General features: G+C 45.0%; 41 protein-coding genes (1 of these 41 running past the window's edge). 30 read left to right on the top strand and 11 right to left on the bottom strand.

All coding sequences use genetic code 11. The features are described 5' to 3' along the window. Together K7A41_RS06075 and K7A41_RS06070 are read right to left on the bottom strand one after the other, a co-directional pair. A protein-coding gene (locus tag K7A41_RS06075; protein WP_265712967.1) for a hypothetical protein crosses the window boundary here: on the bottom strand, nucleotides 1-1,191 show its 5' portion. It extends 624 nt beyond the left edge of the window; 1,191 of the gene's 1,815 nt are visible here — the first part of the coding sequence; its start codon is at nucleotides 1,189-1,191; the stop codon falls past the left edge of the window. Between the two features lie 36 nt (nucleotides 1,192-1,227). After that, nucleotides 1,228-1,401 carry a hypothetical protein gene (locus K7A41_RS06070; RefSeq protein ID WP_265712966.1) on the bottom strand — a complete coding sequence of 58 codons (174 nt, stop codon included), beginning with the start codon at nucleotides 1,399-1,401 and terminating at the stop codon, nucleotides 1,228-1,230. 1,157 nt (nucleotides 1,402-2,558) lie between these two features. Between K7A41_RS06070 and K7A41_RS06065 the strand changes: the two genes are divergently transcribed. The 8 genes from K7A41_RS06065 (at nucleotide 2,559) to K7A41_RS06030 (ending at nucleotide 11,592) form a co-directional block, all read left to right on the top strand. Beyond that, nucleotides 2,559-2,735 carry a hypothetical protein gene (locus tag K7A41_RS06065; protein ID WP_265712965.1) on the top strand — a complete coding sequence of 59 codons (177 nt, stop codon included), beginning with the start codon at nucleotides 2,559-2,561 and terminating at the stop codon, nucleotides 2,733-2,735. A 38-nt stretch (nucleotides 2,736-2,773) separates the two neighbouring features. After that, nucleotides 2,774-4,372 carry a FimB/Mfa2 family fimbrial subunit gene (locus K7A41_RS06060; RefSeq protein WP_265712964.1) on the top strand — a complete coding sequence of 533 codons (1,599 nt, stop codon included), beginning with the start codon at nucleotides 2,774-2,776 and terminating at the stop codon, nucleotides 4,370-4,372. Nucleotides 4,373-4,514: 142 nt separating this feature from the next. Next, nucleotides 4,515-5,345, top strand: coding sequence for a helix-turn-helix domain-containing protein (locus tag K7A41_RS06055; RefSeq protein WP_265712963.1), 831 nt, complete (start codon nucleotides 4,515-4,517; stop codon nucleotides 5,343-5,345). Between the two features lie 108 nt (nucleotides 5,346-5,453). After that, nucleotides 5,454-5,981 carry a hypothetical protein gene (locus K7A41_RS06050; RefSeq protein WP_265712962.1) on the top strand — a complete coding sequence of 176 codons (528 nt, stop codon included), beginning with the start codon at nucleotides 5,454-5,456 and terminating at the stop codon, nucleotides 5,979-5,981. Between the two features lie 218 nt (nucleotides 5,982-6,199). Next, a complete protein-coding gene (locus K7A41_RS06045; protein ID WP_051606645.1) occupies nucleotides 6,200-6,790 on the top strand; it encodes a hypothetical protein in 591 nt (196 codons plus the stop codon). 91 nt (nucleotides 6,791-6,881) lie between these two features. Then, the gene (locus K7A41_RS06040; RefSeq protein WP_028069217.1) at nucleotides 6,882-7,697 is read left to right on the top strand and encodes a hypothetical protein; all 816 of its coding nucleotides are present in this window, start codon (nucleotides 6,882-6,884) and stop codon (nucleotides 7,695-7,697) included. After that, nucleotides 7,681-8,757 carry a hypothetical protein gene (locus tag K7A41_RS06035; RefSeq protein ID WP_265712961.1) on the top strand — a complete coding sequence of 359 codons (1,077 nt, stop codon included), beginning with the start codon at nucleotides 7,681-7,683 and terminating at the stop codon, nucleotides 8,755-8,757. Before K7A41_RS06040 ends, K7A41_RS06035 begins: the two co-directional genes overlap by 17 nt. A 12-nt stretch (nucleotides 8,758-8,769) precedes the next feature. Then, a complete protein-coding gene (locus K7A41_RS06030; protein ID WP_265712960.1) occupies nucleotides 8,770-11,592 on the top strand; it encodes an MSCRAMM family protein in 2,823 nt (940 codons plus the stop codon). An 18-nt stretch (nucleotides 11,593-11,610) separates the two neighbouring features. Here the strand turns inward: K7A41_RS06030 and K7A41_RS06025 are convergent, their stop codons facing one another. Next, nucleotides 11,611-12,408, bottom strand: coding sequence for a tyrosine-protein phosphatase (locus K7A41_RS06025; protein ID WP_265712959.1), 798 nt, complete (start codon nucleotides 12,406-12,408; stop codon nucleotides 11,611-11,613). A 424-nt stretch (nucleotides 12,409-12,832) separates the two neighbouring features. Between K7A41_RS06025 and K7A41_RS06020 the strand changes: the two genes are divergently transcribed. From K7A41_RS06020 to K7A41_RS05990, 7 genes are all read left to right on the top strand, one after another. Beyond that, on the top strand, nucleotides 12,833-14,809 hold the full coding sequence (locus tag K7A41_RS06020) for a polysaccharide biosynthesis protein (RefSeq protein ID WP_265712958.1): 1,977 nt from the start codon (nucleotides 12,833-12,835) through the stop codon (nucleotides 14,807-14,809). A 211-nt stretch (nucleotides 14,810-15,020) separates the two neighbouring features. Then, nucleotides 15,021-16,076 carry a dTDP-glucose 4,6-dehydratase gene (gene rfbB / locus K7A41_RS06015; protein WP_265712957.1) on the top strand — a complete coding sequence of 352 codons (1,056 nt, stop codon included), beginning with the start codon at nucleotides 15,021-15,023 and terminating at the stop codon, nucleotides 16,074-16,076. A 2-nt stretch (nucleotides 16,077-16,078) separates the two neighbouring features. After that, on the top strand, nucleotides 16,079-16,636 hold the full coding sequence (gene rfbC / locus K7A41_RS06010; RefSeq protein WP_265712956.1) for a dTDP-4-dehydrorhamnose 3,5-epimerase: 558 nt from the start codon (nucleotides 16,079-16,081) through the stop codon (nucleotides 16,634-16,636). A gap of 123 nt (nucleotides 16,637-16,759) precedes the next feature. Continuing rightward, nucleotides 16,760-17,602, top strand: coding sequence for a dTDP-4-dehydrorhamnose reductase (rfbD, locus tag K7A41_RS06005; protein WP_265712955.1), 843 nt, complete (start codon nucleotides 16,760-16,762; stop codon nucleotides 17,600-17,602). A 46-nt stretch (nucleotides 17,603-17,648) separates the two neighbouring features. Continuing rightward, nucleotides 17,649-18,509, top strand: a complete 861-nt coding sequence (rfbA, locus tag K7A41_RS06000; RefSeq protein WP_265712954.1) for a glucose-1-phosphate thymidylyltransferase RfbA — start codon at nucleotides 17,649-17,651, stop codon at nucleotides 18,507-18,509. Between the two features lie 386 nt (nucleotides 18,510-18,895). Further along, nucleotides 18,896-19,507, top strand: a complete 612-nt coding sequence (locus K7A41_RS05995; protein ID WP_265712953.1) for a LuxR C-terminal-related transcriptional regulator — start codon at nucleotides 18,896-18,898, stop codon at nucleotides 19,505-19,507. A gap of 85 nt (nucleotides 19,508-19,592) precedes the next feature. Then, complete coding sequence (locus tag K7A41_RS05990) at nucleotides 19,593-22,427, top strand: MSCRAMM family protein (protein WP_265712952.1); 2,835 nt, start codon at nucleotides 19,593-19,595, stop codon at nucleotides 22,425-22,427. Here the strand turns inward: K7A41_RS05990 and K7A41_RS05985 are convergent. From K7A41_RS05985 to K7A41_RS05975, 3 genes are read right to left on the bottom strand one after another with little or no spacing between them, the layout of a single operon-like run. Continuing rightward, the gene (locus K7A41_RS05985; protein ID WP_265712951.1) at nucleotides 22,424-23,833 is read right to left on the bottom strand and encodes a hypothetical protein; all 1,410 of its coding nucleotides are present in this window, start codon (nucleotides 23,831-23,833) and stop codon (nucleotides 22,424-22,426) included. The genes K7A41_RS05990 and K7A41_RS05985 overlap by 4 nt on opposite strands. Next, complete coding sequence (locus K7A41_RS05980) at nucleotides 23,808-24,584, bottom strand: hypothetical protein (RefSeq protein WP_265712950.1); 777 nt, start codon at nucleotides 24,582-24,584, stop codon at nucleotides 23,808-23,810. Before K7A41_RS05980 ends, K7A41_RS05985 begins: the two co-directional genes overlap by 26 nt. A 43-nt stretch (nucleotides 24,585-24,627) precedes the next feature. Further along, a complete protein-coding gene (locus tag K7A41_RS05975) occupies nucleotides 24,628-25,152 on the bottom strand; it encodes a hypothetical protein (RefSeq protein WP_265712949.1) in 525 nt (174 codons plus the stop codon). Nucleotides 25,153-25,367: 215 nt separating this feature from the next. Between K7A41_RS05975 and K7A41_RS05970 the strand changes: the two genes are divergently transcribed. Then, a complete protein-coding gene (locus tag K7A41_RS05970) occupies nucleotides 25,368-26,417 on the top strand; it encodes an acyltransferase family protein (protein ID WP_265712948.1) in 1,050 nt (349 codons plus the stop codon). Between the two features lie 138 nt (nucleotides 26,418-26,555). On the opposite strand, the gene K7A41_RS05965 is transcribed toward K7A41_RS05970, so the two are convergent. Together K7A41_RS05965 and K7A41_RS05960 are read right to left on the bottom strand one after the other, a co-directional pair. Next, the gene (locus K7A41_RS05965; protein ID WP_265712947.1) at nucleotides 26,556-27,905 is read right to left on the bottom strand and encodes an amidohydrolase; all 1,350 of its coding nucleotides are present in this window, start codon (nucleotides 27,903-27,905) and stop codon (nucleotides 26,556-26,558) included. Between the two features lie 120 nt (nucleotides 27,906-28,025). Beyond that, the gene (locus tag K7A41_RS05960; protein WP_265712946.1) at nucleotides 28,026-28,886 is read right to left on the bottom strand and encodes a helix-turn-helix domain-containing protein; all 861 of its coding nucleotides are present in this window, start codon (nucleotides 28,884-28,886) and stop codon (nucleotides 28,026-28,028) included. A gap of 195 nt (nucleotides 28,887-29,081) precedes the next feature. Between K7A41_RS05960 and K7A41_RS05955 the strand changes: the two genes are divergently transcribed. The 3 genes from K7A41_RS05955 (at nucleotide 29,082) to K7A41_RS05945 (ending at nucleotide 31,570) form a co-directional block, all read left to right on the top strand. After that, nucleotides 29,082-29,759 (top strand): response regulator transcription factor, encoded by a 678-nt coding sequence (locus K7A41_RS05955; protein ID WP_028069207.1) that lies wholly within the window; start codon nucleotides 29,082-29,084, stop codon nucleotides 29,757-29,759. After that, nucleotides 29,756-31,042, top strand: a complete 1,287-nt coding sequence (locus K7A41_RS05950) for a sensor histidine kinase (RefSeq protein ID WP_265712945.1) — start codon at nucleotides 29,756-29,758, stop codon at nucleotides 31,040-31,042. Before K7A41_RS05955 ends, K7A41_RS05950 begins: the two co-directional genes overlap by 4 nt. 78 nt (nucleotides 31,043-31,120) lie before the next feature. After that, complete coding sequence (locus tag K7A41_RS05945; protein WP_265712944.1) at nucleotides 31,121-31,570, top strand: PepSY-like domain-containing protein; 450 nt, start codon at nucleotides 31,121-31,123, stop codon at nucleotides 31,568-31,570. Nucleotides 31,571-31,642: 72 nt separating this feature from the next. On the opposite strand, the gene K7A41_RS05940 is transcribed toward K7A41_RS05945, so the two are convergent. Genes K7A41_RS05940 through K7A41_RS05930 form a run of 3 tightly spaced genes read right to left on the bottom strand, consistent with a single transcriptional unit; the run spans nucleotide 31,643 to nucleotide 35,360 of the window. Further along, complete coding sequence (locus tag K7A41_RS05940) at nucleotides 31,643-32,662, bottom strand: DUF4625 domain-containing protein (protein WP_265712943.1); 1,020 nt, start codon at nucleotides 32,660-32,662, stop codon at nucleotides 31,643-31,645. 57 nt (nucleotides 32,663-32,719) lie between these two features. Next, complete coding sequence (locus K7A41_RS05935; protein ID WP_265712942.1) at nucleotides 32,720-33,196, bottom strand: DUF4625 domain-containing protein; 477 nt, start codon at nucleotides 33,194-33,196, stop codon at nucleotides 32,720-32,722. 25 nt (nucleotides 33,197-33,221) lie between these two features. Then, nucleotides 33,222-35,360 carry a TonB-dependent receptor gene (locus K7A41_RS05930; RefSeq protein WP_265712941.1) on the bottom strand — a complete coding sequence of 713 codons (2,139 nt, stop codon included), beginning with the start codon at nucleotides 35,358-35,360 and terminating at the stop codon, nucleotides 33,222-33,224. Between the two features lie 222 nt (nucleotides 35,361-35,582). Between K7A41_RS05930 and K7A41_RS05925 the strand changes: the two genes are divergently transcribed. The 11 genes from K7A41_RS05925 to K7A41_RS05875 all read left to right on the top strand — a co-directional run bounded on the left by K7A41_RS05925 (nucleotide 35,583) and on the right by K7A41_RS05875 (nucleotide 56,581). Beyond that, nucleotides 35,583-38,063, top strand: a complete 2,481-nt coding sequence (locus K7A41_RS05925) for an SEL1-like repeat protein (protein WP_265712940.1) — start codon at nucleotides 35,583-35,585, stop codon at nucleotides 38,061-38,063. Between the two features lie 6 nt (nucleotides 38,064-38,069). Continuing rightward, nucleotides 38,070-39,857: an HSP90 family protein gene (locus tag K7A41_RS05920; protein ID WP_265712939.1), complete on the top strand. Its 1,788-nt coding sequence runs from the start codon at nucleotides 38,070-38,072 to the stop codon at nucleotides 39,855-39,857. Between the two features lie 16 nt (nucleotides 39,858-39,873). Then, nucleotides 39,874-40,935 carry a hypothetical protein gene (locus K7A41_RS05915; protein WP_265712938.1) on the top strand — a complete coding sequence of 354 codons (1,062 nt, stop codon included), beginning with the start codon at nucleotides 39,874-39,876 and terminating at the stop codon, nucleotides 40,933-40,935. Between the two features lie 142 nt (nucleotides 40,936-41,077). After that, nucleotides 41,078-41,548, top strand: coding sequence for an LIC11966 family surface protein (locus tag K7A41_RS05910; protein ID WP_265712937.1), 471 nt, complete (start codon nucleotides 41,078-41,080; stop codon nucleotides 41,546-41,548). Between the two features lie 247 nt (nucleotides 41,549-41,795). After that, entirely contained in the window at nucleotides 41,796-42,530 is a 735-nt protein-coding gene (locus K7A41_RS05905; RefSeq protein WP_265712936.1) for a hypothetical protein, read from the top strand. A gap of 35 nt (nucleotides 42,531-42,565) precedes the next feature. Beyond that, nucleotides 42,566-44,140 carry a signal peptidase I gene (gene lepB / locus K7A41_RS05900; protein WP_265712935.1) on the top strand — a complete coding sequence of 525 codons (1,575 nt, stop codon included), beginning with the start codon at nucleotides 42,566-42,568 and terminating at the stop codon, nucleotides 44,138-44,140. Between the two features lie 363 nt (nucleotides 44,141-44,503). After that, a complete protein-coding gene (locus K7A41_RS05895; RefSeq protein WP_265712934.1) occupies nucleotides 44,504-47,581 on the top strand; it encodes a SusC/RagA family TonB-linked outer membrane protein in 3,078 nt (1,025 codons plus the stop codon). Nucleotides 47,582-47,601: 20 nt separating this feature from the next. Further along, the gene (locus K7A41_RS05890; protein ID WP_265712933.1) at nucleotides 47,602-49,473 is read left to right on the top strand and encodes a RagB/SusD family nutrient uptake outer membrane protein; all 1,872 of its coding nucleotides are present in this window, start codon (nucleotides 47,602-47,604) and stop codon (nucleotides 49,471-49,473) included. A 168-nt stretch (nucleotides 49,474-49,641) separates the two neighbouring features. Then, complete coding sequence (locus K7A41_RS05885) at nucleotides 49,642-51,558, top strand: 7TM diverse intracellular signaling domain-containing protein (protein ID WP_265712932.1); 1,917 nt, start codon at nucleotides 49,642-49,644, stop codon at nucleotides 51,556-51,558. Nucleotides 51,559-51,631: 73 nt separating this feature from the next. After that, entirely contained in the window at nucleotides 51,632-54,406 is a 2,775-nt protein-coding gene (locus K7A41_RS05880; protein WP_265712931.1) for a glycoside hydrolase family 2 TIM barrel-domain containing protein, read from the top strand. Nucleotides 54,407-54,418: 12 nt separating this feature from the next. After that, nucleotides 54,419-56,581, top strand: a complete 2,163-nt coding sequence (locus K7A41_RS05875) for a coagulation factor 5/8 type domain-containing protein (protein WP_265712930.1) — start codon at nucleotides 54,419-54,421, stop codon at nucleotides 56,579-56,581. Nucleotides 56,582-57,671 lie beyond the last annotated feature (1,090 nt).

Raw genomic sequence — 57,671 nt, 5'->3', positions numbered from 1 at the left:
GTCTTGAGGAAGTACCTGCCTAGCCAAAACGCCTGGTTTAGCACCACCATAAGAGAAAAAGCTTCTCGGATCGTTCGTTGGCTGATTGAAATGGTAGAAACGGTAGGGGTTGTAGCCTGCCTGATAGTACAAGTTCGCTCTAGACCATTGCACGCCACCAAATGTCAACGGCGACTCAGTAATACCCACCAAGAAACGATGATTTTTACCACGTTCAGGAGTAATGGTTTGTGATCTTTGAAGTGGCGCATTATTAGCAAAGGAGCGCTCGCTGCCATCTTCCAACTTGATTTTGAGTGCGCTGACCGTTACTTGAAGACTTTGTTGAGTTTGATCTGCTGTATAGTAGTATGCAATTTTTTGCTGTCCGTCAGATCCAGGTGCATTGACGAAATCTGCGTAGGTTAACGCTGGAAGGCTCACGTCTGTAAGTCCACCAACAAAAGCTCCCGTTGCAACGTCCAATGTACCTGTTTTTGCATTCTGTCCACTGACAGTTACGGTGGCTGAGTTTATGGGGGCAAACATACCCATCGTATTGATTTCAATACCAATACGGGCAAACACACGGCTAAAGTTCACGTTGATAGGAACCGCTGCTCCACTCACTGTAAATTCGCCTGTAGCACGCAACACATCCGTGTTGCCCGGTAATGCTAGGTTTTGGTTTTCAGGGACTTGGTTATCTGTAGAATTGTAGGACATGGCCACCCATTTGTATGTGGCGCCATCACTGACATTTACAGGTGCTTCCGTGCCCGCGGCTAGCTCTACGGATTTTTCAAATGTGTAGTTTGTGCCATCCTTTTTATACAGGAATAAACGGTATTTTGTACCGCTAACAACTGGGGATGCCGCACGGGTGCCGTTGGCTGCTCTTATGCCCGATTGACCTGCTGTAGCGATTTCGGATGCTGGTAATTGATTGTCTACCCCAACAAGGGCATCAAAGCCATTTCCTTCTACGAGTTGAAGAGAGTGTCTTGTTGATGCTGAGCGGTTGCTACCTTTGGTTTTAATATCTTCTCCATCGCTAATACCTGCGATGCGGACCATTACTTGAGCTTTGCCATTGGGGATTTCCTGTCCATTTTGCGTGTCTTTATTACAGCTTGTTACGGCTAACGTGCCCAATGCCAAGTATGCGGCAAGTGCAAACTTGCTTGCGAAGTTTTTGTTGAATGTTTTCATAATTTTAATAAGAATGTTAGTGTCAAGGATAAATACTTAGAAGCTGCCTGTATCCCAGCCAGATCCGCCAGTACCTTCTTGGTCATCAACTGTAACTCCTCCGCTTCCTGGTTGTGCGGGTTGCGAGCCTGCAGCAATCCCTTGCTCCAGCTCAATAACGTGCTCCTTAATGGACGGAGCAACGTACATTTTTTTTGCGTTTGTATTCATGATAATATTATTTGGATAATGCCACGTTATTGCTAGCGTGGGGTTTAAAATTTAATGGACAGTTTAATACTTCATTGTTAAATTTTTTTTTAAAAATCGACGCTTTGACCAACCGCCTACCTCTGCGTACAGGTAAACTTCTTCGTTGTCGCTGGCGTAAATTTTGGTTTCTATTCCTGTTAATGTAATAAATTATATATGTCTTTATTCTCTTCCAATCTCGGCTAACTACAATACTGTATTCGAATTGTAATATTACGACTAAATATCAACTTGTGCAAAAAAAAATTGTAAAATATTTTCTAATATATTTTTCATCTGCTACTTAAACATTTAAACTCTTTATTGCTTCAGCATTAATAAGGTTTATATATCCTTGCAAGTTCTGTTCGTTATATCGCTTTGTGCACGTAATGTTGAACGGTTGCCTGCTCTTTACGTAGCTGGAACAAAGTTGTTGGGATTTTGTTTTTGCAGTTTTAAAATAAATTTGAATATTTTTTTTGTTTTATAATTAACATGTTTGAACAAGTATTTTTTAAAGGGTCTTTTGAAGGATCTTTTTAAACTTAGTCATATTAAATATATTTCAGGACATGCATGGTTTCTGTATGTTATTCAATAGTGTCTATATTAAAATAGTAGTCAATATATGTTATTTGTGTTTATTGATAAACAATCTGTGGCGTCCTGTTTTATTGTATTAGTGCATTTAGTTTAACGTTTTAGCTTTTTTAGTTTCTTGTTTATAATTGAAATTGTTATTTCAATTATATTAAGTGTATAAACAATTAATTATATCGTTTGGTTGCTGTATTTACAACTACATGCCGCCGCACTCTCCAGTTGGATGGCCTATTGTTTTTTCAAATTTCTAACGTGCTTGCGGTCTCTGTATGCCACTTATCGAAGCTCATGGACATCCGCGTGTTGGAGAAGGGAAGGACTTGTAGTATCCTAGCTACAAGGGAGGAAAGATGCCTCGAAATCTTTTTCTGGTTTTTCAATATTGTCTACCTTCGTGCAACTTTTTAAGGGACAAAGGTTATATTATTGTTTATTGTAATTATCTATATATTAGTTTTTTAAACTTTATTTTTGATAGTTTTTTTGTTACACTATGCAGGTGCTTTTTATACATTTTTAAAATATAAAATATGAAAACAAAAAACGAAATTTTACTGAGTGCGGATGTCCGCTTGCCTTATGAGAGACCTTGTGTCAAGACCCAAAATGTAGCGCTTGAATACAGTGTTGCGGCGGGTTCAGTACAGGGTACAGTGACCGAGTCCTGGCAGACGGAAACCCAAAGTCAAGATGTGGAATGGAATTAAATCGATGTTTAATAATTGGTAGTATAAACAATCTTTTTATGAAAAAACTTATATTTAACATTACGATAGCTTCCCTATTGTCACTTGCCTTACTGATTTCTTCGTGTAGCAAGGACAGCAACGAAGCTGGGATTCAAACGGGTACCACCGTGCGCTTGAATATTGGACAGAGCCATGCGAAAGCCGAGGCTATAAAAGGTGCATCAGTGGGCCGCCGCTATACGGCTGTAGCGCAATCTGTTGAGATCCCTTTTGACAATCAGTATACTTTGGTCGCTACGCTGACCGAAGAGAAGACTAATTCGCTCTCAGGTCTTAAAGCGGCGACTAAAGCAGCGAGCGTTTCTACGGGTGGTGAGCAGATTGCGTTAAAGGATGGGACCACTTATTATGTGGCTATTTTTGATGCTGCAGGGGTATATAAGGAGACAAAGTCTTTTACCCAGGGGAACGGTGCGCAGGACTTTGCCATTGAAAAAGGAAAATATACGTTTGTCATTTATGCTTCGGGCACCAATAAGGCATTGCCAAGGATTGAAGCTGGGGCAACTTTAAGTGCTGTGAATTTTACAGGTTTGACAGCTGACCAGGACTTTATGCTGGATCAGGTGGAATATGAAGTGAAAGAAGGTCAAAACGTTCTGAATGCCGATTTAGCACATTTGTTTACGCAAGTGTCATTAAAATTTGATGCGTCCGCTATAGGCGTAGTTGGTAGTATTGCTGGCGCGAGTATCGAGCCTTCCCATGCTGCTGTCGACGTGGCTCTATCCGATGGTGCCCTTTCGTTTAAAGGGGACGTAAACCCAGTTACGTTTCGTTTGAAAAATACATCAGGTTCGATCATTAATTCGGATTCGACTTTTATTACGACGTCGGCAACAAGTAATGGAATTGTCCGATTGAAGGGAGTATCTATCGGTGGGAGTGCGGCGAAAGATGTGGACAAGGGCGGCTGGAATCTGAAGCCAGGCGTAAAATACATCTTGGAATTTACATTGAAAGCTCCTGTTTCGGTCAATGTGGGTGATGAAGACTGGGCGCTAAATAACCTTGTCTACGATCCCTCAACAGGTAAATATGCATTCGGAAAAGGCGATTACTGGTTCCCTGACCGTCTGCTGCCTAAACAGATCAACGGTACAAATGCTTCAGCAAACAAATCAAATGGTGGCACCGGAGATCCGTGTAAACTCGTTGCGCGTGCTGGTGAATGGCGGTTGCCTATGGAGTCGGAAATTCAAAAGTTATGGGATCGCACCAATTCAGGTGCTGCTGACAATCCTGGACCAAACCCGTGGAGTCCTCCGGCACGTTATGTAGATTACTACAATGGAACCCCAAGTACCATGTTGGGAATGTTCTTTGGTGTGTTGACAGATCCTGTGACTCTTCCGGTATCGGAACGTGGCAAGTACCTGTTCTTCTCCTTTGGTGGATATTACCCGAATGACGATATTGGTGCTACAGTTGGCCGCGAAGCTGCTTACTTGGTGACTACGGCATCAGGGGGGTATAAAACGCTCCATTTAACTGGTAGCGCCGGTGATATCGGTTATGGCATCGGCTGGCGGACAGCCACGGATTCGGAAGCTGTACAGATCCGTTGTGTGAAAAACTCTCCGGCAGGCAGATAAGCAAATATAGTGGACTAATGCGTTTAATTGAAGCGCATCCTTGAAACAAGGATGCGCTTTTTTTGTGTGTAAATTATTGCTAAATTCGTGCGGCCTATTGTTATTGAGCGTGTTCAGGCGGTTTTTTCGATAATTAGAATCTATGGAATTTGGAGTTCATCGTGTGATTGGGGTAGAGCGGGGGTCTTCGGGTATGGGTGATGCAGTGGCAGCAGATAATTATATTGTACTTTTTGTCTCTGCTGGCGGCTGTAGGGTAAAAATTAATCAGGATATTGTTGAAATTGGCGAATACAGCCTCGTATTGGTGCCGCGGGGAGTACATATTGATGCCGATCCAAGCGAGACACAGGGTTTTTTGATTATCTATTTCTCTGAGAGTTTTTTTGCCCGTACAGATGTTGATGCTGCCTTTCTGCGCAATTTTAAATCATTTAATAAACAGGAGTATACATATAGATTGCTGAGCGTGCCCAAGGAATACGCGACTTATTATGACTTTGTAGGTACGCAGCTGAAGCTTTCCAAACTCAATTATAATCAGGCTATCTATAGAGATCTGGCTTATAATATAGTCAAACAGATTGTGCTGCTGGCTGCCATTCACATGGAGGAGAGGCAGTCCGGTGAAATGCTGGGGCATGGCTCTGATATCGCCCTGGTCAGGCATTTTCAAGAATTGGTACGGCAGCAGGTCAAAAAAGAAAAGCAGGTGGCCTTTTACGCTGCACAGCTCAATATCGGAAGCAAAAAGTTAACCAATCTGACCAAATCTGCGCTCGGCGTGACCCCTAAAGAGGTGATTGTTGCCGAACTTTTGCGCGAGGCGAAAAAGCTGCTTACAGAGGCTTCCTATAGCATTAAGCAAATAGCCTGGGAACTTGGTTATACCGATGTCAATAATTTTAGTACTTTTTTTTTAAAAGAAATCGGAATGACTCCCAGTGAATACCGTAAGCGCTGGCAATTATAAGTAGCGTATTGTATTAAAAAAAATACAGTCTAAAAAAGGAAAAACGCTGGTCTTTATTCTTTCGTTTTTACAATAACAGCTATATTTATAGTAAAACAACGAAAGCGTATGAAAGAGGTTGCATTGTTTTTGGCATTGGGGGGTATAGCGACTGCTGCCTCGGCACAGACAACGGTCAAGCTAAATGTGGTATTGCACGATGTGCAACACCTGGCGATCAATCCTGACCAGTCGACTGTTACGTTAGCTTATCATACACTTGACGATTATCAAAACGGTGTCGAGTCTGTCCAAAAGAGGCACCTTTCTATTTTTAGTACGTCGAGCTACGAGGTAAAAGTTAAATTGGCAAATCAGGCTTTCGTCAGACTTGATGGTGAGCAGGTGAATGCGTTTCCTGTTCCGCCCATACGTGTGAAAGCAAGGGCGGTGAACGCTCATGTATCAAGACAAATGGAAGCCAATCCACTTTCAACACGGGAGGAAGTGCTCATTGCTTCGGATTCACCTACTTTTGATGCGCTTTTCGATGTATCATATCACGGCCCCGGTGCCAATGAATTGATCAATTACGTGGAAAAGAATAAATCCGTGACTTTTACCAATGATGTGCTTTATAGTATTGAAACTAAGTAAAAATCAGCCATTTTTATTTTCTGCTAACTTTCCTGCATCAAGCTTTATAGCTGTGGGTATTGCCTTGTAGCTGAACAGCTACAAGAAACTACAAGGTCTCCTTTTCATACTTTTTAGGACGAAATTCATACTTTTTGCCGAGAGTGGCGATGTACCTTTGTGTTGTCCCAAGAGGATAAATGAAAAGAATTAATACCTTAAAAATTAAAAAAAATAAAATGAAAAAAATTATTTTCGCCGCAATCGCTGTTATGGGTTCATTATCTTTCGCTAACGCACAATCATCTGCAAAGGTAAAATTGAACGTCGAACTGAATCCCTTCCAGTCTATTGAAATTGGAAGTGGAGCAGGCCAGAGCAATGATGGAAATGGCGTCACTTCGGGTTACGATGATGAGGTTACTTTAAAGTACGAAAAAGCTGCTGACTACACCAACGGGGTGCAAAAATTGGTAGCCAAACAACTGAAAGTGTCTTCAGTCGGTTCAGGGTACAAGATTAAAGCTTCCCTATCTGCAAATGGCAACTTTACCAAGGTTGCAGGGAATGGTGCCGGATCGTATGATGCAAAAAAACTGGTGGAAATTCAGGTTGGAGGCCAGTCCGCAAGTACTGATGTGAACATGGAGTTTGGACCGTTTGGAAATACAAGTACTGCTGAATCTTCTGTATTAGGAAAAGAACTGGATGTGAAATACATCGGTAAGCCTCTTAGTGAGACTACCGTAAAAGATCTATTGGGCAATGGCGGCAAAGATACCAAAGCAAAATACACCATTGATGTGGTATACACAATCGCGGCAAATTAAACAGAGACCCTAAACCCTACGAAAAACATGCGCATACAGGTATCTCCGGATACCTGTATTTTGTATATTTTAGGCCAATGAATTTAAGCTTATGAAACAGATCACCTTTTCAATTTTATTTTTATGTACTGTGTTGGCCGGATTTTCGCAGACTGGGTTAACTGTGGGGCCACCAAGGCTTTATTTTGTAGGTGATGCCGGACAGGCGCAGACGCAATTTCTGGATGTCACTAATCCAAGTAAGGATTATACACTTGAACTTGGTGTATCCTTCGAGGATTGGGCATACTCTGTCTATGGTGATAACGTTTTGAGTCCGAAGGGAACTCTGGCTACTAGCTGCGCGGACTGGCTATCGGTATCGGAATCTTATTTTTCTTTGAAGCCCGGAGAATCCAAACGTCTGCAGCTGCATATGCAGGTACCGCAGAATGCGAAGTTCAGCGCGGATGTACCGGTGCATACAACCATGCTTTTCGTGACACAGTTGAATCCAAGAGCCCGCGAAAAACAGGAGGGGGCAAATATCCGTCTCGCTGTGCGTTCAGGGGTGAAAGTTTATCACCGATTTAATGGCAGGGAAGCACCTGACCTGGAAATCACAAATTTGCTACACAAGGATCTGGATACATTGGGCCAGTTCTTAGAAATAAGTTACGAAGTCACCGGAAATATATGGCTGGAAGGACGCATGAGGGCTGAATTCCTAAATCAGGATACCGGAGAAAAAACGGTCGTGGATAATCTTAATTTTTATTGCCTGCCCGGAGATAAGCGCATGCAGTATATAGGCATTCCAAAGACATTGAAATCGGGCAGCTATCTAGCTTCTATATTGGCATTTTATGGCGATCAGGACGTAGTAAAGATCGCGGAACTGGAGTTTAAACATGTGGCAAAAAATTAGATCCTTTAGTCTGCTGAGCGGATTTATTTTCCTCACTGCGGCTGTCCATGCACAATTGAGATTTTCGGTTTGGTCAGACAACTATTTCGAAATCACTTCCTATCTGGGAAAAACAACAGGCGACCGTTTTAATGTTTTCCAGTTTGATCTCAATGGAACAGCTGTTAACGAACGTGACTGGAGTTTGGGAGTACGGTTACTAGCGCCGATACGTACTATTGCAGGCGGGAAAAATCGAAGTGGCAATACTTTTCCTCCAGATAAGATCAGTCTCCGCTGGACTGCGGACAATAATGATCCCGCTTTCCGCCTGGATGGCATTGGGGCCAGCCGCAACCCGATTGTTCTTCAGAATAGTAACGAAGTTCTGTTAATTGACCGGGCAAAACAGCCAATCAGTAGCAATGGGAGATACTATGTGCAATATCAATTGTATAGTGCATTGACGATAGCGCAAGGAAAGTATTTGGATGACTACCTTAGCCCTGACCAGTACACATACTTAAAATATCGTATTCCACTATTGTTTACGTTATATAATGGACAGGGGAAAATAATTGGAACGCAGGAGATTAATTATGAGATGCAGTTGCCTCCGCGTCTGACAGATGGGGCCATGGTCGATATGGAGCCTGATTATAGCTTGGAGATTGCTGCTGAAGCGGCAAATGCTACTTTGCAGTTTTCGACGCAAAAGGACTATTTGCAAGGGGTAGCCCTACAGATGCCAGATGCAATACGTGTACATTCGGTGACCGACTTTGAGCTGAGGGTAAAAGCACTGGAACCGGAAATAGTAAGAAACGGAGGCGGTACTCTTCCTTTGTCCATATTATCGCTTCAGCTGACTCCTGGAGGTGGTCTGAATAAAATAAAAACCAATCCTAAGATCTCGTTAAGCGCACAGGAGCAAATGTTGTTGTCTGCTGCTTCGGCTGATAAAAAGCAGGTGCAATCATTTAACGTTGGCTACTGGGCCAACCTGACACCCGGACAGGTGAGCGAATCCAAATCGGGAGCCTATAGTGTGTCGCTGTTATACCTGTTGATCCCTCAGTAACCGGATGTAAACGTGTCCAGCAAATATTACCATATCGTTAAAAGCTTTCTTTTGGGGTGGCTTCTGTTGACGGGGCTGTTTATATACGGGCAGTCTGCGGTGTCTGTTGAGTTAGGCGTTGCAGACCATGTCCAGTTAGAGGCCGGTTTAAATAGCATCGATCTGCAGCTGTATAATTCCTCTATGGAAACTTTTATCGGTAGGATCGATTTTGTGCTGCCGCAGGGACTCGGGACATTGGGGACAACGCAGATACCCGTAAATATACCCGCTGGGAAAAAGCGTTTTTTTAGCCAGCGCTTGCAGGGTAAGGCGCTTTCTCGATTGAAAGGACAGCAGCTGAAGATTGAACTGCGCAGTGCTACGGGTACCTTGCTCCAAACCAAATTGGTGACCATTGATGTCCCCTTAAAACGAGGAGTGATCCTGCAGGATCTTACTGCCCAACAGTACCTCAGACAGGTCGGTGATTCGATCTTTATAAAGGCTCGTGCGATCAACATCGGTACGACGGATGAACAGCTAAAACTCTTATACTCATCTCCCGATCGTATTGGAAATACCAAATTTCAGGAGCAGAGCCTTAATCTTTCAGCGGGTAAAGACACCGTATTGATGCTACGTTTTGTCGTTGAAAAATATATGTTAAAGCGTGCTCAATATACCGTTGCCATAACTGGGCTTTATGAAAACGGAGATGTGTTCGGAAATCTGTCCATCTTGCTGTCCAATATGGCTGCGGACAGAAATTATCAGCAGTTGTTTGATAATAGAGGCAATCTGGCAGCTTATTCCCGTAATTTTATCGATATCCAGATGGACAATCTGCTTGGTGAGCAGCAGTCGTACTATCTTCAGTCTGAAGGCGAGTATCGGCTGAGCGGTGGTCAGCTGCGTTACAGCGCTTATCTGACCAAGACCGGTGGTGTGGAACAGCCAACCTTGAGCAATACTTTTGCCTCTTTTCAAAAAGGAAGGAATATCTATACCCTCGGGCATATTCAGGAAAGTATGGAGGCGCCAGTTTACGGAAGGGGACTAAAATTCGATCATCTGGATACCTCGAGGGCTGCGAATTTTGCTGTTGGTATTTTGCAGCATCGTGTGGATCTCCTTGATTATAGCGATTTAAACGAAGCAGGAGTCACGGTCTTCGGAAAGCTGGTACTCGGGGAGAATAAGCCTGAGCGCTATCGCTATGAAGGACAGCTTTTTTACAGTCGAAATACCGTAGACAGCACCACGGGTTTACTTTGGAGTAACAGCTTTGATCTGCTCAAGCAAAAAGATGCGGGAAAAATGGTTATGCGTATGTTTGTAGGTGCTGGTCTAGAGTCCCGGAATATGATGGTCGCTTCGGGAGATTCGTCCATGCCATCCCTGGCCTTGGGGCTGCGCGTGGACCGAAGGCTCGCAAAATGGAATTTTAGTGCGGATAATTTTTATAGTTCACCATATTATACTGGCAACCGCCGCGGCGCCCTTCAGTTGGCAGAGCGGGTTAGCCGTCAGTGGGGAAAGCTCTCCACGAACTTGAGCTACACTTTTTACCGTTATAATCCAAGTTATCTAAATCAGCGGTTCCTGAATTATGCCAGTCAGTCATCGCGCTGGGATTTGAGTATGTACAGACCGCTAACTCCGTTCCTGACTTTGTCTGTGGTGCCCAATTACAACAAAGAAAAAGGTACGTATGCTTTAACGGATGGCATACGGGATCTTGCATTTGAATCCTGGCGGATATTGTCAAACTTAACTATTCGCTCCAGGGATATGCAGCACAGTGTTAATTTGATAACAGAGACGGGATTGGTGTCAGGACTATTGCAGGGCAATGGTAATTTGATTCTGAGATCGGATCTCAATTACAATTACAGAAGCCTGAACCTCTCTGCTTCTTATCAGGAGGGTGTCTTTCAGCTTGCTGATCTGGTAAGTGCCATGGTCCTAGGCCGGCCTTTAGGTAGCCGATTTTCCCTAGGTGCACGTGTGGGTGGGCAATTTCTACAAAATAGATTGCAGTGGTCTGCCAATGCACGTGTAAATAAGAGCCATAGTTATGGAGACAGTTACGGAGGCAATGCGAGCTTTAATTATCGGGTACTCAAAAATACAATGGTGACGGGGCTTTTTCAGTATAACTATAGCGCAGTAAAAGCCGGATACAATTATGATTTTAATAATCTCCGGATCGGGATCAGACAAAATTTGAACGGATCAAACATTAATCGTCCAACAGTGAAAACTGGTGATTTACGGGTTTTTTGCTTTTACGACCACAATTTTAATGGCGTGTTTGATGGAGATGACCAGCCGGCATCAGCGCATAGTTTTACCATAAAAGGAATTTTGTTTGTGTCTGATCAATCTGGCCATGCTTCATTTAAAAAACTACCTTATGGATCTTATCTGTTATTTTCTCCCAAGCAGGGACAATATATGGCGTTGTCAAAAGAGCTGATTGTCCAGCAGGGAAATATGCAGATTCAGGTCCCTTTGCAGCGTGGCGGCACAGTGAAAGGAAAAATTAATATTGAATACACCCCCGGGCTCAGTCTTGAAACAGACCTTAATCTGGATATACACAGTATAGTTGCGAAAGATGCGAATGGAACAACAGTTTCGATACGAGTAGACAAAGATGGACGATTTGAGGCAGGACTACCACTTGGACGCTATAGTTTCTATTTGGATGCGACCAAATTTCCAGAGCATGTATTTTCAGATGCTGAAGCACAGACAGCAACAATCGAAATAGCTGACGAATTGGTGCTTGAACCTTTTGTGTTAAAAGTGAAGTCAAAAAAGGTCAATGTCAAACGGTTTGGGCAGTAAGCTCTTCCATTTCAAAACCTATCCTGCTACGTTTTGCGATTTGCCTGTGTCGAAATAGTCAAGTAGACTCTCATTCAGAATAGGTGATGTTCTTAACATATCGCGGACAGGGTATTTTTCTGCAATATTTTTTAAAGCTTCTAAGTGTCGCTCATGATGAAGATCGGTGCCCGCAAAATCATACATTCCTGATTTGAGTAAGGTCATTGCAATGGCCTTACAGTCAACCCCGTAGTATCGGCTAAGCGATAAGAGGTTCAACTGCAACAGACATCCTGCATCTTTAATCTGCTTATAGATATTAAAATTGCTATGATAATAATTATAGCGTTCGGGGTGTGCGAGAACGGGTTTGTAACCGAGTTTCTGAATGGCCAAAATGGTGTGAAAAAGCGCTTTTGATTCCGATAGATAAGACATCTCAATCAGCACATATCCTCCCGGCATCACACATAGTTCACCTTGTTGCAATAACGTAGGCAATCCGTCATCAATCATATGCTCGGCTGCAGCGAAAATGTCCGCGTCACGTCCTTTATCCCTCAGGCCGTTCGTCAGATTTGCCTGGGCCGCATCAATACTCATTTTATCATTGGGATGTACTCCAGCCATAATGTGTGGCGTACAGATAAACTTTTTTAATCCCAAGCGCTGAAGTTCCTGAATGTATACAATCGAGTCTTTTACAGACTGGCTTCCATCATCTATCCCCGGCAGCAGATGGTTGTGCATATCAACACCTAGAAATTCCAGCTGGGCTAAGGGCCTCACAGACGATGACCTTGTAGTTTTGAACAGTTTGCTGAAGAAACTCATAATATATAATTCAAGTTTATGGTATTCCTTGTCTTTCAACAAGTTTATGGTATTCCTTGTCTTTCAATATGTTTGCAAACAATATGCCAAATGTAGTGTTTTTAAGAAGGGCAGTTTAGAGTAAGGTATGTTTTTATTGATTCGGAATAAATTTAAAGATGAATTTAGCTGTGTTTTTTAATTTTACCTCCGTTTGTAACAGTTTCGGTATAATACTTGCTTATTCCCCAATTAATATGTAGATGCTGTATTCAGGTAGTTGCGTTGTTAGTTTTTTAATGATTTTAAAGATTGGTTGTTAAAATTTGACTATCTTGGCGTTCTTATTCTGAAATTGGAAAGAGCCATATGCGCTGTGCGGAATATTTAATTCGCTGCAGTATCTACTGTTGATAAGAACATAAACTAAAAGGAAGAAAAAGCTATGATGGGATCTCTATGGGATTTGAGAAAACGTTTGCGCAAGGATAATCCGCGGTGGGTCATTTTGTTGATCGATATGTGGTTCGTCTTTGTCAGTTATGTGTTTTCAAATTACGTTGTTAATAATTTCAAGGGTGTATTTGACGCTGAGCTTATGCTTAAAAAGCTGGTGCTCGTATTACCGGTATATTTTGTGCTATTTTTGTGCTATAATACCTTCAGAGGAATTGTACGCCAAACGGGCATTCGGGATACGATCAAGATATTCAAGACAATAGCAGCTGCTTATCTGGTTTTGATGTTGCTTACTTTTGGCATTAAAGCAGTATTTCATAAAGGGACGCTGGCTGGAGACTATTTACGTCTTTCTTACGGTGTTTTGACAATGCAGGCTTGTATTTTGCTCGTCATGATGGTGGGCGCGCGCGTGGTATATCGAACGATCTATGAATATTTATTCCTACCTGCCAGAAAAGCGGAGAATGTCCTCATCTTTGGGGCCTCGCGGCCGGGACTGGTCTCTTTCTCTTTATTAAAAGAGGATCCTCGGATAAAATATCAGGTCGTAGCCTTTGTCGAGGATAAAATCTCACGCATCGGCAAAAGGCTCGCTGGTTTGAAGATCAAAGATATTACCGAAATAACGAAGGAATATATAGATAAGTACCATATTACCCAGGTGATTATCGCTGTAGAAAATAACGATCCCGAACGGTTGGAATATGTGTCCGACTGGTTTCAAAACCTTGGGCTGGAGCTCAAGATTATGCCACCGGCACGTATACTGCTCAACTCAGGCGCCAAACGCGAAATCCGGCCGTTGAAGATCGAGGATTTACTTGGGCGCAAACCCATCAAATTAGACCATCCGGAGATCGAGCAGGAGATGCAGGGCAAGGTAATTTTGGTGACCGGCGCAGCGGGTTCTATCGGTTCGGAACTGGCCCGGCAGATTGCAAGGCGACACTATAAAAAATTGATCCTCTTGGATCAGGCTGAGTCGGCCTTGTACGACATACAGCAATCTATCAAAGCCACACAGCCTGAACATCTGCATTGCATCGTTGCAGATGTCCGTAACTATGCTTTCATGCAAAGCATCTTTGCTAAATATAAGCCGGATCTGGTATTCCATGCAGCCGCGTATAAGCATGTGCCATTGATGGAAGCCAATCCTTACGAATCTATTCAGACCAATGTGCTCGGCAGTAAGATTGTTGCCGACCTCTGCATGAAATACGGCACCAAAAAGATGGTGATGGTTTCTACTGACAAGGCTGTCAATCCGACCAACGTCATGGGCGCCACCAAACGTATGGCCGAGATCTACGTTAGCAGCTGCAGTGGAAAGTCCAATACTAGCTTTATAATCACCCGGTTTGGAAATGTATTGGGCTCAAATGGTTCGGTCATCCCGCTCTTTGAAAAGCAAATGGAAAATGGAGGCCCCCTAACCTTGACGCATCCGGAGATCACACGTTTCTTTATGACCATACCCGAAGCCTGCCAGTTGGTACAGGAAGCGGGTGTTATGGGCAAAGGGGGAGAGATCTTTGTGTTCGATATGGGCAAGTCGGTCAAAATCATGGATCTGGCCAAACGTATGATTAAGCTTAAAGGGTATCGTTATCCAGAAGATATTGACATCAAAATAGTGGGCTTGCGGCCCGGCGAGAAAATATATGAGGAGCTCTTGGCAAATAATGAGAACACCGTGAAGACGCATCATCCTAAAATCATGATTGCCAAGGTAAATCATGATGAATTGCCGCTGAAAGCCGAACGTATTAATGCGCTCTGCAAGCAGATTGTCGATGCGGAGCAGCTGTTGCCGGATTTTATGGAACTAGTAGCAGGCATGAAACAGATTGTTCCGGAATTTAAGTCGCAGAACTCTGAGTACGAGGTGCTGGATGGCTTGTCTGAACAGGCTCTTGAGGAACAGACGCCAGTGTATACACTGGCGAAGAAAGCGTAGGCGGTCACCGAAACGAACCATAACAGAATTTCTTTCTAATGCGAATAACAAAAGTCTCATCTATGGGACTTTTTGTTTTTATGAAGGTGTTCACTACAGATAAACTTGTCAATTAATAAAAATCAAGCTAATTTTAGGGGATTATTTAATTAGGTAATCATTTCTTGTAAGCTAGCTATTATCTAAAGGTAGTCGGCCGTAATCGAATCATATGAGTAAAAAAATATTAATTACAGGTGGGGCAGGATTTATAGGTTCGCACGTGGTACGTGAATTTGTCCTCAAATACCCCCATTATCAGATTATTAATCTGGACGCGCTGACTTATGCGGGCAATCTGGAAAATCTGAAAGACATCGAAGGCTATGCTAACTATATTTTTGTGAAAGCTGATATTACCGATCAGCCGGCTGTTCGAGCTGTTTTTGATCAATATAAGCCGGATGGCGTAATCCACCTGGCTGCTGAGTCGCACGTAGACCGCTCAATAACTGACCCGAATGCTTTTGTGATGACCAATGTTATCGGTACTGTAAATTTGTTGAACGCCGCACGGGAGCTGTGGAAAGATAATTTTGAAGGGAAGCGTTTTCACCATGTCTCCACGGATGAGGTTTTCGGAGCGCTGGGCGACACAGGCTTTTTTACGGAGGATACCAAATATGATCCGCATTCACCTTATTCTGCTTCCAAAGCAAGTTCGGACCATTTTGTGCGCGCATACCACGACACGTATGGATTACCAATTGTCCTGACCAATTGCTCAAACAATTACGGGCCGAATCATTTTCCGGAAAAGCTAATCCCACTCTGTATCCATAATATATTAAATAATAAACCTCTACCCGTCTACGGTGATGGTAAATATACGCGCGACTGGCTTTTTGTGATTGACCATGCCAAAGCAATAGATCTGGTGTTTCATGACGGCAAAAATGGAGATTCGTACAATATCGGCGGGTTTAACGAATGGCAAAATATTGATCTGATCAAGGAGTTGTGCCGACAGATGGACGTCAAACTTGGTCATGCGGAAGGTACCTCAGCCGCACTGATTACCTTTGTGAAAGATCGTCCCGGACATGATCTGCGTTATGCGATAGACGCCACCAAAATTAATCAGGAATTGGGCTGGAAACCCTCGGTGACATTTGAAGAAGGACTGTCTCTGACCATCGACTGGTTTTTATCCAATCAGGAATGGTTGGACCATGTGACGTCGGGAGATTATCAGAACTATTATAACAGGCAGTACAACGGCGCATAGCTATGAAGTATACAGAAACTAAACTCATGGGCTGCTTTATCCTGGAGCCGACGGTATTTGAGGATGAGAGAGGCTATTTTTTTGAATCCTACAATGAAAATAAACTGACACCCATTTTGGGATATACACCGCGATTTGTGCAGGATAATCAGTCTAAATCGCAATATGGTGTCGTTCGCGGATTACATATGCAGACCGGTGAGCATGCACAGGCTAAACTGGTACGCGTATTAGAAGGGCGAGTGCTGGATGTGGTGGTAGACGTCCGCCCGGGGTCAGCAACTTTCGGAGCGCATGTCGCAGTAGAGCTCTCTGCCGAAAATAGAAAACAGCTTTTCGTTCCACGTGGATTCTTACATGGTTTTTCGGTCCTCTCCGAGCAAGCTGTATTTTTCTATAAATGTGACAACGCTTACAATAGGGAGTCGGAAGACGGTATAGATCCCTTGGACCCGCAATTGGCCATTGACTGGCAACTGATGCCCGAAGAGATGATCCTTTCGCAAAAGGACAGAGAAGCACAGCGCTTTGCTGAACTATGTGATAAATTGCAGGCTTAATGTCTTTAACGCTTTTGTCACCTTCGTGCCATGCTATATGACGGGTATAACTTATATCATTTGCGGCATGTCGTTTGTGCAAAAACAGCTTTGTATACTGAGAGAACAAAAAAATATAGATAGATGAAGATCGTCATTACAGGGGCCTCCGGACAGTTGGGGTCTGAATTGCGGGAGCTGTTGCCAGGCAGCGAAAAAGAGTGCTATTTTTTGGACCGTAAACAGTTGCCGCTGGATCAGACCGAATTGATTCAGGATATTTTAGGCATGTATCAGCCAGATCTCATTATTCATGCCGGCGCTTACACAGCGGTCGATCAGGCTGAGGACGAGCCCGGTCTGGCCAATCTGGTCAATCATCTCGCCTGTGAAGAAATTGCCCAGTATTGCCGGCTCCATGGGGCTAAACTGATCGCGGTCTCTACAGATTATGTTTTTGATGGCAACTCAGCGGTGCCTTTGAAGGAGGATGCGCCGACTGGTCCTGTAAATGTCTATGGGCAGACTAAGCTGGCGGGCGAAAAGGCCATCCAAAAGTGGTGTGCAGAGGCAATTATTATCCGCACTTCATGGGTCTATTCATCCTTTGGTAAAAACTTCGTCAAGACTATGTGCCGGCTGATGGCAGAACGGGATGAGGTGCGGGTGATCAATGACCAGATCGGAAGCCCTACGTATGCTGCTGATCTGGCAAAGGCAATTTTGAAAATTGCGGATTCGCCAAACTGGCAGGCTGGGATATACCATTACAGCAACGAAGGTGAAATTTCCTGGTATGACTTCGCTGTAGTTATAAGGGATATCCGTTCGTTTGACTGTAAGGTCACACCCATTCCGACCACCGCTTATCCGACTCCGGCAAAACGTCCACAGTATTCTCTTTTGGACAAAGCCAAGATAAAGGCAGCCTATGCTGTGGAGGTGCCGGATTGGAAGTCGAGCTTGATGCGTATGCTGGACGAATGAAGCTATATCAAGAAGTGTTAGGAACTCTCTAAATCCCATCATAAAAATGAAAGGAATTATATTAGCGGGCGGGTCAGGAACCCGCTTACATCCCTTAACATTGGCTGTGAGCAAGCAGCTGATGCCGGTCTATGATAAACCGATGATCTATTATCCATTATCTACCTTGATGCTTGCGGGTATCCGTGAGATTTTGATCATCTCCACACCGCAGGATTTGCCCAATTTTCAAAAACTGCTCGGGGACGGGTCTCAGCTGGGTTGCCGTTTTGAATATAAAGAACAGCCTAGTCCAGATGGACTGGCACAGGCCTTTATTTTGGGAGCAGACTTCATCGGCAACGATAAGGTGGCGCTGATCCTTGGGGACAATATCTTTTACGGATCAGGGCTGTCAAAGCTCCTGCAGTCGAGCGCAGATCCGGATGGTGGTATTGTGTTTGCGTATCCAGTACATGATCCCGAACGCTATGGGGTGGTCGAGTTTGATTCCAGCAAAAAAGTGATTTCCATCGAAGAAAAGCCGGCCCAGCCTAAATCAAACTATGCCGTTCCGGGAATCTATTTTTATGATAATGAAGTGGTATCCATTGCTAGAAACATCCGACCGTCGGCGCGCGGGGAGCTGGAGATCACTGACGTCAATAGCGAGTATCTGCGTCGGGGAAAACTACAAGTAGGTATATTCGATCGGGGTACAGCCTGGCTGGATACCGGAACAATACAGTCGTTGATGCAGGCCGGCCAGTTTGTGCAGGTCATTGAAGAACGGCAGGGGATGAAGATCGGTGCTATCGAAGAAGTAGCGTACCGCATGGGATATATTGACCGGCCCCAATTATTGAAAATCGCTGAGCCTTTGTGCAAATCAGGCTATGGCGAATACTTAAAAGGAATTACTAAATAAGGTGAAAAGGAGGGCTATTTAGTCCTCTTTTTTGTCGCCATAAATGAATATGTGCGTCAGAATCTCCTTCGCGAGTGCGAAGGCCTGTTATACTAACACCAAACCATTCGACCTGATATTATTTAGACCTTGAAATGCGCCAGATCTAGCGCGAGCTGATTGACCTTAATCTAAATTCATTGGTAAAATTAGAGATCGACATATTTTGCTAAATTATAAGTTTAAGGAAAAAAAATAAATCACAAAATAGCGTTTGTATTTTTTTTGAGCATTATATCGAATAATTTTTTTACATTAAAAAACATTTTTGAGGTTGCGTTTGTCTAATGTTTAGCCGGCCTTGTATGGGGGTTCTCTGGTTGGTCTAACATCATTAATCCAAAATTATGATTACAGTTGGTATAATCGATATCGATACGCACGCTCGACAGCTGACAAAAAAAATTGTAAGCGAATATCATCCGCAAACCAAAGAAGAACCTATACAGATTCTATTTGAGACGGATAAGCTCGCGGGAAGACTGGACGGCCGCTCGCCCGATGTACTGCTTGTGGATATCCATCGTCAGGATCCCTTGATTGTGGAGCGAGTTAAAAATAAGTTTCCGTCATCAGAAATCCTGATATTGACAAAGGATTCTGATCTTAAGACCGTACGTAATTGCTTCCGATATGGTGCCGTAGGATATTTGTTGAAACAAACCTGTCTGAGTTCGCTTGTGACCGCCATCTATATCACCTTAGCTGCGGGATCTTTTGTAAGCCCAAGTGTAAACAGGGCACTGATCCAGCAGAGCTTCAGCTCTAAAAGATTGGAGGGTATGCTTACAGCACGTGAACTACAGATTGCCAATGGAATTGTCGAAGGGCTTAGTTATAAGATGATTGCACAAAAATATGTTATTTCGCTCGATACTGTACGGATTTATATCAAACGGATTTACAGAAAGCTACACATAAACAGTAAGGGTGAATTGATTGCCCAACTACGTCCCTGACATTTCGTTACATGAACATGTGACGGCTAATATTTCGAAGTCAGCTAATTAACCCTGATTTTTATGAAAGTTTGAACCACATGCTATGTCAATAAGAAACCTTTGGATTTTCTTGTTTCTTGTCTCCTATATAGCGCTTTTCTTTTTACATGCGAAAAGTCAGCAGCAGTATGATGTAGCTTATCGGTTCGAATATGATACCATCGCGATCAGCCCTTCACGTACATTTGCCAATAGGCTCTTGATCACTAATCATAGTCGTCAGCCCATTACTTTAAAAGCGGAGGCGAACAGAACACCTGCTTTAAGCGGGATGATCAGACTACCTGAATTATTATATTTAAACGCCAATGAAACCAAAAGTTTTCCCTTAAAATATATGGCCGACCGCCATACAATAACTCAAGCTATACAGCCCTTTAGCATCGCCTTGAAATCTGAGGATTCCGCTCGGACAGTACAGCCAGCCCGGTCTTTTTATACACGTTTGGACGTGCGGCAATCCTTGTTGCTGCAGACACCGCAGACAGAATATTATATTGACGAATCAACAGGGCAGGTTCAGTTTGTAGTCAGGGTTGCTAATATCGGCTTGGTACCACTTGTCTTTCAGCTTCGTTTTCCCAATGTCCCACGAGGTATCGAAATAACGGGCGATACGCAGCTAGCCACCTTGGCTGCCGGGGCACAACTGGTGCTGACGTATAGCGTAAAGATGCGAGTCAAAAAAATAGCCGCTGATGCCGAACTGAGCATACAGGCTGTGCGACAGGATGGGGCAGTGCTGGCCGCTAACAACATCCGTATCCTGACGGTAGGAAGTGTTAAGCGCTTCGGTACAGATATGTTCGTTCAAGAACAGTCCTATGATAATATGGTCGCGTTGCGCTACCTCCACATGGGAGAGCATGCAAACATTTATCAGGTCCAGGGATTCGGCAAGATCGATCATGCTCAAGGGAACCGCCTGAATTATAAAGTGAATCTCGATTATTTTTCGGATCAACGCCAGTTGTATATATACGATAGTTATGTGGACTATCAGGCAGGAGACTGGGGACTAAGGCTGGGTAATATATACGAAAACCTTGATCAGTTCATCAATGGGAGAGGAATAAAAGCTAGTTACAGTTTTGATCAGTCGCGGTCGCTCACTCTTTATGCGGTCCAAAACCAATATATGTTATTGAACCAGATCAATAATTTTTATCAAGATGGGGAGGTCTTCGGTGCAAAATATGTTTTTCAATATGACAAAAATCAGGAAAATAGCCTTACTTACCTATATAGCAGAGACAGATATCGTGCTGTTCAAAGTCACCTGATTAGTGGTAAGGGTTATACGGGCTTGGCCGATAATCAGAACCTCTCCTGGGAGGGTGGGACTAGCCTTGAGCAAACAGCGGGGGGACAGAATAAAATGGCTCTCGCAGCAGGAATCAACTACAGTGGCACATTTGAAAACTACCAGATTTCCAGTGTCAATTATTACAGTTCTCCGTATTACGCAGGGTTGCGCAGGGGACTGCTTCAATCGGATTCGCGTCTGTTGATGTCCATAGGTGATAAGCGTAGGTTAGCCGCACGGGTCAGCTATATGGACAACGACCCAGGCTATGTAAATAATGACAGAAACTATTTTCTTAATAGCGGCAATCGCATACAGCAATACGAGCTCGGCTATTATGGCATGCTTGGACAGCTACACTTTAATCTGAGGCCTTATCTGATGATGCAGCATAGTCGTTATCGGAATTGGCTGAGCACAGCAAACGAGCTAATAAACTGGAAGTCTAATTCGCTTCGTACAGCAGTTGATATCAATTTCTTTAGCCCAAAACATCGTTTTTCTGTCCAGACGGATTATGGATATACCTACAAAAACACATCGGAGAGACCTATTGCTCCTTTCCATTCGGTACGTGTTATCGGTAATTATAATAATACGCTATTCGGCATAGATGCGTTTGTTCAGATTAATCCTTATTACCTAAGCGATCTGCTGGCAGTACGTGATAATTCGAGTTATAGCATATTTTCCTTTGGCCCAAATACACGTTTTGAAGTTTTTAACCAAAGCTTGCAGGTCCAGTTGTCTACCATGTACAGTTATTATGGTTTTTCAAAAAGTAAGAACTTCTCAATCAATGGCAGCGCCCGCTGGCGAATGGCTGCGGGCTGGACCTTGGCGGCTGACTTATTTTATACTTATATTCAGGGACAACCATTGTTTTTTGCAGACCTGTCAGCCGCTATGGATCATCCCGGTCCTAGTCGTTACGCAATCGACAACCGGCAGATCAGGCTTGGAATAGAGAAAAGTTTTGGACGCCCTGCTGGATCCAAAGGTTTTAAATTACAGGTGACCTGCTTTGAAGATCAAAACAATAATGGCCTGAAAGAAAAGGGAGAAGATCAGGCAGCATCAATTTTGGTCCGTATCGGTAAGGAAGTTGTGATTACTGACGAAAAAGGACGGGCAGAGTTTGTCGGTGTTCAGCCCGGATCGTATACTATCCAGGTTGAAAATAGTCAAGGCTGGGTTGCACAGGGCGCTGTGACGGTTGTGATAACAAAAAATAAAGCTATTGAAATACCGCTCGCCAAAACTAAAAAGCTGACAGGCAAGCTTCAATTGGCATCGAACAAATACATGACAGCCAGACCTGATCTCAGCGGAATTAGTATATATGCCGTAGATCGGAATGGGAGAAAATATAACACATTGACAAATGACGAGGGTGAATATATATTCTATTTGCCTGTTGGTGTTTACACAATTAACGTAGTCACGGACGGAATGCCATTTGGGATTGAAAATGCAGGTTGCCAAGTGGAAGTAGAAGCTCACCGGAAGACTGAACTTCCTGTGCTGAAATATTGGGATCAGCGCCGCAGAGTCAATATCAAACGGTTTTAAGGGGCTACGAAGCTATAGACTATAGTTGCCACATAACTGCCACTAGGTTTGTTAAGGAGTTTGTTCGTTTCTGAGGCAGGAATGCTGAACTGCATATCCAGATTTCTGTCTATCACAGGATTGGCATTTTGGATAAGTTGCTGCGCCGTTGTAGAAAGGGTGATGGTGCTGATTCCAGTCTGCCCGGCCATAGGACCGATACGTAACACATTTAAGGGAATGCTATTGGCTCCTGAAACAAAACTGTTTGATGTAGCGCGTACATATAGATTATAGGGCGTAGTCTTGCTTACTCGAAGGTGAGCCGGCGAATTAACGCTGATACCATTTTTATAATCGTTTGTCGTTACGAAATTCAGGTTGATGTTTTGCTGGTTGGCAATAATCTCACCCAGATCACTTACCACAATATTAAGGCTGCCGCTGGCCTGTGCCTGTACGGGGTTGGGTGGATCAGCTGAAGATGGTTTGCTCCAAGTATAAGTTAATGGTGTAGAGTATGTTCCGGCCTGTAGGAAGTTATTTTTCAACTGTGCAGCGCTGATGGAATAACTATGGGTTACCGTATGGCTGTTATTCGTCGGCACTGCGATACCACTGGCCGAAGTAAGGGGTTGGTCACTGGTAGATAAACTAACAGTATTTGCTGTTGCAACGCCGTTAAGAGTGGTGCCAACGGCAGAAACGGGTACGACTGGAAGATTAATGTAGGGGAAGCTGGTATTAAAACTGAATTGTGCACTTCCTGCTCTTAAGCTTGGAACATACGGAACAGTAGTAGAAACTGGGATGACTTTACTGCCGCTGACTGCATTGGCGGACCGGTAAAAGTTTAGGTCGTTTACGAGCACAGTGGTGCTACCTATCGTGCTGGGTGGACTGATAAATGCAGGTACGCTGATCGTTAAGGTAAAGCTCGTTGGTGAAATGGACCCAGCGAGTAGACCTTGCGTCGAAAAGAAAAGACTATTGCTATAGTCTCCGGCAGTCCACGTTTGGCTGGCCGTGGCGATGCGTGTATTGGCCATAACCTGGCCCGAGGCAATGCTTGCTAAAGCTGTATATAAATTTTGATTGCTGGTGGAAAGAGCTACTTCGGTATTACCAGATAAGGAGAGTAGCGGTAGAGCTCCAATGCTCGCAAGTTTTATATGTACCAAGCTGGCGGCGAAATTGGTGTTTACCGTACTATTGAAACTGGGGGCGCCGGCGCGGACCCGAAACGTTGGTAGTACAGTAAGCACGCTATTATATTGCCCCGCATTAATGGTCGTGCTGTAATCAGCTCTTGTCTGGATGTTTGTCTGTGGTAATGTCACAATGATCTGAGCTCTTGCGCAATAGGCGCAAAGACCTGAGCCCATAAACAGCAAAGCAGACCTAATATGTAATTTCTTTCTCTGCAATTTTTAGATCGTATTGGCTGCCGGCATCAAGTATTGCTACCGCAAGATATTTGCCGGAATGAAGTTGTGCGGGAAGGTCGACTTGAACCCACTGTGTGGCTTTGGGCAACAGGGCAATAGCAACGGCCTTCACCGGAATCTCTTCACCTGTCTCTGTGTTAGTGAGCTCAAAGCGGAGATAGGCATCCTTATTGATCTGTCCTGTGTTGCTGACTTTGACTTCCATGCGGCGTACAGGATTGCCCGCTTGGTCGGCGATGATCTGTTTGTCCTTAAAGGCAAGGAATTCGAGGTCTCCGGATGTTAAGCCTACTGGTGTATGGTAAACTTGGATCCCAACTTCGACAAGGACATTCATACTTAGTCCATTGGCGGTTGCGGCTTTCTGTTGTTTGACCTGCGTGAAAAAAAGCATACTGTTGGTCAATTGCAAAGCTGCATCTTCGGGTATCCTCATGTACAGATTAATCTGTTTGGTTTCTCCGGGAGCAAGACTTACGGTGTTTTCTAGGAGTGAGAGCCAAGAACTATTGGAATGTGAAAGGTAGCCGCTTGCATAATACTTTTTCACCCCTAGCGAATCCCTGTCCCAATCTTTTAGATTGGCTACAAATGTAAGTTCACTATTGGACGTATTGCTGAAGGTGATCGTCTGACTAACTGTTTGACCCACTTCTCCGGTGAAGAATATTCGCGAAGGTGAAATGGAAATACCCTGTCCATGGGTCAGGGTACTACATATGAATAGCAATAATATTATTGAATATCGCACAGTGGAACGTCGGATCAAAGTTTTACTGTTGTGTTGCTGTATAAGTCACAGTGGTACTATAGGTGGACCCAGCAAGATTCAATAGGGATGCCGGATTTGCGATGGTATAGTCCACGGTATACGTGGCTCCTGTAGAAGCGGTAGAGCCATTGACTAATGGAACGGCGGTGGTGCCCAGTGGTACGTTTGCCACAGGTGTGCCGCCATTGGCAGTTGCTGTCGGCACCGTAACTGTAACTACATTTAATGCCGGACCACCAGCGGGTGTGAATGCTCCTGTCGCGGCGACAGTAAGATTGTAGGGTCTGTTGCTGACTACGGTAAAATGATTTGCTTTTTCGACGGTCTTGGATCCTGCATAATCAGCGGCAGTGGTATAATTGAAATTGACCGTAGGATCTGCACCTAAGGTAATCGAAATGGCATCAGTCAGGTTAATATTGACAGTAACTGGTGCAGAAGTAGCAGATGGATTCTGTGCGTATGCATGCTGTGCGATACATATGGCAACGATGGCAAGAAGGGTTATTAATACGTTCTTTTTCATAATTTCCTCGATTTTGTGGTATTAACTCTAGTAAAGTTAATGAGGAGAATTGCTAAATACAATCAGCGCCAGTCACATAATGATGTTATAAAGTTGATATGATATATGGTTTCAATTTTCTTTAAGTCCACAAACTTAGGAAAGAAGTTGAATCCTTCCCCGTATATTTGCTGCAAGACAGTCCCAATCCGCTATCTTTGCGCTCAATACTCTATATGACAGCATCGAAAAGAATCTATCAAATTGACCTGTTTCGCTTTATAGCGGCATCCGCTGTGCTGCTCTATCATTATCTTTATCGGGGCTATAAAGCCGGTAACATGTCTTTACTGCGCTTTGATGGGGTCGGCGAGTATTTTAAGTATGGTTACCTGGGGGTGGATCTGTTTTTTATGATCAGCGGTTTTGTGATCGCTTTTTCGATCAAACATCTTTCCCTATCCAAATTTTGCTATTCACGCTTCAGGCGCCTTTACCCCATGTATTGGCTCTGCCTGTTGCTGACATGTGGGGTGACTTACTTTTGGGGAGCTCCGCGATATCAGGTTACCTTCTCGCAATTGCTGACCAATTTGACAATGGCACAGAAGTTATTTGGCGTAGGGGATATTGATGGTGCCTATTGGTCACTCTATGTTGAGCTGAAATTTTATCTGATTATTGCCATATTCTTGATTATTAACCGGTTCAAGAAAATCAGCCTGGATTATCTGGTCTGCGGCTGGCTGCTGCTGTCAAGCCTGCATCTGTTTGTCGGTCCTTCGCTAGTTTATGATGCGCTACATGAATTTTTTATCCTAGACTGGAGCGCGTATTTTATAGCAGGGATCATCTTTTGCCAGATCCGATTGCAGGGTCTGAAGCTGAAACATGTATTCCTGCTGCTCTATTGCCTTTACCTTTCCATTGACGGTGCGGTAGGCCGGATCCACTGGCTGGAACGAACCTTCCACGGCGACTTTTCGCCCTATATCATTGGCAGTACCCTAGTGCTCTTTTATGCGTTGATGCTGCTCGTTTCCTGTAATCGGCTAGAGGGACTCAATTCAGCCAAATGGGTCAAAGTTGGTATGCTGACCTATCCTTTATATTTGATTCACCAGCATATCGGCTTTATTCTGTTTAATCACCTACATCCATACCTGAATAAATATATGCTTGTTACATCGGTGACCTTGCTGATGCTGGCTGTGGCATATCTACTGTCCGAATGCATTGAACCTCGATTGCTGAAACTTTTTAAGCTCCCTAATCGCGGGTCCTAGCTAACTTTTTGTAGCTCTACGCCAGAATTTGCCACTGCAACAGCCGTATTCACAGCGAAGCTCCCGCCGATCCTGATGTACACGTTGCAACGACGCTGTGATCTCCAAATGACGTGCTGCGGTTTGTGCTGGCAGCACTTAAAAGACTATATTGCCTTGATGGATAAGCGATTTGACGGGTGAAATGCGGGAGACCGCCTCGGCTGAACAGCTCGCGTCGATCAGCACCACGTTGGCCTCGTCACCGGCCTTTGGCCATTGTTGTCTGCCTTCATCATCCAGTGGGATGGGGCCGGCGGTAGCTAGTTTGAGCATGCGCGAAAGGCCATACTCAGTGACCTGTCCATATACTTGGGCCGCCAAATTAGCTTTTTGCAGCACGCTGCCGGTACCGAAGGTGTTCCAATGATCAACAATGCTGTCGTTGCCGGTCATCACGGTAACTTTGTTTTCCAGCAAGGTGGGAATAGGCATGATCAGGCCGGCAAATGGAATGGTGGAAACAATGCCGATCTGTGCCGCACCCAGCTTTTCGGCGATTTCCTGCTGCCTGGCCTTGTCGAGCTTAGCGAGGACAAAACAATGGCTCAAAAAGGTCTTGCCCTTGAGTGCTGGATTTTCATTCACTTTCTGGATCAGATATTCCACCGTCTTTAATCCAGACTCGCCCGATTCGTGCAGATGGATATCAATCCCTTTATCGTGATCAAGCGCCAGCTGCACCGTGAAATCCATGGTCTTCTCGATAGCGCCGTCAATGGTGAAGGGGTCTACACCGCCGATATAATCGATATTGGTCTTTGCGGCTTCTTTAAGATAGGGCACCGTATCGGTATAATAAACACCATGCTGCGGAAAGGCGACAAGTTCAGCTCCGAAACTATCTTTCTTGTGGTCCAGTGCAAGCTGCAGGTGATGCAGGGAGTCCAGTTTGGAGGTCGGCTCAATATTGACATGGCTGCGCGCAAAGCCGGTGCCGTTGGACTGTAGCAGCTCAATTAGTTTTTCGGCTTTAAAGGTTGAGTTTTTCAAGAGTTCGGGCAGCAACTGCTGTTCAAGAGCAATCATGCCCTTGACACCGCCGGCTCCGCGCCGTACCGCCTGCCACTTGTCACCATAAAATGTTTTATCCAAATGGATGTGCATATCCCTAAACGAGGGCAACATCAGCATGCCCCTGGCGTCAACGGCATTCGGATCGTTGCTGTTGGGACCGATGCTTTTGATTTTACCGGATTCGATGCGTAGGGAGAAGAGTGCGGTCTTGGTAGCAAGGACCTGTCCTCCTGCATCATAATCGAAGCCCGTTTCCAGCAGTACGTTTTTAAGGGTGTAAGCGGTCGTGCTTAATTGTCCGGTCTGATTCGATGAAAGGGAAGATTCTTGCTGTTCATCTGCGAATAACGTACTTGATATAAACGTGCTGCCCGCCAATGTCAAGGCAGTATTGCGTATAAATTCTTTGCGTGTCAAGGCTATTGGTTTCATCTGATTTCTGTTTGTGTCATCACCTGCTGCAGCTGATTCATCATGTGTGCCAGCTCAATACAAAGATAGATAACCGAATGCCGCTATTTGCTGGGCAATTTCTGCCATTTCTTGTGTGATTTATCTCTTCTCTCTAAAATCGCTGGGACTCATACCTGTCTGCTGCTTAAAAAAATTGGAGAAGTAGGCCTGATCTGCAAAACCCAGCGCATAGGTAATTTCCTTGATGGAGGACTCTGTGCTTTGCAGAAGGCGTTTGGCTTCCACACAGATACGCTGGTGAATCAGCTGTGTGGCTGATATCCTGAGGTGTTTTTTGCAGAGGATATTCAGGTAGTTGGGCGAGATATGCAGTTTTTCGGCATAAAAGGCGACCATCTTCTGTTCCCTAAAGAATTCATCAATCAGCATATTAAACCGGGCCAGCCGTGGCACGTTCTGATACACTTTGAATTCGGTAAAAACATGTTCGGCCTCCCGGCTGACGATGGCGGCGATCACTCCGGCGCGCGCCGTGATTAGCGGAATAAGTGAATGTTCGCGTTCTAGCTCTTTTTTTACGGACTCAAATTCGTAATGCAGCTGTTCGAAAGCTTCGGTCGTCAAGTCAATTACCGGATGATTTTGGTAGTTGGTAAAGGAAAAACGGAAAAAGGGCGCAAAGTGCTCGAAGAATGCCCGGTCAATCATCAGCTGATAGCCAATGGTGCCATCGTAAATATGCCATTTGTGCATCTGACCGGGGAACAGCACATGCACCTGATGGTTTTTGATCGGGTAGTCTATGGAGTCAATCGTATGTGTGCCAGAAGCTCTGTCGAATAAATTGAGGATAAAAAAATCATGTTTATGTGGCTTATCGATCACCCTTTCCCCATGCAGCTCATTGAAAAGAAGTTCCTCGCGGCCAGCCGTTTGTCCTTTACGGAAACCGTCCAGGCCAATGACTGGCGCCCAGATGTTAGTATTGCGTTTATCCATGATCATGATCTCTGACCTAAAATACAAAACTGGTCCGAGCTTTTGAGGCCCCGGCGTCAAAAATTAACCTTGGTCCTTTTCCCAATTGTTTCCTAAATTCAGTATACATTTGCATCTGACAGCAGTGCAATGCGCAGTCCTGAATCGTGCCGGCTTGAAGTTTCGCTGTCATACAGTATAATAAAGGTTGACTCAATGAAAATACTTGTAATTGAAGACGAAGTGGAATTGAGGGAAACGCTGAAAGCTTCCCTGACCAAAGAAGATTATGTGGTGGAGACTGCAAGTGATTTCTATACCGCGCTTGATAAGGTGCTGGTCTATGATTACGATTGTATTCTGCTGGATGTCATGCTTCCGGGCGGCAGTGGCCTTCAGGTGCTGGAGCAGCTAAAAAAAGAGGGCAAGTCGGACAATGTGATCATTATATCTGCGAAGGACTCCTTGGACGATAAATTGAACGGACTGGAGCTTGGGGCAGATGATTATCTGACCAAACCTTTTCATATTGCTGAGCTAAATGCACGTATTAAAGCTGTCCTGCGCCGCAAGCAGCGGGACGGCAAAGACACGCTTGAAATGGGCAACATCGTGTTGGATCTGCATGAGCGCAACCTGTTGATTGCAGGTGAGGCCGTCGCACTCAACAGGAAGGAGTTTGATATCCTTCATTATTTCTTGCTGAACAAAAATCGTCTCGTGAGCAAAAGTGCCCTGGCAGAGCATGTATGGGGCGACAATACGGACCAGGCCGATAATCTAGATTTTATCTATTCGCAGATAAAAAATCTGCGTAAAAAATTTTTGGCGAAGCAGGCAGATGTGGACTTTGAGGCAGTCTACGGGGTAGGTTATAAACTGGTGAAAAAATGAAGTTAGCGAATCAGACCCTTAAATATTTCTCCGTTTCGGTGCTTGTCGTCATCGCACTGTGGTCAACAGTGTTTTACTTATTTATGCTGGAAGCCATCCATGACAATATTGATGAAGAACTGGAAAACCAGAAGCGCCTGATTATTCAGGAGCTGACGGAAGATGAAACGGTATCTCCGGATCTGGAATTCGGGATAAACAACTATAAGGTACGTGAAATTACCGAGCAACAAGCGCTCAACATGAAAAATGTCTATAAGGACACCATGCTGTATATGCAGGATGACGATGATCCCGAACCGGAACTTGAGCCTGTGCGTATGCTAACTACCGCCTTTGTGCATAAAGGACACTATTATGAGCTATCCATTATCAACTCGATGATTGAAGAGAGTGACTTGATCAAAAATCTGTTTTATTCTGTCCTGATCCTGTTTGTGTTGCTGGTGATCAGCATCGTCTCGATCAATAGGGTGGTCATTCAGCGGCTATGGAGCCCATTATATCGCTTTCTGGAACAGTTGGCCAGGTTTAGGCTGGGTAAAACTGCAGATAAGCCTGCGATGGATACCAAGATACAGGAGTTTAAGGATCTGCAGCTGGCTGTGGCCACATTGATTCACCATAATGAAGAGATCTATGAACAGCAGAAGCAGTTTATTGGCAATGCTTCACATGAGCTGCAGACCCCACTGGCGATCATGATCAACAAACTGGAAATGCTGGCGGAGACGCAGGGTCTGCAACCCGAGCAGTCGGAAATCCTTGCGGATCTGCTGCATACGGCTGAGCGTCTGGTGCGCTTAAACAAATCATTGCTACTGCTCACCAAAATTGAAAATAAGCAGTTTTTCGATAATGAGCAGATTTCCATCAACGGGCTGGTCGGGCATGTGGTGGAAGAGCTGGAGGATATGGCTGCATTTAAACGTGTAGAGATCCGGGTGGAGCAGCAAAGCCAGCTAAGCGCACGGCTTGATGCCGCTCTGGCCAATATCATTGTGGCCAATTTACTGCGAAACGCGCTATTTCATAATATCGAGGGGGGGTATGTGCATATTACCTTGACGGATAAACTGCTGCAGGTAGCCAACACGGGCGGTCAGCCTCCTTTGGATGCAGACAAGGTGTTCTCCCGGTTTTACAAATCTGATGCCGCAGCCCGCGGTACTGGGCTAGGTCTGGCGATCGTACAGGCGATATGCAACCTGTATGGTTTTGGACTTTCATATCGACATGAACAGCAGCTACATATCTTTACAGTAGCTTTTTATCCGGCCTAAGGTATATTCCCAAATGTTTACAGAATCAGGACTTTACTTTGTTGTACATTGAAGGTTGTACATTAAAATAATAAAGTCATGAAACATAGAACGATATGGAGTGCAATGATCCTGACCCTGTCAGCGATGGGGGCTGTAGCACAGGATATTCCCCAAAGCCAGGTGCCTGCACTTGTGGTCAACAGTCTGCAGCAGCAATTTCCAAAAGCTAAAAATATAGACTGGGAGCTAAAGAATGGTTTGTATGAAGCGGAATTTGAAACGGGATTGTTTGGCAGCGATCACGAGCTGTGGATCCAGCATAATGGAAAAATTGTGCGTCACAAGGAAGATCTGTCTAAAAATGACCTGCCAAAAGCTGTTTTGGCAAAAGTCAGAAAAGACTTCAGGGGCTATCGTCTGGAAGATGTCAAAAGGATTACAGAAGGGCGGAAAGTGTGCTATGCTTTTGAGGTAAAAAGCAGCCGTGATGAATGGAAACTGATGATGGATCCCAATGGCAATGTTCTGGAAAAGCGGAGGGACTAAGGCGTGCAGCTATCGGACTAAAAACACGTTGCCAGCATATCTTAAATTGCTGGCAACGTGTTTTTTAGGAACTTAATGTTCCCCTTCTTCGGCATGCAATTCAAAAGTCAGGCGGACGATATCCTGCCCGGCGAATTTGCTTGCATAGTCGCTCAGGTTCCAGTCAACACGGGTCACACTTGCTTTGGTTGTCGCATCGTCAAACTTTCTAAGGACATAGGTTACCTCTTTTTCACCGGCATTGTCCTTCCCGGCTGTAAAATAGCTGATGATGCCTGTTGTTTCAACGGCTCCGCTGACAGCAGTGCCATCGCCGTAGGTGGCTTCCTTGGGCTGGAATACAGCTCCGGTAGACGTGCTGCTATTGGGGTTCAGAACAAAAGCCCCGCCTGTCAGGAAGGCCTTATAGAATGATGCCGTTGCTTTGTCCTTGATGTACTGGCCTTGGATTTCCTTGCCTGATGCATCAAACTGCTTGAACTCGACCTTATAAACAGCTTCTGGGCTGATATCAGCGTGTGCACCCGATAGTGCTTTGCCGTTGTTGCCAAAGCTGACGGTAAGTGGCTCTACACCTGTTTTTTCAGCGATATCATGGAAATGGTCTCCGTGGGCATGCGCATCTACTTCGGTAAAGATCAGTTTAAATGCTACCTTCGCCTCAGCTGCCTCAATGGTCAGTGGTGACTCTACCGTTGTCGACGCTCCAGCTTTATCAGTTACTGTCAGGTGAAAGTGATAGGTGCCTGCCGGAGCTTCAGATGGAATATCGACATGTTCGTGGAAGTTCGCATTTTTCACACCTATATACTTTCCTTCGGTATACGTTTTGCTGAATTTGAAACTGCCGCCACCTTCCTGGTGGATCTCAATGTCAATCTTATCGATCAGCGCTTCGGCTACAATTTCTGCCTCGAGATGCAGATCTGCCCCCGCCTTGGCCGTCTTGTTGTTGCCCGAACCGATTTCAAGTGCACTGATCTGTGGTTTTACCCCTGCCGGAATATCGTCGTCATCTTTTTTACAGGAAGATAAAAAGCCAATTAGTAATGCAGTAAATAGCATCAGTAAGTTAATGTTTCTGGTTTTCATGTGCATTGGATTTAAAAGTTTAGTCATTCGTTTTGTTATTTCATCTGAACTGTTCGCTTATTCTACGATGCGTATGCTGATTCCCTTTTGGAGGCTCCAGCCGGACTGATCGGTTACCTGGATCATAAAATGATAATTGCCCGGATCTACAGTTGCCGGAACTTCAATGTCAAGCTGCGCATCATACTGCCGGGGCTGGCCGGAGATATTGACGGTCTTGACATAGACAAAAGGAGCTACCGGTGTTTTGACAGGATCTAAGGGGCACTCTTCCACCTCCGTGCTATGTGAATGATGGTCAAAATTGTGATGCACATTCAGGCTATAGCTGCCCAGCGCTACATTGTCGGACAATCGGGCGCGAAAGGTAAACGAAGTACCACGCCTTACCTCACTGCATTGTTTTGGAAAAGCGCTGCCCCAACTGATATCGATCTGGGGTTTTTCCGTGTCGATGTTTTCCTTGTCTTTCTTACAGCCTGTGACTGTGCTTAACATCAGGGCTGCGATTGCATATTTTGTTAATGTTCTCATGAGTGGGTATGTATTTTTCTGTATCTCACATCCTGCCTAAGGGAATGCCCATCGAAAGGACCACATTGCGTCCTTGTTCGGGTAATGCGATAAGCCGATAAAAGCTTGTATGTTCCATATATTTACGGTCGAAAATATTCAGTACCTGCAGCCGCAGCTGAATGTTGGAGCGGCAGACCTGAAGCTGTGTGCCTGCCCGAAAGTTAAATAACTGATAACCCTGAGTCTGCTCTTCCGGAGGTACAACGCTGGATTGGCGGGCGGTCCACTTGCAGTCCAGTGAAAAGTAGGACTCTTTAAAATAAAGACTATTTTTGGGCATCCAGCTTAGGTCTAGAAGAGCCGAAGGCGCCGGCGAAAAGGGTAAGGTATACCCTTTTTTCGCTCCTGATAGCTGCTCAGAACGGATATAATCGGCCAGCAGTTCGATCTTCCAGCGGGCAAGTGGCCGGTACTCCAGCCTGAGCTCGGCCCCATATCGGCGTACTTTACTCTCGGCGTATTCGAATATTTGGTTGCCGGCTCCGTAGTACTGGTCGTAACCCGCAGTCGGATTGAGATAGATATAGTTGGAGAAGTAATTGAAAAATGGCGTGAACGCAATCGACAGCCGCTCAGGTCGCCAGGCAAGGGAGAAGTCCACTTGGTAAGACTGTTCGGGTGATAGGAATGCATTACCTTTCTCATAGCTGAAATAATGATAATTGACACCGTTGGCAGCGAGCTCCTGTGCGGAAGGCAAGCGGAAGCTTTTGCCCACCGTTAACTTCGTCTCCCAGGATCCGGCTTGTGTCGCCAAGCCTAGTGACCATACGAGGCTATTAAAGTTGCGTTTGAGCTGTTGTGCGCGAACCAAATATTGGTCGGGCTGGTTTTCCAGCTGGGATGCAAACCAGTCTCTGTACAAGTCACTGTTGATCTGGCTGTAATCATAGCGCAATGCGCCATACAATGTCGTATGTGCGTTTATGGGATAACGATCGTAAATAAACAGGCCCAGCGCCTTTTGGCGAAAAGCAGGAATGAGAAAGCTCCAGCCGCTGATCGTATTGTGCTGATATTCACTGTTGATTCCGATGGTAAGACGGTGAGAGCCCAGACCAAACTGGTCTCTGGCGGCAAGGGTATAGATATGCTTATCATACAGCCGCTCGAGCTGGATTGGAATGCGCATCGTGTCGGGGTACACGGGCGGCATATATCCATGCGCAGTATAATGGTTGTACTCCCGTCGATAATTGCGCTGATAGCCCAGATCTATATCTACCTGATGTGAACCCAAGGTAAACGTATTGCGGTTTAGCAGCTTAAAATGGTCAATCCGTTGGCTGGGGAAAAGAATATCCCGGTGCGATCTGTCGTACAATGCTGTATCTACACCCCGGGGTTCCAGCCCGTGTGCATTGGCGAAAAAGCCGGCATGGGTATGGTAATTGCTCAGGTAGAGCATGGAGGAAAATCGATCTCCCAGATATCCGCCGCGCAGCTGGAAATGTCGTTCCCGCCCTGCGGTATTGCGTACATATCCATTCTTAAGCCTCACGGGATAGTTATATACATGCACCGTATCGGTGGGAACACGGTAGTCACCATAATCCAGGTAAGTGAAGCCGCCTCCAAACACCCAGTTTTTGCGGCGTCCTTGCAGCTGCAGCGAACCGCCGAGTGTCGCATTATTCGATTTTGCCAGTAAATTCAGCGTGCCCTTGAAGCCGTCGTGCGGCAATTCGGTTGGCGGTGATAAGCGGATAACACCGCCAATCGCATCGGATCCATACATAAATGAGGCTGCGCCCTTGATGATTTCGGCTGTTCCGACGCCGAACTGATCTATTTCGAGGCCATGGTCTAGACCCCATTGCTGTCCTTCGTGTTTAATACCGTTTTCTACGGTGGCAACACGGTTGAAACCGAGACCGCGCACCTGGGGTTTGGACTGGTTGGCTCCGATGCCGATTGCATGCACACCCGGAAGGCGGCTCAAGGTTTGCATCAGACTGCCAGCCTGATATTTTTGTATAGAATCCGCTGTGAGTTTGTCAACAGTCATCGCTCCAACTTCTGTCTGCTTATACAAACTTCCATCTACGCGTACTTCCTGCAATCCGATACCCTTAGTTGGTTGTTCCTGCGCGGTTGCCTGCCGCAGGATAAAAGTTGCCATGAGGAGAATAAGAATGCTACGCCTGTTCATCAAGTTCTATATGCTGTAAAATTATATTTGCAATTAAGTTGCAACAAAGATAGATAAAAAGAATTTAAAAGCAACACTGTTGCGTGTTTAAATGCGAATACTTGTTGGAATATGGTCTGTAATGGCAAAGTTTTTGTTTATTTTGGCTTCTTCAGTGAGAGAAGTATATTTTATACGTAACAAAGCTTTAATATGCAATTAAGACAAGAATATCAGCGAAAAATCGCTCAGGTGCAATCAGGGGAACTATCTTTTGCTGCTGATTTGCCCAAAACGATACCTCCGGTATTATGGTTTGACAGCCTGGCTTATTTTGAAGTCCATATGGATGAGCCGGAATCTGACCGGTTGTATGATGCTTTATTTGAAAAGGGAGCCGATTTTCCGGCAAACTTATATTTGGATGATGAAGATTACCTGTTCTTCAGTGAGCAGGTGCGGTACCTGCTTGAGCGTTATGCGCAGCAGCATCCGCAGGCTTGGGTCGAGTTGGGCATGCAGTATGTTTTATGCCGGCGGCATGTGGTCGATAAACAGAAGGCTTCATTGTACTTAAGGAAGGCTATCGAGGCACAGGTGCCCGTGGCGCAGGCCTTATATTTGTATTATAACCAGCTGGGGGTGCTCTCCGATCTGGAACGTGATGAGGCCAAGATACAGCTGGATGCTCTCGCCACATCAGGCAACGTGTGGGGGATTGCCTATGCCGCGCATCTAAATGTCTGGACTGACCGATTTGAAGAAGTGCCTGAACAGATTGCCGTATTGCGTGACTCAGATGACGAAAAACTGTTGCGCCATTATTACGAAGCATTGCAGTTCTACTTCTCGCGTAAGGCAGACCGGGGCAGACAGCTGGAAGTACTCGAAGAAGGCATTGCCAAAGCGGATTCGCGCTACTGCCGATTTGTGGCTACCGAGCTCAAACGTGCAGCGGCCACTACAACAAACGAACTGCAATCACTGATTCCAGACTATCAGGAAGTGTTCGAATATGGGATAACGGATGCCGCAGTACAGATTGCATTGATCAAATTGCAGATGCTGGGTGCTGAAGCAAACAATAAGCAGCAGGATGAACAAGATATCGTTTTCTATCTGCAAAAGGCTTACGACTACAACAACAATTATGCGGGTTACAGACTTGCCTGTCTGTACCTTTATAATGACAGCATGCTGGATCCGGAAAAGGGCTTAGCCTTACTTACTCAGCTTGATGAACAGTCTGATTATGCCGAAGCACAAATAGAGCTTGCTGAGATTTATCTGGAAGGCCGCTTGCTGCCGGCCGATGAACAGCAGGCTTGGGAGCGTTATGAGAAATTGGCGGCTAAGGACATCCCTTATGCCAAGCTGAGGCTGGGAAATATGCTGGAATATGGCTGCAATGGAACGGAATCGGACTATCAGGCCGCTTTTGCATATTATAGAGATGCGGCACAGGCGAAGCTGCCACAGGCTTTGTACCAGGTGGGCCGATATATCAAATACGGTATCCATGGGACGGCGCCCGACGCTATAGCTGCACTACCTTATTTTGAAGAGGCCGCTGGCTATAACAATGCCGCCGCAGTCGTCGAACTCGGGTTAGCGAGTGAGCTACAGAGCGAACCGGACTATAAGCAGGCTTTTGACTATTTTGCCCGGGCAGCGGAACTGGGTTATCCTTACGCCTATTATCTCAAAGGACTTTATCTGGAACAGGATTACCACGGTGCCGGTGCGCCGCAGCCGGCTGAAGCGTTTGCTGCTTTTGAGGCTGGGGCAGGCATGCACGACCTCAATTGCCTGTATGAGCTAGGACGTTGTTACCGCGGGGGAATCGGCACTGAGGTCAATCTGGACAAAATGATCGACCTCTACCAGCAGGCGGCCGACCGTAATCACGTCCGGGCAATGACCGACCTAGCGCTGTGTTATGAGTATGGGTTTGCTGTTGCGCAAGACCCTTATAAAGCCTCTGAATACATCACGAAAGCAGCTGATCTGGGTTTCCCTTATGCACAATACGTGCTTGGCCGGTACTACCTGAATGGCCTGGTGCAGCAGGATACGGCCAGGGGCCTGCAGTTGCTGGAGCAGGCTGCAAACCAGCAGGTCGGAGAAGCGCTGCTGCTGCTTGGTGATTATTACTTCTTTGACTATGAGCAGCTGGAAGAGTATGATAAAGGTTTTGCCTACTATGAGCGTGCGCAGCAGCTTGGCTATCTCAGTGATGGACTGGGCATGTGTTATGAGTTTGGCGTTGGCGTGGAAGCGCATCCGCCGACAGCTTTTTCTTACTATAAGCAGGCCGCCGAGCGTGGTAACCAGGAGGCTATATATCGCCTGGGGAGATGTTATTATTTTGGGATCGGTACTGAAGAAGACAAAAAAGAAGCTTTCCGGAACTTTTTGGAAGTTGCCCATCAGGGGAATACTTACGCCAGGTATTTCGCCGGTGTGCAGTTGCTCGAAGGTGAAGGGGTCGAAGCCGATCTCAATGAAGGGGTGGAATGGATCAGGAAAGCTGCCGAGGCAGAGTATGCGGAAGCGCAATTTAAACTTGCCAATTGTTATCTGATGGGAGATGGTGTGGAGGAAGATGAGGATATGGCGCTGGAATGGTTCGAAAGGGCCGCCGCAAACGGGCACGAAGAAGCTATCCGGCTGACAAAAAAATCGAGAAGGTAACTCACTATGACAGCAAAAAAATCATATCAGTTTCAAGTAAATTTAAAAGGCATGATCGCATTGCTCTCCGAGCATCTCTATAGCGATCCCAATACGTTCATCCGTGAGCTACTGCAAAATGCAGTGGATGCCATCACGGCGCTCAAACACTTGGACCAGGACCATAAAGGAAAAGTCACCATTGTCTTACCGGACCTGGACCGGCCTAAATTCATATTCGAGGACAATGGCATAGGTCTTAAGGAGGTTGACATCCATCAGTTTTTGTCGGTTATCGGCGAGAGTTCCAAAAGCAAAGATATACAGGATGCCAAAGATTTTATCGGCAAGTTTGGTATTGGGCTACTGTCCTGCTTTGTCGTGAGCGACGAAATTGTTGTGGAGACCAAGTCAGCCCGTGAGCAGATCCCGCTTCGCTGGACGGCGCATGCCACAGGTGACTATAAAATCGAACGCATGCAAGAGGATATGCCGATCGGTACCCGCGTTATTTTGACACCCAAAAAGCAATATAAGTACATCTTCGATCCCGATTATTTTGAGAAGAAAATCCGGTATTATGGTGACGCTCTGCGCGAGCGTATCGCACTACAAATAGGAAATACAGACAAAGTTATCCATCACAACGAGCCCAAATGGCTATCGTCTTCCGTGGACAAAGGGGAACTTCTGGCAATAGGTAAGGATATTTTTCATGTGAACTTTCTAGACGCCATTCCTTTCGAAACGACGGCAGGAAAGGCAAGGGGTGTGCTGTATATTCTACCCTTCCGCACGCAGTTTAGCAGCAAGCAGCGTCACCGCGTCTATCTGAGACGTATGTTTCTGTCGGAGGAAGATCAATCTATGTTACCCAATTGGGCCTTTTTTGTGCGGATGCTGGTCAATACCGAGGAACTCAGTGCGACGGCTTCGCGGGAGTCGCTGATGAAGAATGATCTCCTGCGCCAAGCCCGCAAAGAGATTGCCGTACTATTAAAGACCTATTTGCAGCAGGTAAAGAAGATCGATTTTGAGGTGTATCAACGTATTATCCAGACACATTACCTGCATCTGAAAGCTTTTGCACTGGAAGATACTGATTTTCTGGACATCTTTCTGGCAGATATCCCGTTTGAGACCAATCGTGGACAACGAAGCTTTCAGAATATCATCGATCAGCAGCAACAGGTACATTATTGCGCCGACTTTGAAGACTTTAAGCAAATTGACCGTATGGCGGATACCCAGGGCATGCTCCTTGTCAATGCTTCCTATACGTTTGATACAGAGTTGTTGCGCAAAATAAAGCAGCGTTATCCCCAGTACAGGATCACGGAGATGTCGCCGGGACAGTTGTTGGGGACTTTTCAAGCTCTTGAGGAAGAGGAAGCGGGTCAGTACGAAGCTTTCACTGCCCGCGTGCAGAAAATACTCGACGATTATACCTGTACCTTGGAAATCCGAAGATTTAAGCCGGTGGATACTCCTGCAATATTCACTAAGATGGATCAGAACAATGCGCAGCAGACGATCAGCCAGTTGAAAGATAATGCCAATCCTTTTGCCCGTGTGCTGCAATCGGCCCCAAAAAACAAAGTCAAGAACACACTGTGTCTCAATGTGGACAATGGGCTGATCAACAGTATTCTGGAAATCAAAGATCCTTATCTGTTGCGCTCAGTAATAGAGGTCCTTTATGTACAGGCACTGATCTTAGGAAAATATCCTGTTCAGGAAAGGGAGATGAAAGTCATGAACGATGCGCTGAAAAATTTGATCGTCATGGGGTTGGATAATTTTGTGAATCTTTAAGAAGGAACGAAACGATATGTATACACTTAAAATACAAAAATTACGGAATCAGATAGAGCGTATTGATAATACGCTGGAGAAAGTTAATTTATTAACGCAGGCAATCCGTATTGCTGATGAAAACGAGGATATTGAATGGGGTTATGAACTGCGGCTCGAGCTGATCAATCAGGAAATCGACTTGGCATTTTCGACCGAGTCCTTACCTGCTTTTGCTTGGATATTGCAGGCCTACGATGAAAATCCGGATCTCTTTAGCGAGGAAGATTTTTTATGGCAGTATAAGTGGATGATGTCTGAGTTATACGATAATCCGGAAGTCAGCCGTGAGCAGATTGATGCTGCATTATCGGATTTTGAGATGCGGCTGCTCCGCAATGGTTATGGCAGACGGGCCATACACAATGAGGAACTGAGCGATGCGCTGGTACAGCGTGACCTTGATGCCGTGGAGCTGGCCCTGCAAAAAGTAAAAGCGTCGCAGCGTGACGATATGAGCGACTGTGAAGCCTGTGAGATGGATGCTGAGGTCTCCGCAGCCTTATTGAAAAGCGGTTATGCGGCGGCTACCGAAAAGGCGCTGCCTTTATTGGAAAAACAATTTACCTGTGCACACGTACCGCTACGCACAACTGTCAACCTAGCTTATGAAGGGCGTAGAAACGGTGACATGGAAAAAGCCCTACAAATGGCCCAGCAGGCTGAACAGGAAATTTATAAGAAGGAAAAAGATTCTTCGATATTGCTCTCGGCGATCAAACTGGCGACTTATTTTTCCTATACTGATCTGCCGAAGGCCAAAGAGTGGATCGAAAGGTATCTGCCCTGGGCCGATGGCCCCGATAACCGGCAGATGTTCCAGCTTGCCTGCTATATGGAGGAAGCCTTGGGTCAATTTGATCCAGAAGAGTTGTTTAATCTCGAACTAAGTGAATCACACAATCTTTTTCAGGGGAGACCGCAGTACCAGGCGAATGAAATCTCGGCACATTATCGCAGACTGGCCAAAGACCTAGCCTTGCGTTTCGATCAGCGAAATGGAAATAGTAACTTTCAGAAACAGTTGGACATGGCCTGACCTACCGGTAATTAAATCCCTGATTTCAGTGATAGTGTGTTGATTCTTAGGAAAGTATCTTTGCATAGGAAGCTGGGGGGGAAAAAAGTGGTAAAATTGAACTTGCGAAGAATAATACTTATTAAATTAAACTATATCAACGATGATCAAAAAAGTGATTACAGGCATCATGACCGTAGCGGTGCTGTCGATGTCAAGTTGTGGCGGAACAAAGGATCCGGCGGCGTACAACAATTCAATTATTACCGTCATTAATGGAAGTGAAAAACATATTACGGATATGAACGCAGCCATGAATGCTTCGGATTATACAAAAGCAGAGGAGGTACGTACAACATGGGAAAAAGCGCTGAACGAGGATATCAAGAAAGTAGAAGACTTGGGTGATTTTAAAGGGGATGCAACTTTCCAGAAAGCGGTGCTTGACGGGTTGAATGGTTATAAAAAGATCGTTACGGAAGACTATCCGAAACTGATCGAATTGCGGAAGAAAAATACAGCGGATCCGGCAGCGGAATCGGCATTGCTCGACAATATCAACAAAGCATTTGAAAACATGAGTAATGGGGTAAATAAAGCGTCAACTGAATTTGAAAGTAAATATAAAGGATAGATGAGTCTTTCATCCGTTGTAAAGAAGCCGTGTCAGCAGATACGGCTTCTTTTTTGTGTTTATTGACCGAATGAAATTTTACTGGATGATGATAGCGATGTAAACGAAATGTTAAAGCGGCGCTTCTTGTCCTGCATTCTTATATTTTTATGTAGCTTTATATGCATAAAGCCAGCAAGAACCTGTAATCGAAGGACTAAATAGCCTTAGTGATATGGGTTTATCGTTGTTTAATATAGTTATCCGAATGAAAGTTTTATCCGTTTTATCTACAATTGTCATCCTGTTTTTCCTCTTGTCCGCGATGAAGGTTTACGCTCAGAAAGATCAAAAGAAATTAGACTATTTGGTACTGATGAGTGGGGATACCCTTTATGGGAAGATTTCCTCGGTAAAAGACCGTAAGCTCAAATTTGAAAACGAACAAAAGGAGAAGGTAACCTTTTCTCCCGACCAAGTGTTCCGTGCATATTGGGAATCGAAACAGAAAGTATATGCACCATCGTACGTAGAAAATGGGCTGGAACCCGTGCCGGGCACCTCACCACAGATGTACCAGCTGAGCCGTGCCGCTGACCTCGAACCTACTTTTGCTGAGGTATTGGTCGATGGCGAAATTATGGCTTATTATGTCTCAGAACTTCATTTCGGTGGGGGCGGGGGCATCATGCTTGGAAGCGGGGGTTCAGGTACCGTGATGGGCGTAGGGTTCAGTAAAACCAAGTATGCCTATGCCTTAAAAAAAGCAACCGGAGAGGTCATTGAAATTAACAGTAATACCAACGGTCTGTTTAGCAATAGTAAAAAGAAACGTACCGTCACATTGGGACGATTAATCAATGACGAACCGGAATTGTTTGCTGAGTTCGAAAAAGAAAAAAAATACAATTATGACCTGTTTATAAAATATATCATGCGGTACAATGAGCTGCAGCGAGCCAAGCAATCGGCGCAAGAAGCCGACAAACGCTTTATCTACTAACAGGCTCTTGGGCTTTGCAATTAAATCAACATCACATGCTTATTATTTCTATTGTTCTAATCATGCTGTCGGCCTATGGGCTTTGGCTGCTGTTTGAAAAAGCTGGCCGTCGCGGCTGGGAGGCTATTGTGCCGGTCTATAGCCAATGGGTTCAGGCGCAGATCACGGGCCGGCCGCTTTGGTATGTCGCCCTGCTGTTAATCCCAATAGTAAATGTGTTTGTCTTCTACAACCTTTACCTGGATTTTATCCATTGCTTCGGCAAGCGAAGATTTTGGGAAAATTGTGCTGCGGTGTTGCTGCCCTTTATTGTACTGCCGCTATGGGGAAGGGACAAAAATGTCCGTTTTCTGAACGGATTATATGCTAAAAATCTCGAAGCGGCACGTTCGGAAGGAAAAGTGTTGTCTCAAAAAGAGCAGCTCGTCCTACTTCAGCAATCGTATCAGGAGTTTAAGATGAAGTATCCTTATAAGAAATCCATGGTACGTGAGTGGGCGGACGCCATTGTGTTTGCGACGGTGGCAGCAACCCTGATTCGTGGATTTTTGCTGGAAGCATTTATGATCCCTTCGGGCTCCATGCAGCAGACCCTGCTGATCGGAGATTATCTGTTTGTCAGCAAGCTGAATTATGGGCCCCGCATCCCCAATACACCCATTGCTTTCCCTTTTGCACACCACACCATGCCGCTCATAGGGGGGAAAGCTTTTTCGGAACTCATCAAAATTCCCTATAAACGTCTTCCGGGCTTTCAGCAGATCAAACGCAATGATGTGATTGTATTTAATGCGCCGGCAGGAGATACCGTGGCGGTGGAAAATCCAGATGAGACCTACTACGATCTGGTCCGTCGGATGGGCGTCGATGCCGTGCATCGGCAATATACGATCCAGACACGGCCTGTGGATAAACGCGAACATTTGATCAAGCGCTGCGTGGGAATGCCCGGTGACAAAATAAGCATGAAAAATGCTGTTCTCTATGTCAACGACCAGCCCGGTTTTGTTGCTCCCGAAAGCCAGATGGATTATACTGTTGTAACAGACGGTACAGGTCTGGACGAACAGCGTCTCAGGGATATGGGAATAGAGACTCATCAGATCCAGCCCGGTGTATATATTATTTTTCTGACAGCTGAACAGGCGCAGATGGTTAAATCCTGGTCTAATGTCAAATCGATGCAGGTGAACCTGCGTGCACCGGGAGAGACTGAAATCAATACCTTCCCCAACGATCCACAATATAAATGGAACTACGATAACTTTGGCCCCTTTGTCATTCCGCGTAAAGGTATGAAAGTACCGCTTAATGCCCAGACATTGCCTCTTTATGAACGCGCTATACGTGTGTACGAACACAACGTTTTGGAAAACCGAACGGATGGCCTATACCTCAACGGAAAAAAAGCAGACTCCTATACGTTTAAGATGGACTATTATTGGATGATGGGGGATAATAGACACAATTCGCTGGATGCAAGAGACTGGGGATTTGTACCTGAAGACCATATCGTCGGCAAGGCCCTGTTTACCTGGATGAGCTGGAATGCGGATGGAAGAGGACTTTCTAAAATACGCTGGAACCGGATTTTTAAAGGGATCAATTAAGGACCGATTTCTGCTTATAAGAAAAAAAGGCTGTTTATGGAAATAAATAGCCTTTTTGTTTAAGTTAGGCTCCCATATGGAACACATTGACTCCCGTTTTTTGAAGAATTGGTCCGGTCAACGAAAAAAAATATTTGTTCATATACCGTATTATTTTTTCCATGCGGTCGGATTTATAGCGCTTATAATTCAGCCAGTTATCGCGATGCACACTTGGTATTTAGGTGTATTATGCTTTGTGTTAACTATCTGTATTACAGATTTTTATGAATATATTTTTGTTGTTTTTCTGAGTTAACCTCGTTAATTTAGCCTCCATAAATAAACCAATTAACAAATCTCAACGCTAAATTTCCAGAAATTATGGCCAAAAAATTAACTCTCTTGATTTCAAGTGTACTTGCATGTACCTATATGGCAAGCGCGCAGAATCGGACGGTCAGCGGTACAGTGGTGGATGGGGAGGGAAAACCAATTCCTCATGTCTCCATTAAATTGAAGAATCGTTCAGGCGGGACCACAACAGACGATCAGGGCAGGTTCTCTATCGCTGTCCATCCCAAGTCAACAATCGTTTTATCCAGTGTAGGCTTCTTGAACAAAGAGCTGGAAGTCGACGGACAGACAACCTTACATATTGCAATGGATGCGGGCAATACCGAACTGACGGAGGTCGTCGTTATCGGTTATGGGACCGCCTCCCGTAAGGATGTTACCGGATCTATTGCAAGTGTGAAAGCCGAGCAGCTGGAAAATGAAAATCCACAGAGTGTGGCTGATCTACTGAAAGGTAATATAGCCGGTTTAAGTGTTTCACAGAACACCTCGGCGAAGGGTGGAGGAGACCTATTGGTACGGGGGAAAACAACGCTAAGTGCTTCGACATCACCACTGATTGTGTTAGATGGTATTATATATAACGGTCAGCTTTCCGATATCAACCCCAATGATATACAGACCATCGACGTGTTAAAAGATGCCAGCTCATTGGCTGTCTATGGAGCGAAAGCTGCAACGGGGGTGGTAGCCATTACGACCAAGAAAGGGACTAGCGATAAACCGGTGTTAACCGCCAATACCAATTGGGGGCTAGCTACTCTGGCACGTAACCAGCGTGCCTACAGTGGCACAGACTTTTTAAGATGGCGGGCAGATGTGGGGCGTGCCGGAGGTACCAGACCTTCCTTTTTTTACGATGACCCACGCAACCTTCCCGCAGATGTAACCTTAGAACAATGGCTCTCCGGTGCCAATAAAGATCTGGATCCTGTGGACATCTGGCTGGACAGACTTGGCCTTGTGGCCAATGAAAAAGCCAATTATATGGCTGGGAAAACTGTCGATTGGTATGACGACATCTTCCGTACCGGAATAAGGCAGGATCATACTATTAGCATGAGCGGACGGAAGGAAGACGTCAATTATTATATGTCGGTGGGATACAATAAAAATCAAAATTTGATCGAGGGCGGTGAATTCAGTACTTTCCGGGCACGTTTAAATCTGGAGGGTAAAGTAACTAATTTTTTGCGCATGGGCGCCAATATCCAATATGCCGATCGTGATGAAGGTGCTATTGAAGCCGATTGGGGGCAGTTGACAAATCTTTCCCCCTACGGGGACAAATACAATGCAGACGGTACATTGAGGAGAATTCCAACCGACGATAGTGGATTAAATGCCCGGAATCCTTTCCTAAATATGACCTACAATGACCGGATGAATAAACAGAACACGCTATTCGCAAGTCTCTTTACAAAAGTCAATTTACCTTTAGGTATCACCTACCAATTTAATTTTAGTCCTGGGGTTGATATGTACCGTACCTTCAATCATAACTCGTCGGCCAATCCCAACGTCACTATTGTAGGCGGTTCGGCAAGCCGTGATCAGGAAACACGTTATAACTGGCAAATAGATAACCTTCTAAAGTGGAATCGAAAATTCGCTGAGATCCATCAGGTTGATGTGACCTTGCTGGCGAACGCCGAAAAATACCAGACTTGGTGGACGCAGGCCGCCAATCAGGGGTTCGTGCCTAACGATTATCTGGGGTATCATAATCTCGGCAGTGGTTCATTGCCCTCAGTAAACAGCGAGGACAAGGTATACACCGGCGACGCTTTAATGGCTCGTGTGAATTATAGCCTGCTGGATCGTTACAATTTGACATTTTCTGTCCGAAGGGATGGTTATTCCGTGTTTGGTGTGAATAGCAAGAGAGCGACTTTTCCCGCAGTAGCTGGCGCATGGACTTTTTCCGAAGAGTCTTTCCTGAAAAATCTTTCCTGGTTAAATTTTGGGAAACTAAGGCTTTCATACGGGATCAATGGAAATCGGGATCTCCGGAACCCCGACAATGGAACAGTGGATCCCTATGCCGCTTTATCTCAATTGACTATCAGTAAGTATCAGACTGTAGATGCCAATGGGGCCCCTGCAGAGGTCAATACCGTTGTGATCGGTTCGCGGATGGGGAATGAAAATCTCAAATGGGAACAAACAACGTCACTGAATGCCGGATTGAACTTTTCGATCTTTAAGGACCGGATCAGCGGATCAGTGGATGTCTATAGTAAAAAGACCAACGATCTTTTGGTCAAACAATCTCTATCCAGTGTGTCTGGCTATCAGTTTGTTTACTCCAACCTGGCGGAAGTGAAGAATAAAGGACTCGAATTGAGTCTGACTAGCCGGAATATGGTGAATGGCAACGTCAAATGGAACTCAAATTTTATCCTTTCGTTAAACAGAAATAAGATCGTACGGTTGGCAACACCAAATGATGACCCTGGTAATGGCTGGTTTATCGGTCAGGATATCGATGTCATTTGGGACTACAAGGTGATGGGTGTATGGCAGGAAAATGAAATCGAGGAGGCCAAGAAGTTTACAAAGGCAAGCATTCGGCCCGGCGATTTCAAACTAGAGGATGTGAACGGCGACTTTGTGTACAATGACGAGGATAAACAATTTATTGGCTATCGTTCGCCACGATTTACCTGGTCACTCCGTAACGAATTCAATCTATTCAAAAATATAGACTTCTCTTTTCAGCTGATTTCCAACTGGGGGCAGAAGAAACAGTTTAACCAAGCTAAGAACAATCCCGGAAGCGTTGGGTTCATGCGGTCTAATTCTTATATCCAGCCCTACTGGACACCTGACAATCCGACAAACGACTACGCTCGTCTTGGAAGTGGCACTAATGGAACGAGTTTCAATGTCTATTGGAAAAATAGCTTTATCCGCCTAAATAATGTATCATTAGCTTATTCCCTTCCCGCTCGAATTTCCGAACGCATGAAAGTAAGGAATCTCAAGGTATATATGAATGTCAACAACGCGGCGGTTTATGCTCCTGTGTGGAACTATTGGGACCCGCAGAATGATGGACCTACACCTCGCTATTATACACTGGGCTTGAATGTATCTCTATAATTAAATTAAACATGAAGAAAATGAATATAAGAATGACCGCCTTGATTGCTTCGGTAGCGTTGTTGGCGGTGGCCGGATGTAAAAAGACCTTTCTGGATTCTGACCAGCTGTCGCAATATTCACCGGACAACCTGAATAATGTGGATGCCCTCAAAGGCGTATTGAATGCACTGGGTAAAGCTGCCCGGGGTGAATTCTTTGGCGACTCCGCACCATTGTTGACGGAGTCGATATTTTCTGATGTTGCTGTAGAAGGCACGACCGACAAAGCAACACCGGCACAAAACTTAGTGTCTCTGATCACACCTGACGCGAATCTGAACAGTGATGATTTCAATAAAATTGGCTGGTACTGGACCAGTTTTTTTGCTGCAGTGCGCTCGGCCAATACAGTCATCAGCAATATTGATCGTCCGACATATAGTTCAGAAGCCCAGAAAAATGAAATCCTGGGGGCGGCTTATTTCTTTCGTGCCTATTTTTATTATAGACTGGTTCATGAATTTGGTGATGTGCCGCTGCAGCTAAAAGATCTCACAGCACCCAAATACGATTTTTATTCAACCAAAAGGGAAGTTATCTTAAAAAAAATGAAAGAAGATCTGGAGTTTGCCCAGCAATGGGTGAAAGATGACGTCAATAAAGGTGAGGTAACCAATGGCGCCGTTAATCATCTCTTGGCAAAGATAGATCTTGCATTAGGTGATTTTGATGGGGCTATTGCGGCTGCAAGTAGAGTCATCGACGGAGGGAAGTATACATTGATGAAAAACCGCTTCGGCAGCACTGCCGCAGATGCATCTAAAAACGTGGTATGGGATCTTCACCGTATGGATAACAAAGCAATCCCAGCCAATAAAGAGGCTTTATTTTTAGTGATTGACCGTCAGACCCTGCAAGGGCGTACGGATCAGGGCTCCCAGCTCATGCGGAATACAGTTCCGGCCTGGCATTTTGCCAATCTAAAGATCCCACAGGGGGGGCTTCAGGCTATTGTCGATGCCGTGAACGCTGAGATCCCTTTAACCCGAATGTATGGACGAGGAATCGGCCGTTATAGGGGCACCTATTATAGTACGAAGGAGATATGGACTGACCAAACAGATTATCGCCATGCCAAAGGGATGTGGATGGATATGACTGATCTTGTTTATAATAACCCTGCCATTAAATCCTCAAATGACCCAGACGTGAAAAAGCTCTATGGGCAGCCAGTACAACAATTTACCGCCGACAACATCAACAAGGTATTTACAAACGGTGCATTGGATACGATACGCCACTGGTTTGGATGGCCACATTATAAGGTGTTTATCAACTCCACGAATCAGTATGCGGAAGATCCAAATTGGAACCCGCCTCGAGGTACCAATACAGATTGGTATGTATTCCGCCTGGCTGAAACGTACTTACTGCGGGCCGAAGCCTATGTATGGAAAGGGTTGCAGGCACAGGCCATGGCGGACATTAATGCCGTCAGGGGGCGTGCAAATGCGCAATTGTTGCAGCAGGCGGCAAGCGTTCATATTGGTACCGTATTAGATGAAAGAGCCCGGGAGCTTTTCTGGGAGGAACCTCGTAAAACAGAACTGACCAGGATAGCTTATATCTTTGCACAGACAGGTATCCCCGCATATAATGGAAAAACATATAGTATGGCTAACTTTTCGCAAAGCAATTTCTTCTATGACCGCATTATGGAAAAAAATGCATTTTACCGCAATAAAGTCCCAACTGTTCAGGGCGTACATTATGAGATTGCTCCGTACCATGTGCTCTGGCCTGTGCCGGCATCTGCGCAGCGTTTTAACACAAATGGGATGATCAATCAAAATCAGGGCTACGCCGGAGCGGAGAATAATGTACCACCGCTGGACAAGATCACGGACTAAAATTGAAGCGTAGGGGCACTCTGCTAGTGAAGCATGCTGATAATTTGTTATTTTGATCTTCGAAAATGATACCGGATAGGATGAGCGGATTCCGTAATACCTATCCGGTCATAATAACCAATGAACAAAAACATACGACCAGCTATGTGGATTGAAAAAAGGGGAAAAATGAGACAGTTTTTAATCACATTATCACTATTACTCTCTCAAATAAACTTTCTGTTGGGACAGCAGGCAATTGCTATACATCCAAACACGGCCGAGCATATCTTCAAAACAGCTGAAATATACTATTTTGAAGATAGTAGTAATCGTATCTCATTTAACGAAATAAGATCGGCGAAATGGATGGCACAATTTAGGCCAAATGAGAGGTATTATCCCAAAAACTTTAATCGGTCTTCAACCTATTGGTTCAGGGTGAAGTTGCATTTTGGACAGCCGATGACCGGCGAACGGATTATTGAATTATTTGATCAGACAGCGGATTGGGTTGAAGCATTCATCCCTCTCGGCACTGGCGGCTATACGCATTATCATACCGGGGCATCTTTGGATTTTGAAAACAGGCTTTTCATGCATAAGAATTTTGAATTTGTGATTCCGGCATTGGATAAGGGAACCTATGAAGTGTATTTTAAGGTGCGTTCGAGGCAGATGGTCAACGTCATCCTCGTGTACCGCACCATCGAGCGATTCGTACAATATACGTTAACAGAGTATTTTACCTTTGGGTTGTTCTATGGCATGATTGTCCTGTTCAGTTTTAATAATCTGCTGATGTACTTCGCAGTGAGAGGACGGCAATACCTCTATTATGTGCTATATATATTGTGTGTTGGCCTATATGAGATGTCTTCAGATGGGGTAGCATTTCAGTACCTATGGCCCCAAGCGCCATGGTTCAATCAATATGCAACGGGCTTATTTGTTTGTTGCGTAAGCGTTTTTGCCCTGCTATTTACCAAATCCTTGCTCCATGTCAAGCAAAAAGAACCTAAGCTCAACAAGTTAATAGACATGGTGATCGCCTTGCGGATAGTATTTTTTGTGTATTGTCTCTGTTTTAACCAGAACTGGTTTATTTACAAGTTCGTGGAGATCGTCCCCTTGTCGGTAGCGTTTTTTTCCGGAATATGGCTCTGGAGGAAAAAGTACCGCCCAGCCCGTTATTTCGTGCTCGCTTATGCCTTTCTCTTCCTTGGATTTGTACTAAAGGTATTTTATGTGCTTGGATATGCACGTTTTATACCCAGTTCGATCGGTCATTACAGCATAACTTTTGGTTTTGTCATGGAAATGACATTCCTGTCTTTCGCTATACGCGATAAAGTACGGTTGTTAAAAAACAAAAAAGAGCGCGCACAAAAACGGGTTATTGAACAAATGCAAATCAATGAGAGAATGCAGGAAATGCACAACAGGGATCTGGAAAGAAAAGTGAAGGAACGGACTTTGGAAGTCATGCAAAAATCAGAAGAATTGCTCGAAAAATCCGAAATCATCGCCCATCAAAACGTGGAACTCAGGGAGATGAATGAACTTTTAATGGCTCAATCGGAAGAAATAAACCGTATGAACCAATTATTAACGAAGGATAATAAAAAATTACAGACTAATATCGAACGGATTACTGATGATCGGCTGTTGTCCAAAGAGATGGACTTTGAAGAATTTGGAGCAAAGTATCCCGACAAGGAAACCTGTTACAGAATATTGTCTGAATTAAAGTGGAAAAAGGACTACCGCTGTATAAAATGCGGCTATGATAAATACTGCACCGGCAAGATGCCTTATAGTCGACGATGCACCAAATGCACGTATGAAGAATCTGTGTTGAACAATACAATTTTTGAAAATGTACGGATCCCGATCAATAAGGCCTTTTATCTTGTGTATCTCGTTCATTTCCATCGAGGCGATATATCCTCGTATAAACTTTCTCAAAAATTGGGAATTAGACAGAGTACTTGCTGGAGTTATGCAAGTAAGGTAAAGAGTGTCCTGACAAACGATAGCAAGAAAAGTAAAAGGAACGAAAAGTCTGCCTGGACCAAATTGGTATTGAACAGGATAGATCAGTAAGCGGGACCAAGGTAGGGGCTCCTGCGAGCCACGAATGAGTGCTGTTACTGGTAAGTACAAAAAAACAATAAATATGAACATTTCGTATGTCCACCGTAAATCTGATTATTTACGAATGAATCTTATATATAAACAACTCTACAGCTTATTGTGTCTCGGTCTAGTGCTTTGCTCTTGGGTGGGACGTGCGCAAACCGTACAAGAGGGTCGAGTTCTGATCGATTTCTCCTCGGGCTGGCAATTTAGGAAGGATTTTACTTCCGGCAAGGACTCAAATGGCCGGGAACAAAAATGGGAAAAGGTCAATCTTCCACATTCATGGAATATAGCGGATGTGATGGACGATAAAAGCGGTTATTATCGCGGCGGGGCGCATTATCAAAACGACTTGGACTGGAAGGCCGAATGGCAAAATAAGAGGATCCTGCTACATGTCGGAGCGGCCAATCAGGAAGCAGCTATATTCGTTAATGGACAGAAAGTTGCTGATCATAAAGGTGGTTATACGGCTTTCCGAGTCGATATTACGGATAAGTTGTACCGAAAGGAAAACGCAAAGAACAAGATCGTTATTCGTGTTAACAATCGTTTCAATAAGGATATTGCCCCCTTAAGTGGAGATTTTACTTTTTTTGGTGGTATCTATAGACCAATCTCATTACTCTTGTTGGATCAAGTCCATTTTACGGATACACAATATGGGAGCAATGGGCTACGCGTGAATGCACAAATAGACTCCAAAAGAAATGCGGTTATTCATCTCCGCGGTGATATTCAGAATTGTTCAGCATATTCGCGTGAAGTATACATTGAATCCGAACTCCTTGATGCTACAGGGATATTGATAAAAAAGATGCGCCAAAAGGAGGTGCTGAAACCTGGCATAGCGCATAATTTCCATTCGGATCTGATTCCCTCGAGGTATCTGCGCTTTTGGTCGCCCGAATCTCCTTATCTCTATCGGTTGATCACGAGCATTTACGGTTCCGATGGACGTCTGCTTGACCGGGTCGAAAATACGGTCGGTCTTCGCTATTTTTCATTCGACTCCAAAAAAGGATTTTTTTTAAACGGACAGCCCCTGAAATTGATTGGCGCAAGCCGGCACCAGGATTTTGAAGGCATAGGGAACGCGGTACCTGACACCTTACAGATAAAAGACCTTGTTAAGCTAAAGGCGATGGGAGGCAACTTTTTGCGCGTAGCGCATTACCCCCAAGACCCGGCGATTTTGAGCGCCTGTGATAGTTTAGGCCTATTGGCATCGGTGGAAATTCCTCTAGTTAATGAAATCACCGAAAGTACTGCTTTCACTGAACATAGTTTCCAGATGCTAAAGGAGATGATTCGACAATATGGCAATCACCCCAGTGTTATTATTTGGGGATATATGAACGAGATTTTTCTTCGGCCGCATTATCAAAAAGACAAGCAACGTCAGGAAAAATATTTTACATCTGTCGTAGCCTTGGCTAAGGCTTTGGAAAGGCTCACACGAACCGAAGATTCTACCCGATACACGATGATTGCCAATCATGGCAATGTGGATCTCTATCATCGGACCGGCCTGACCAAAGTGCCGATGCTGGTCGGTTGGAACCTGTATCCCGGATGGTATGGTGGTACTATTGCAGATTTCGGTAAACAGTTAGACTATATTCATCAGCAACTGCCCGATAAACCGTTATTGGTTACTGAATATGGCGCGGATGCCGATTATAGAATACAAGCAGATACGCCAGTCCGGTTTGATAAAAGTGTGAACTATGCTCTGATGTATCACCAAGGCTATCTGAATGATATACTTCTAAAAAACTATGTTGCTGGTGGCGTCGCCTGGAATTTATCCGATTTTAATTCGGAGACGCGGGAGGAAAGTATGCCGCATATCAATACGAAAGGCTTATTGACCTGGGGCCGAAAAGCGAAAAATACCTATTTTCTATATCAAGCTTACTTGAGGAAACAACCTTTTGTAAAGATCGGCACAACCTATGCAAACAAATGGGGCGCCAGGTCAAATTCGAACCCGGAAACCGTGGGTTCCGGATGGTTGAGGTTACCGATATTTACCAACTCGGATTCGGTGAAGTTACTCTTGGATGGCAGATCAATGGGGACGAAGATTCCGAAAGATAAGATGATTGTATGGGCTTTACCTGTAACCCGGGGCAGGCATCTCGTTCAAGCTCTGGCCTCGCATAGAGGAAAGTTGAGCTCTTTCGATAGTCTAACTTTGGATTGTGAGGTTATGCCTTATGACCTCAGGAAGGACGAAGGCTGGGAAGAGCTACATATCAATGTCGGTGACAACCGCCAATATACCGATTCTTTGGGAAACCAGTGGTTTCCGGACCAGCCTTATACGCCTAACAGCTGGGGATATATCCGGGGAGAAAAATATCGCTTAAAAAATACAGGGCGGCAGAATCTAGGTAGTGATGTCAATATTCGCGGAACTTGGGACGACCCTCTTTTCCAGACACAGCTTCAAGGTCTGGAGGCATATCGATTTGATCTGTTGCCGGGCGATTATGAAATCGAACTGTTCTTCACTGAGCTCGAAGCACCTAATTCTAAGGAAAACTTGCTCTACGACCTTGAACAGCAGGGACAGCAGCGAGAACAACAGGCTACGCAACGGGTTTTCGATATTGAAATAGGCAGTCGTAACCTTGCGGCCGGGCTAAACGTATTGAGCGAAGTTGGGCCTTTCAGCGTTCTTCGCCGGCAATATCAGGTAAAGGTCAAAGATGAAAATCATCTGACGGTTTCCTTTAATCCGCGAAGAGGCAAAACCATGTTAAGTGCCATTCGCCTCAAAAAAATAAACGTTATCAAACCCTAAAAAAAATCTGTTATGCGGATATTCGAGAATAATATAATCCCGATTCTTATTTTTTCGGTGATACAGTACGCTAGTGGAATGTCGGGATCCTCCGTGTACGCCGATACCGGTCGTCAGATAAAAGCTAGCATGATAGAACGGCAGAAAGAAGAAGAATACAATCGCCCGAATTTGGGTGAACCTGAGCGGTGTTCCGCCCATGCTGAAGATCTCGAAGTCGTTGCTCATGCCGGTCACATTTACCTTAACTTTAGCAAGAAGGTACTGGATAAAAAGCTGAAAGGGCCATTTCTCATCCTCCGGTCCAAAGGTCGTTTGGGAGGCTATCAAACCATTGCAAAGGTCGACGAACCTGTTTATGTCGATAGCGCAGTAGTAGGTAATGTTTATGATTATTATTACGAAATACAGACCGTGAAACGCGAACCCGTCGCACGTATGGGGATGGAGCTTCAGCTCTTTGGAGAAAGTACTTTTATTTATGGCCCGATGGACAATAAGCGTCATGTCGGCAGAGAAGTCAACCAGCTCCATGAGCAGATGTTTGGAAAGGAATTTAGCCCCAACCGTTATGCATTGCTCTTTAAGCCCGGCGATTATCGGGAGGCAGGTTTGTTGAACATTCCTTTTTATGTGCAGGTAGCCGGTTTGGGAAAGGTTCCTTATGATGTCGCCGTCTCCAATATACACACACCGCCGCATTTACCGGAGGGTAACGGTACCTGTACCTTCTGGCGATCGGCAGAGAATCTGTCAGTCCTTGGGCCGGAGAGCTATGACGAACAAGAAACGTTCAAATGGGCGGTGTCGCAGGCGGCACCTCTGCGTCGGGTTTATTCTGCCCGAGTTGTGCGAAACCAATGGGCAAATGGTTGGGTTAGTGGTGGATATACGGCAGATTGTTATTTTGAAGCCGCTGTAGGCTCTAAAAATCAGCAACAGTGGTATACACGCAATTCCTTTTTGAATAAAGGCAGGGGCAGGTTTGAGGAAATTAAATACAATTATTGTTTTCAAGGAGTCGATTTTGGCCCTACTGTTGACAGAAGTACCTACCAAAACAACTGGGCGAAGGGTGGAAACGTGACTGTTATCCCAACAACGCCCCTTATTCGCGAAAAGCCTTTTCTATTTTTCGATGATGACGGACGATATAAGGTTTTCCGACCTGCATTGAAACATAATCGCATAGGTGTGTCTTTTACGCGAGATTACATGGGCGAGGGGGAGATTATTGACGTCGAGAAAGACTTTTATGTGGTCAAGCCAGGGACTTCGGCATCTGAGATGAACCGACAACTAAAGACTGGAAAGCATCTGTTGATTACACCGGGAATGTATACTCTGTCCGAACCCCTGCATATTACGCAAGCAAATACAATTGTGCTCGGCCTTGGGCTAGCTACATTGATTCCGGGTGTCGAAAATTCAAATACGGCAATTCTGATGGAGGATGTGGACGGTGTTACTGTGGCTTCACTGATGTTTGATGCACATTATAGTTCGCATAGCCTGATTCAGGCTGGAAGGGAAAAAAGTACGAAGAGACATGATCGTAATCCGACTCTTTTGGCGGATCTTTTTTTGCGTATCGGAGGATTTAGAGCAGATAAAGTCCATGTAGATCAGTCGATTATTGTCAATAGTAATGATGTGATCGGTGATCATTTTTGGATATGGCGTGCTGATCATGGTGTAAAAGGCAGCGTAGGCTGGGCTGTTAATACAGCCCGTAATGGTCTAGTTGTCAATGGCGACTATATGACGATGTATGCCTTATTCAATGAGCATTTCCAGGATTATCAAACTTATTGGACAGGTAATTATGGACGAACCTACTTTTTTCAGTGCGAAAGTCCTTATGATGCACCTGATCAGGCAGCATACCGGAGCGAAAATGGAAGGCGTGATGGATTTGCTGCATACAAGGTTGCTGATCAAGTTGAGCATCATGAGGCCTATGCTTTTGGGATATATGATGTTTTGGTGAATGCGATCAGGATCGAAAGTTCGGTGGAAGTGCCCGTGAAACCGGAAATAAAGCTCAAACATATATGCAATAATAGCCTTTCTAACGGACCCAACCGCGGCTATGGCTATGTGGTTAACCAGATACAAAAGAGCACTTACAATACTTGGCGGGACAATCGGGTATATGTGGTGGACTATCCTTGATTGAATGGGAAAAAGAAAACTGTGTTATAAAAAAATAGTCGTTTTCTGCTCGGTTTGGCTAGCTATTCATGAACAGTAGTTTGAAAGCCTGTGTATGGTATGACCAAGTCCCATATTTACTTAGATACTGCATATTTCTTAGTTAGGTTTCCGTTAGGTTTAGTTTAGCCTGAGCCTAATGAAAACCTAAACTAAACCTAAATAAACCCTAAGTAAACCCTATATAAAAGTATGTATTGGCCTCTGCCGAATTGCCCTTTGGACGTTGGACCGGATATCCGTAGCTGGTCGTGCGCCTCCGGCCTGTATCGGCCCGGCAGTCAGCAGATCGTGTGTCCGGAGTGCGTGTGTCGGTGCTGCCCCATGTTTTCTCGGGCTGCGGTGCACCGGGGATCCACTGCTGCTCTGCGCCTTATCCGCATCCGGGGCAGGATGACCGTGGAGTGAGAACAGGGCCGGGAGGCGCTGAGAGCGTGCAGGACACGGACTCAACACGGACTCATCACGGAAACAGGGCTGAGCCACCGTGCTGAGTCCATGCTGCTGTCAAGGATTATCGGAGTATTGCCGGCTCTGGTAATCCGTCTTCAGGATCTGTTCCCCGCCCTTTCGGACCCTGTTTGCGGTCCCGGCGCAGCAAGTTTGAAAAACAATCGTGCACCTGTCCAGCGTGTTAGGGCAAAAACAAAAAAATAAGGACAAAAGGCTTGGAACTTTGTTCATAAAGTTTCTATCTTTGCACCACTCCGCAAGGGAGGGCGGGCTGCTGCGGAAGAAGCAGCCATGAAAAAAGAAGGGTTTAACGGGTGTTAGACGCGGAAACCCGGAGGGAAAAAGAAAAAAAACTTTAAAAGTTTTTTGGAAGTTCCGGAAAGATTCCTACCTTTGCAGTCCCGTCTGAAACGGCCGGGGAGACAAAACAAGATAAAAGCGGGCGCAATGCCCGTCTGAATACAGCGGATACGGAAGTTGAAGCGGAAAAAGTTCTTTAATAACACACAATCATGTAGCGTGACGAGTAGACAGACGAAAGTCATGGAACAAATTCAAGAATTCGTTCAATTCGGTCCAAGATCAGAGATATAAAAAA

The organism is Sphingobacterium sp. InxBP1 (genome assembly GCF_026191775.1).
Classification (GTDB): domain Bacteria; phylum Bacteroidota; class Bacteroidia; order Sphingobacteriales; family Sphingobacteriaceae; genus Sphingobacterium; species Sphingobacterium thalpophilum.
The sequence above is the reverse complement of the archived record's forward strand: the minus strand, read 5'-3'. Positions and strand labels throughout refer to the sequence as shown.

Excerpts from the sequence above, each read along its gene's own strand:
- K7A41_RS06070 (WP_265712966.1), bottom strand. The coding sequence starts at position 1,401 with ATGAATACAAACGCAAAAAAAATGTACGTTGCTCCGTCCATTAAGGAG.
- K7A41_RS06065 (WP_265712965.1), top strand. The coding sequence starts at position 2,559 with ATGAAAACAAAAAACGAAATTTTACTGAGTGCGGATGTCCGCTTGCCT.
- K7A41_RS06060 (WP_265712964.1), top strand. The coding sequence starts at position 2,774 with ATGAAAAAACTTATATTTAACATTACGATAGCTTCCCTATTGTCACTT.
- K7A41_RS06055 (WP_265712963.1), top strand. The coding sequence starts at position 4,515 with ATGGAATTTGGAGTTCATCGTGTGATTGGGGTAGAGCGGGGGTCTTCG.
- K7A41_RS06050 (WP_265712962.1), top strand. The coding sequence starts at position 5,454 with ATGAAAGAGGTTGCATTGTTTTTGGCATTGGGGGGTATAGCGACTGCT.
- K7A41_RS06045 (WP_051606645.1), top strand. The coding sequence starts at position 6,200 with ATGAAAAAAATTATTTTCGCCGCAATCGCTGTTATGGGTTCATTATCT.
- K7A41_RS06040 (WP_028069217.1), top strand. The coding sequence starts at position 6,882 with ATGAAACAGATCACCTTTTCAATTTTATTTTTATGTACTGTGTTGGCC.
- K7A41_RS06035 (WP_265712961.1), top strand. The coding sequence starts at position 7,681 with ATGTGGCAAAAAATTAGATCCTTTAGTCTGCTGAGCGGATTTATTTTC.
- K7A41_RS06025 (WP_265712959.1), bottom strand. The coding sequence starts at position 12,408 with ATGAGTTTCTTCAGCAAACTGTTCAAAACTACAAGGTCATCGTCTGTG.
- K7A41_RS06020 (WP_265712958.1), top strand. The coding sequence starts at position 12,833 with ATGATGGGATCTCTATGGGATTTGAGAAAACGTTTGCGCAAGGATAAT.
- rfbB (WP_265712957.1), top strand. The coding sequence starts at position 15,021 with ATGAGTAAAAAAATATTAATTACAGGTGGGGCAGGATTTATAGGTTCG.
- rfbC (WP_265712956.1), top strand. The coding sequence starts at position 16,079 with ATGAAGTATACAGAAACTAAACTCATGGGCTGCTTTATCCTGGAGCCG.
- rfbD (WP_265712955.1), top strand. The coding sequence starts at position 16,760 with ATGAAGATCGTCATTACAGGGGCCTCCGGACAGTTGGGGTCTGAATTG.
- rfbA (WP_265712954.1), top strand. The coding sequence starts at position 17,649 with ATGAAAGGAATTATATTAGCGGGCGGGTCAGGAACCCGCTTACATCCC.
- K7A41_RS05995 (WP_265712953.1), top strand. The coding sequence starts at position 18,896 with ATGATTACAGTTGGTATAATCGATATCGATACGCACGCTCGACAGCTG.
- K7A41_RS05990 (WP_265712952.1), top strand. The coding sequence starts at position 19,593 with ATGTCAATAAGAAACCTTTGGATTTTCTTGTTTCTTGTCTCCTATATA.
- K7A41_RS05975 (WP_265712949.1), bottom strand. The coding sequence starts at position 25,152 with ATGAAAAAGAACGTATTAATAACCCTTCTTGCCATCGTTGCCATATGT.
- K7A41_RS05970 (WP_265712948.1), top strand. The coding sequence starts at position 25,368 with ATGACAGCATCGAAAAGAATCTATCAAATTGACCTGTTTCGCTTTATA.
- K7A41_RS05965 (WP_265712947.1), bottom strand. The coding sequence starts at position 27,905 with ATGAAACCAATAGCCTTGACACGCAAAGAATTTATACGCAATACTGCC.
- K7A41_RS05960 (WP_265712946.1), bottom strand. The coding sequence starts at position 28,886 with ATGGATAAACGCAATACTAACATCTGGGCGCCAGTCATTGGCCTGGAC.
- K7A41_RS05955 (WP_028069207.1), top strand. The coding sequence starts at position 29,082 with ATGAAAATACTTGTAATTGAAGACGAAGTGGAATTGAGGGAAACGCTG.
- K7A41_RS05950 (WP_265712945.1), top strand. The coding sequence starts at position 29,756 with ATGAAGTTAGCGAATCAGACCCTTAAATATTTCTCCGTTTCGGTGCTT.
- K7A41_RS05945 (WP_265712944.1), top strand. The coding sequence starts at position 31,121 with ATGAAACATAGAACGATATGGAGTGCAATGATCCTGACCCTGTCAGCG.
- K7A41_RS05940 (WP_265712943.1), bottom strand. The coding sequence starts at position 32,662 with ATGAAAACCAGAAACATTAACTTACTGATGCTATTTACTGCATTACTA.
- K7A41_RS05935 (WP_265712942.1), bottom strand. The coding sequence starts at position 33,196 with ATGAGAACATTAACAAAATATGCAATCGCAGCCCTGATGTTAAGCACA.
- K7A41_RS05930 (WP_265712941.1), bottom strand. The coding sequence starts at position 35,360 with ATGGCAACTTTTATCCTGCGGCAGGCAACCGCGCAGGAACAACCAACT.
- K7A41_RS05925 (WP_265712940.1), top strand. The coding sequence starts at position 35,583 with ATGCAATTAAGACAAGAATATCAGCGAAAAATCGCTCAGGTGCAATCA.
- K7A41_RS05920 (WP_265712939.1), top strand. The coding sequence starts at position 38,070 with ATGACAGCAAAAAAATCATATCAGTTTCAAGTAAATTTAAAAGGCATG.
- K7A41_RS05915 (WP_265712938.1), top strand. The coding sequence starts at position 39,874 with ATGTATACACTTAAAATACAAAAATTACGGAATCAGATAGAGCGTATT.
- K7A41_RS05910 (WP_265712937.1), top strand. The coding sequence starts at position 41,078 with ATGATCAAAAAAGTGATTACAGGCATCATGACCGTAGCGGTGCTGTCG.
- K7A41_RS05905 (WP_265712936.1), top strand. The coding sequence starts at position 41,796 with ATGAAAGTTTTATCCGTTTTATCTACAATTGTCATCCTGTTTTTCCTC.
- lepB (WP_265712935.1), top strand. The coding sequence starts at position 42,566 with ATGCTTATTATTTCTATTGTTCTAATCATGCTGTCGGCCTATGGGCTT.
- K7A41_RS05895 (WP_265712934.1), top strand. The coding sequence starts at position 44,504 with ATGGCCAAAAAATTAACTCTCTTGATTTCAAGTGTACTTGCATGTACC.
- K7A41_RS05890 (WP_265712933.1), top strand. The coding sequence starts at position 47,602 with ATGAATATAAGAATGACCGCCTTGATTGCTTCGGTAGCGTTGTTGGCG.
- K7A41_RS05885 (WP_265712932.1), top strand. The coding sequence starts at position 49,642 with ATGAGACAGTTTTTAATCACATTATCACTATTACTCTCTCAAATAAAC.
- K7A41_RS05880 (WP_265712931.1), top strand. The coding sequence starts at position 51,632 with ATGAACATTTCGTATGTCCACCGTAAATCTGATTATTTACGAATGAAT.
- K7A41_RS05875 (WP_265712930.1), top strand. The coding sequence starts at position 54,419 with ATGCGGATATTCGAGAATAATATAATCCCGATTCTTATTTTTTCGGTG.